Annotated in this window: 49 protein-coding genes; 18 read left to right on the top strand and 31 right to left on the bottom strand. The window is 67.6% G+C overall.

Going from position 1 to position 56,204, the window contains the following annotated elements:
- Positions 1–203 precede the first annotated feature (203 nt).
- Positions 204–881, bottom strand: a complete 678-nt coding sequence (locus tag ACI3KU_RS14330; protein ID WP_404922982.1) for a hypothetical protein — start codon at positions 879–881, stop codon at positions 204–206.
- Positions 882–954: 73 nt separating this feature from the next.
- On the opposite strand from ACI3KU_RS14330, the gene ACI3KU_RS14325 reads away from it, so the two are divergent.
- The 4 genes from ACI3KU_RS14325 to ACI3KU_RS14310 all read left to right on the top strand — a co-directional run bounded on the left by ACI3KU_RS14325 (position 955) and on the right by ACI3KU_RS14310 (position 3,838).
- Positions 955–1,212 carry a hypothetical protein gene (locus tag ACI3KU_RS14325; RefSeq protein ID WP_404922981.1) on the top strand — a complete coding sequence of 86 codons (258 nt, stop codon included), beginning with the start codon at positions 955–957 and terminating at the stop codon, positions 1,210–1,212.
- A 391-nt stretch (positions 1,213–1,603) separates the two neighbouring features.
- Complete coding sequence (locus ACI3KU_RS14320) at positions 1,604–1,984, top strand: YrdB family protein (RefSeq protein ID WP_404922980.1); 381 nt, start codon at positions 1,604–1,606, stop codon at positions 1,982–1,984.
- Between the two features lie 52 nt (positions 1,985–2,036).
- On the top strand, positions 2,037–3,443 hold the full coding sequence (locus ACI3KU_RS14315; RefSeq protein ID WP_404922979.1) for an FAD-binding oxidoreductase: 1,407 nt from the start codon (positions 2,037–2,039) through the stop codon (positions 3,441–3,443).
- Positions 3,440–3,838 (top strand): NUDIX domain-containing protein, encoded by a 399-nt coding sequence (locus tag ACI3KU_RS14310; RefSeq protein ID WP_404922978.1) that lies wholly within the window; start codon positions 3,440–3,442, stop codon positions 3,836–3,838. The genes ACI3KU_RS14315 and ACI3KU_RS14310 overlap by 4 nt, the downstream gene beginning before the upstream one ends.
- Positions 3,839–3,933: 95 nt before the next feature.
- Here ACI3KU_RS14310 and nagB read toward each other — a convergent pair whose 3' ends face one another.
- The 8 genes from nagB to ACI3KU_RS14270 all read right to left on the bottom strand — a co-directional run bounded on the left by nagB (position 3,934) and on the right by ACI3KU_RS14270 (position 14,820).
- Positions 3,934–4,716 carry a glucosamine-6-phosphate deaminase gene (gene nagB, locus ACI3KU_RS14305; protein ID WP_404922977.1) on the bottom strand — a complete coding sequence of 261 codons (783 nt, stop codon included), beginning with the start codon at positions 4,714–4,716 and terminating at the stop codon, positions 3,934–3,936.
- Positions 4,709–5,647: an ROK family protein gene (locus ACI3KU_RS14300; protein WP_404922976.1), complete on the bottom strand. Its 939-nt coding sequence runs from the start codon at positions 5,645–5,647 to the stop codon at positions 4,709–4,711. The genes nagB and ACI3KU_RS14300 overlap by 8 nt, the downstream gene beginning before the upstream one ends.
- 97 nt (positions 5,648–5,744) lie before the next feature.
- Positions 5,745–6,632 carry a carbohydrate ABC transporter permease gene (locus ACI3KU_RS14295; protein ID WP_404922985.1) on the bottom strand — a complete coding sequence of 296 codons (888 nt, stop codon included), beginning with the start codon at positions 6,630–6,632 and terminating at the stop codon, positions 5,745–5,747.
- A gap of 71 nt (positions 6,633–6,703) precedes the next feature.
- The gene (locus ACI3KU_RS14290; RefSeq protein ID WP_404922975.1) at positions 6,704–7,666 is read right to left on the bottom strand and encodes a carbohydrate ABC transporter permease; all 963 of its coding nucleotides are present in this window, start codon (positions 7,664–7,666) and stop codon (positions 6,704–6,706) included.
- A 68-nt stretch (positions 7,667–7,734) separates the two neighbouring features.
- On the bottom strand, positions 7,735–9,015 hold the full coding sequence (locus tag ACI3KU_RS14285; RefSeq protein WP_404922974.1) for an extracellular solute-binding protein: 1,281 nt from the start codon (positions 9,013–9,015) through the stop codon (positions 7,735–7,737).
- A gap of 57 nt (positions 9,016–9,072) precedes the next feature.
- Positions 9,073–10,257: an ROK family protein gene (locus tag ACI3KU_RS14280; RefSeq protein ID WP_404922973.1), complete on the bottom strand. Its 1,185-nt coding sequence runs from the start codon at positions 10,255–10,257 to the stop codon at positions 9,073–9,075.
- Between the two features lie 172 nt (positions 10,258–10,429).
- Positions 10,430–13,624, bottom strand: coding sequence for a family 20 glycosylhydrolase (locus tag ACI3KU_RS14275; protein ID WP_404922972.1), 3,195 nt, complete (start codon positions 13,622–13,624; stop codon positions 10,430–10,432).
- Positions 13,615–14,820: an amino acid deaminase gene (locus tag ACI3KU_RS14270; protein WP_404922984.1), complete on the bottom strand. Its 1,206-nt coding sequence runs from the start codon at positions 14,818–14,820 to the stop codon at positions 13,615–13,617. Before ACI3KU_RS14270 ends, ACI3KU_RS14275 begins: the two co-directional genes overlap by 10 nt.
- A gap of 64 nt (positions 14,821–14,884) precedes the next feature.
- Here ACI3KU_RS14270 and ACI3KU_RS14265 point away from each other — a divergent pair, with 64 nt between their 5' ends.
- From ACI3KU_RS14265 to ACI3KU_RS14255, 3 genes are all read left to right on the top strand, one after another.
- Positions 14,885–15,292 (top strand): RidA family protein, encoded by a 408-nt coding sequence (locus ACI3KU_RS14265; protein ID WP_404922971.1) that lies wholly within the window; start codon positions 14,885–14,887, stop codon positions 15,290–15,292.
- Between the two features lie 166 nt (positions 15,293–15,458).
- Positions 15,459–17,162, top strand: a complete 1,704-nt coding sequence (locus ACI3KU_RS14260) for a L,D-transpeptidase family protein (RefSeq protein ID WP_404922970.1) — start codon at positions 15,459–15,461, stop codon at positions 17,160–17,162.
- Positions 17,163–17,309: 147 nt separating this feature from the next.
- Complete coding sequence (locus tag ACI3KU_RS14255) at positions 17,310–17,762, top strand: GNAT family N-acetyltransferase (RefSeq protein ID WP_404922969.1); 453 nt, start codon at positions 17,310–17,312, stop codon at positions 17,760–17,762.
- A 66-nt stretch (positions 17,763–17,828) separates the two neighbouring features.
- Here the strand turns inward: ACI3KU_RS14255 and ACI3KU_RS14250 are convergent, their stop codons facing one another.
- From ACI3KU_RS14250 to ACI3KU_RS14235, 4 genes are all read right to left on the bottom strand, one after another.
- Entirely contained in the window at positions 17,829–19,640 is a 1,812-nt protein-coding gene (locus tag ACI3KU_RS14250) for an ABC transporter ATP-binding protein (RefSeq protein WP_404922968.1), read from the bottom strand.
- On the bottom strand, positions 19,637–21,502 hold the full coding sequence (locus tag ACI3KU_RS14245) for an ABC transporter ATP-binding protein (RefSeq protein WP_404922967.1): 1,866 nt from the start codon (positions 21,500–21,502) through the stop codon (positions 19,637–19,639). The genes ACI3KU_RS14250 and ACI3KU_RS14245 overlap by 4 nt, the downstream gene beginning before the upstream one ends.
- Positions 21,503–21,932: 430 nt before the next feature.
- Positions 21,933–22,448: a methylated-DNA--[protein]-cysteine S-methyltransferase gene (locus ACI3KU_RS14240; protein ID WP_404922966.1), complete on the bottom strand. Its 516-nt coding sequence runs from the start codon at positions 22,446–22,448 to the stop codon at positions 21,933–21,935.
- The gene (locus ACI3KU_RS14235) at positions 22,445–23,944 is read right to left on the bottom strand and encodes an AlkA N-terminal domain-containing protein (protein ID WP_404922965.1); all 1,500 of its coding nucleotides are present in this window, start codon (positions 23,942–23,944) and stop codon (positions 22,445–22,447) included. The genes ACI3KU_RS14240 and ACI3KU_RS14235 overlap by 4 nt, the downstream gene beginning before the upstream one ends.
- 179 nt (positions 23,945–24,123) lie before the next feature.
- Here ACI3KU_RS14235 and ACI3KU_RS14230 point away from each other — a divergent pair, with 179 nt between their 5' ends.
- Positions 24,124–25,548: a dihydrolipoyl dehydrogenase family protein gene (locus ACI3KU_RS14230; RefSeq protein WP_404922964.1), complete on the top strand. Its 1,425-nt coding sequence runs from the start codon at positions 24,124–24,126 to the stop codon at positions 25,546–25,548.
- Positions 25,545–26,309, top strand: coding sequence for a class I SAM-dependent methyltransferase (locus ACI3KU_RS14225; RefSeq protein ID WP_404922963.1), 765 nt, complete (start codon positions 25,545–25,547; stop codon positions 26,307–26,309). The genes ACI3KU_RS14230 and ACI3KU_RS14225 overlap by 4 nt, the downstream gene beginning before the upstream one ends.
- 151 nt (positions 26,310–26,460) lie before the next feature.
- Here the strand turns inward: ACI3KU_RS14225 and purH are convergent, their stop codons facing one another.
- From purH to ACI3KU_RS14205, 4 genes are all read right to left on the bottom strand, one after another.
- Entirely contained in the window at positions 26,461–28,068 is a 1,608-nt protein-coding gene (gene purH, locus ACI3KU_RS14220; protein ID WP_404922962.1) for a bifunctional phosphoribosylaminoimidazolecarboxamide formyltransferase/IMP cyclohydrolase, read from the bottom strand.
- A gap of 20 nt (positions 28,069–28,088) precedes the next feature.
- Positions 28,089–28,679 carry a phosphoribosylglycinamide formyltransferase gene (purN, locus tag ACI3KU_RS14215; protein WP_404922961.1) on the bottom strand — a complete coding sequence of 197 codons (591 nt, stop codon included), beginning with the start codon at positions 28,677–28,679 and terminating at the stop codon, positions 28,089–28,091.
- A gap of 50 nt (positions 28,680–28,729) precedes the next feature.
- The gene (locus tag ACI3KU_RS14210) at positions 28,730–29,941 is read right to left on the bottom strand and encodes a DUF6350 family protein (protein ID WP_404922960.1); all 1,212 of its coding nucleotides are present in this window, start codon (positions 29,939–29,941) and stop codon (positions 28,730–28,732) included.
- 83 nt (positions 29,942–30,024) lie between these two features.
- Positions 30,025–30,468, bottom strand: a complete 444-nt coding sequence (locus tag ACI3KU_RS14205; RefSeq protein ID WP_404922959.1) for a nitroreductase family deazaflavin-dependent oxidoreductase — start codon at positions 30,466–30,468, stop codon at positions 30,025–30,027.
- A gap of 62 nt (positions 30,469–30,530) precedes the next feature.
- Here ACI3KU_RS14205 and ACI3KU_RS14200 point away from each other — a divergent pair, with 62 nt between their 5' ends.
- Positions 30,531–31,928, top strand: coding sequence for an NCS2 family permease (locus tag ACI3KU_RS14200; protein WP_404922958.1), 1,398 nt, complete (start codon positions 30,531–30,533; stop codon positions 31,926–31,928).
- 64 nt (positions 31,929–31,992) lie between these two features.
- Here the strand turns inward: ACI3KU_RS14200 and ACI3KU_RS14195 are convergent, their stop codons facing one another.
- Genes ACI3KU_RS14195 through ACI3KU_RS14175 form a run of 5 tightly spaced genes read right to left on the bottom strand, consistent with a single transcriptional unit; the run spans position 31,993 to position 36,945 of the window.
- Complete coding sequence (locus tag ACI3KU_RS14195; RefSeq protein WP_404922957.1) at positions 31,993–33,072, bottom strand: Gfo/Idh/MocA family protein; 1,080 nt, start codon at positions 33,070–33,072, stop codon at positions 31,993–31,995.
- Positions 33,057–33,758 carry a ThuA domain-containing protein gene (locus tag ACI3KU_RS14190; RefSeq protein WP_404922956.1) on the bottom strand — a complete coding sequence of 234 codons (702 nt, stop codon included), beginning with the start codon at positions 33,756–33,758 and terminating at the stop codon, positions 33,057–33,059. The genes ACI3KU_RS14195 and ACI3KU_RS14190 overlap by 16 nt, the downstream gene beginning before the upstream one ends.
- A gap of 41 nt (positions 33,759–33,799) precedes the next feature.
- Positions 33,800–34,681, bottom strand: a complete 882-nt coding sequence (locus ACI3KU_RS14185) for a carbohydrate ABC transporter permease (protein ID WP_404922955.1) — start codon at positions 34,679–34,681, stop codon at positions 33,800–33,802.
- A gap of 1 nt (position 34,682) precedes the next feature.
- Positions 34,683–35,555: a carbohydrate ABC transporter permease gene (locus ACI3KU_RS14180; protein WP_404922983.1), complete on the bottom strand. Its 873-nt coding sequence runs from the start codon at positions 35,553–35,555 to the stop codon at positions 34,683–34,685.
- 46 nt (positions 35,556–35,601) lie between these two features.
- A complete protein-coding gene (locus ACI3KU_RS14175; protein ID WP_404922954.1) occupies positions 35,602–36,945 on the bottom strand; it encodes an extracellular solute-binding protein in 1,344 nt (447 codons plus the stop codon).
- Positions 36,946–37,142: 197 nt separating this feature from the next.
- On the opposite strand from ACI3KU_RS14175, the gene ACI3KU_RS14170 reads away from it, so the two are divergent.
- Entirely contained in the window at positions 37,143–38,204 is a 1,062-nt protein-coding gene (locus ACI3KU_RS14170) for a LacI family DNA-binding transcriptional regulator (RefSeq protein WP_404922953.1), read from the top strand.
- On the opposite strand, the gene ACI3KU_RS14165 is transcribed toward ACI3KU_RS14170, so the two are convergent.
- Complete coding sequence (locus ACI3KU_RS14165; RefSeq protein WP_404922952.1) at positions 38,174–38,893, bottom strand: transcriptional regulator; 720 nt, start codon at positions 38,891–38,893, stop codon at positions 38,174–38,176. The two genes, ACI3KU_RS14170 and ACI3KU_RS14165, sit on opposite strands and share 31 nt — an antisense overlap.
- A gap of 140 nt (positions 38,894–39,033) precedes the next feature.
- Here ACI3KU_RS14165 and ACI3KU_RS14160 point away from each other — a divergent pair, with 140 nt between their 5' ends.
- From ACI3KU_RS14160 to ACI3KU_RS14150, 3 genes are all read left to right on the top strand, one after another.
- A complete protein-coding gene (locus tag ACI3KU_RS14160) occupies positions 39,034–40,389 on the top strand; it encodes an MFS transporter (RefSeq protein ID WP_404922951.1) in 1,356 nt (451 codons plus the stop codon).
- Positions 40,390–40,609: 220 nt separating this feature from the next.
- A complete protein-coding gene (locus tag ACI3KU_RS14155; protein ID WP_404922950.1) occupies positions 40,610–41,221 on the top strand; it encodes a DUF4166 domain-containing protein in 612 nt (203 codons plus the stop codon).
- The gene (locus tag ACI3KU_RS14150) at positions 41,218–42,177 is read left to right on the top strand and encodes an epimerase (protein ID WP_404922949.1); all 960 of its coding nucleotides are present in this window, start codon (positions 41,218–41,220) and stop codon (positions 42,175–42,177) included. The genes ACI3KU_RS14155 and ACI3KU_RS14150 overlap by 4 nt, the downstream gene beginning before the upstream one ends.
- A 4-nt stretch (positions 42,178–42,181) precedes the next feature.
- Here ACI3KU_RS14150 and ACI3KU_RS14145 read toward each other — a convergent pair whose 3' ends face one another.
- From ACI3KU_RS14145 to sucC, 3 genes are all read right to left on the bottom strand, one after another.
- Entirely contained in the window at positions 42,182–43,162 is a 981-nt protein-coding gene (locus tag ACI3KU_RS14145; protein ID WP_404922948.1) for a squalene cyclase, read from the bottom strand.
- Positions 43,163–43,234: 72 nt separating this feature from the next.
- Positions 43,235–44,137 carry a succinate--CoA ligase subunit alpha gene (sucD, locus tag ACI3KU_RS14140; RefSeq protein WP_404922947.1) on the bottom strand — a complete coding sequence of 301 codons (903 nt, stop codon included), beginning with the start codon at positions 44,135–44,137 and terminating at the stop codon, positions 43,235–43,237.
- A gap of 33 nt (positions 44,138–44,170) precedes the next feature.
- Complete coding sequence (gene sucC / locus ACI3KU_RS14135; RefSeq protein ID WP_404922946.1) at positions 44,171–45,340, bottom strand: ADP-forming succinate--CoA ligase subunit beta; 1,170 nt, start codon at positions 45,338–45,340, stop codon at positions 44,171–44,173.
- Positions 45,341–45,495: 155 nt separating this feature from the next.
- Between sucC and ACI3KU_RS14130 the strand changes: the two genes are divergently transcribed.
- Complete coding sequence (locus tag ACI3KU_RS14130) at positions 45,496–45,939, top strand: hypothetical protein (protein ID WP_404922945.1); 444 nt, start codon at positions 45,496–45,498, stop codon at positions 45,937–45,939.
- Between the two features lie 49 nt (positions 45,940–45,988).
- Positions 45,989–46,657 carry a TetR/AcrR family transcriptional regulator gene (locus ACI3KU_RS14125; RefSeq protein ID WP_404922944.1) on the top strand — a complete coding sequence of 223 codons (669 nt, stop codon included), beginning with the start codon at positions 45,989–45,991 and terminating at the stop codon, positions 46,655–46,657.
- Between the two features lie 57 nt (positions 46,658–46,714).
- Here ACI3KU_RS14125 and ACI3KU_RS14120 read toward each other — a convergent pair whose 3' ends face one another.
- The 3 genes from ACI3KU_RS14120 to ACI3KU_RS14110 are packed head-to-tail and all read right to left on the bottom strand — an operon-like array spanning position 46,715 to position 49,816.
- Entirely contained in the window at positions 46,715–47,608 is an 894-nt protein-coding gene (locus tag ACI3KU_RS14120; protein WP_404922943.1) for a carbohydrate ABC transporter permease, read from the bottom strand.
- Between the two features lies 1 nt (position 47,609).
- On the bottom strand, positions 47,610–48,533 hold the full coding sequence (locus ACI3KU_RS14115) for a carbohydrate ABC transporter permease (RefSeq protein WP_404922942.1): 924 nt from the start codon (positions 48,531–48,533) through the stop codon (positions 47,610–47,612).
- Positions 48,527–49,816: an extracellular solute-binding protein gene (locus tag ACI3KU_RS14110; RefSeq protein WP_404922941.1), complete on the bottom strand. Its 1,290-nt coding sequence runs from the start codon at positions 49,814–49,816 to the stop codon at positions 48,527–48,529. Before ACI3KU_RS14110 ends, ACI3KU_RS14115 begins: the two co-directional genes overlap by 7 nt.
- Positions 49,817–49,979: 163 nt before the next feature.
- Here ACI3KU_RS14110 and ACI3KU_RS14105 point away from each other — a divergent pair, with 163 nt between their 5' ends.
- On the top strand, positions 49,980–50,975 hold the full coding sequence (locus tag ACI3KU_RS14105) for a LacI family DNA-binding transcriptional regulator (protein ID WP_404922940.1): 996 nt from the start codon (positions 49,980–49,982) through the stop codon (positions 50,973–50,975).
- 345 nt (positions 50,976–51,320) lie between these two features.
- Entirely contained in the window at positions 51,321–52,382 is a 1,062-nt protein-coding gene (locus tag ACI3KU_RS14100) for a class I SAM-dependent methyltransferase (protein WP_404922939.1), read from the top strand.
- A gap of 682 nt (positions 52,383–53,064) precedes the next feature.
- Here the strand turns inward: ACI3KU_RS14100 and ACI3KU_RS14095 are convergent.
- Complete coding sequence (locus ACI3KU_RS14095) at positions 53,065–53,307, bottom strand: hypothetical protein (RefSeq protein WP_404922938.1); 243 nt, start codon at positions 53,305–53,307, stop codon at positions 53,065–53,067.
- A 14-nt stretch (positions 53,308–53,321) separates the two neighbouring features.
- Positions 53,322–55,364, bottom strand: a complete 2,043-nt coding sequence (locus ACI3KU_RS14090; RefSeq protein ID WP_404922937.1) for a DUF222 domain-containing protein — start codon at positions 55,362–55,364, stop codon at positions 53,322–53,324.
- Positions 55,365–56,204: the final 840 nt, after the last annotated feature.

The following is a 56,204-nucleotide window of genomic DNA, read 5'->3' as shown; positions in this document are numbered from 1 at the left end:
GGCGGAGCGGGCGGTGGCAGTGGCTCCGGCGGCGGAGCTGGCGCGGGTGGTGCCGGTGCCGCTGGCGGTGCCTCCTCCGCGACGGGGATCGCGACCATCGTCGGAATCGCCGCGGCCGGTGTCCTCATCGCGGGTGCCGCTGTCGCCGGCACGGTGTTGTCATCGCAGCCCCCGGCAACGCAGCAGGAGGCAGCCGGCAGCAGTCAGGACGGTGGCGGACTCGACGTGAGCGTGGACGATTCGTCCGCATCTCCGGTTCTCGCGGTGACGTCCTCCCCGACCCCGAGTGATCTGCCCACGCTGCCGGTGAGCCCGTCGGCGACTCCCACGCCGACGCCGACATCGGTCGCGTCCCCGGTCCCGGTTCCGTCCGTGCCTGCTATCCCCGAGCCCACGGTTGATCCCGCGCCCTCGGCCACCACCGAACCTCCCGCGACCACGGAGCCGACGAAGACGCCGGAGCCAACGAAGCCGCCCGAGCCGACGAAGACGCCCGAGCCAACGAGGACGCCGGAACCAACCACGACACCGGAACCGACGAAGACGCCGGAGCCAACCGCTACGGCGACGGCCTCTCCGACTCCGACCTTGTCGCCGTCCCCGACGCCCACGCCGACGGCAACGCCGACCCCCACGGCAACGCCGACACCGACGGCAACGCCGACACCGACGGCAACGCCCACGCCGACACCGACTCCCACGGCCACGCGCACACCGACACCGACTCCCACGGCCACGCCCACACCGACTCCCACGGCAACGCCCACACCGACACCGACACGAACGCCAACGCCCACACTCACTCCGGAGCCGACGCCGACGCCGACTCCGACTCCGACTGTCGAGCCTTCGCCGACTCCAACGGCGACGCCTGAGCCCACCCCAACCTCAACTCCTGCAGATCTGCAGGCGCTCCGGGCGACGCATACCGAGCTCGGCGACGGCAACGTCCTCGTGAGCGTGTTCTTCGAGGCGAATTTTACGAGCGAGATCTACCCGGTGGTCGACGGAGAGCGGGTCGAAGCACCAATCCGGTGGCTCGAAGGCTGCAGCACCGGGGAGCTGTCATGGGTGTGGTGTGTCGGAGTATCGGTAACCCTGCCGGTAGACGAGATGGACGACACCGCGATCAGTTTCGTTGAACTGGAGAACGGCGAGATCGTTGGTCACAGCGACACTCACACGGCCCGTGGCTGGGGCGAGCTCGGCTGACCGGACGACGTCAGCGCACACAGCCCCGCCGGTCGGCGCTCGCTAACACAAGTGCAACGGCGGGATTAGGCGCTCCTCTTCAGAGCGCGCTGTCTCGTGGGCGCCGTGCTGAGCGCCGGTCGTCTCACGAGCGTGGACTCAGGAACCGCGAAGCGGGGTGAGTGGCGCCGCAAACCACACCCAGCGAGCGTCACCGAGACCCTTCGTCTCCCTGGCGCTCGCTCAGGGACCACGGGGGACATCGTCACGTCCTTGGCACACCCCACCCAATGGCGTGCGAGGCACAGCACAACGCGACCCCCGCCGGGTGCTGAGCGAGCGTAACGAGACGAAGTGCGCTCAGGAACCGGATCGGGGAACCCACCGGCACGGGGCTCGTAGAATAGAACTCATGTCCAACTCCCCGCAGTCCGCACCTGAGCTCGCGCCCGGGATGCGCGCGCCGCTCACCCCGCTGGATCTGATCCGCGTTGTCGTCATCATCGCAACGCTCGCGACCTTCGTGCTGTGGGGCGCGCTGATGTGGACATTCCCGTGGAACCTCGTGGTCGCGATCGCGGCACCGGTGGTCGCGCTCCTCGTCTGGGCGCTGTTCATCTCGCCGCGCGCTGTCATCCGCGTTCACCCGTTCGTGCGGGTGCTGATCGAGCTGCTCATCTTCGCGGCCGGCACCCTCGCGTGGTGGGACATGGGGCAGTCAGTCATCGGCATCGCCTACGCCCTTGTGGCCGTGGCCTCCGGCGTGGTGGCCGGGCGTCGCGCGCTCGCCTGACAGCACATGACCCGGCGACCGAGCGCGGACTCGCGTCGACGGAGCGTGACGCATGAGCGCAGTGAATGACGTCGTCCTGCTGCTGCAGGAGGCACTGGGCACGGCCGTGGATCTGAGCCCGGCATCACGGGAGGCTGCGCGCGCGGACCGCTCCGGTCATCGCGCCGCGGCTGCACCCCTGGCGGTCGTGCATGCGCGCTCGGTGACCGATGTCCAGGCGGTGATGCGCATCGCCACCGAGACCCGCACGCCGGTCGTCATCCGTGGCGCGGGAACCGGACTCGCCGGGGCCGGGCTTGCGGGCGCGGGGAGTATCTGCCTGTCGCTCACCGAGATGAACCGCATCGTCGAGATCCGTCCCGCCGACCAGCTCGCCGTCGTCGAGCCGGGAATCATCAATGCGGACCTCAACGCCGCGCTCGCCGAGCACGGGCTGTGGTGGGCACCGGACCCGGCGAGCCGGGAGATCTCAACAGTAGGCGGCAACATCGCCACCGGTGCGGGGGGACTGCTGTGCGCCAAGTACGGCGTGGTGCGCGATGCCGTCCTCGGTGTGGACGTGGTGCTGTCGGACGGCGAACTCGTGCGTTTCGGTCATCGTACGGTGAAAGGCGTCACCGGCTACGACCTGACCGCACTGATGGTCGGCTCGGAGGGCACCCTCGGCGTGGTCGTGGGCGCCACTCTCAAGCTCCGCCCCCTCGTCTCGGGCGAGACGTGTACGGTCGCGGCCGTGTTCACGGATCTGCGGTCCGCAGCGGCCGCGACGTCCGCCGTGACCGCGGCGGGCATCCAACCCGCGATCCTCGAGCTCATGGATGCGCACAGCGTCCGTGCCGTGCATGACCTGCTCGCGCTCCCGCAGCCGCCCGCAGGCACCGTGCACGTCACCGCCCAGACCGACGGCCCCTCCGCCGTCATCGAGGCCGACGCGATCGCGGCCATCCTCGGCGCACACGGTGCCATCGTCGAGGTCACCGCCGATCCGATGCGCGGCGCTGAACTGCTGCGAATCCGACGCAGCATGCATCCGGCGATGGCGGCACTCGGCACCACGCTGATCGAAGACGTCTCCGTCCCGAGATCCCGTTTGGCCGACATGTTCGACGAGATCGCGCGGATCGAGCGGGAGTACGATCTCCTGATCCCCGTCGTCGCCCACGCCGGCGACGGGAACCTGCATCCCAACTTCATCTTCGACGGCCCCGACGTGCCCGCCCGAGTCTGGGACGCCGCCAGCGATCTGTTCCGCAGCGCGCTGCGGTTGGGCGGCACACTGACCGGTGAGCACGGCGTCGGAATCCTCAAGGCGCGCTGGCTGCGCGAAGAGCTGGGCGATCGCCAGTGGCGACTCCAGCGCGAGATCAAGCGCGTGTTCGATCCACTCGGGATCCTCGCCCCCGGAGCGGTGTTCGACGACCCAGCACCCGATCGCGCGACACCCAAAGGAGAGAGATGACCCCCGAGATCCTGGTGAGCGCCGTGCTCATCACTGATGCGGACGGACGCGCTCTCGTGGTGCGCAAGCACGGCACGGTCACGTTCATGCAGCCCGGCGGCAAGCCGGAGCCCGGTGAGAGCGCCGGCGACGCCGCGGTGCGCGAGCTGAACGAGGAGCTGGGGATCGAGATCACCGTCGACCAGCTGCGACCGCTGGGCCGTCATCGCGCCGCTGCCGCCAATGAGCCGGGTCACACCGTCGTCGCCGACTCCTTCGCTCTCACGATCGATCCCGCGGGCGTGTCCCCGCGTGCGGAGATCGCCGAGGCGATCTGGATCACCCGCGACACGGATGTGCCGCTGGCACCGCTGTCCACCGAGGTGCTCCTCCCCCTCGCGTGGCCCCACGCCTGAGACCCCCTCACCGAGACACCCAAGCACGGCCGAGAAACCCCGCGTTGCAGGGTTTCTCGGCCGTGCTTGGGTGTTTCGCGGCTAGCGGCGACGGATCACAGACCCTGCCACGCCGGCTTGTTGGCGTAGGCGTAGCGGTAGTAGGCCGCGTGCTCCAGGCGGGACGCGGCGGCCTCGTCGACCACAACGGTGACGTGCGGGTGCAGCTGGATCGCCGATCCGGGGCACGCGGAGGAGACGGGACCCTCGATCGCACCGGCGATCGCCTCGGCCTTGCCCTCGCCGAAGGCGAGCAGCACGAGGTGCTTCGCGCGCTGGATCGTGCCGAGCCCCTGCGTGATGCAGTGCATCGGAACTTGCGAGATGTCGCCGTCGAAGAATCGGGCGTTGTCGATGCGCGTCTGCTCGGTCAGCGTCTTCACGCGCGTGCTCGATGCGAACGACGAACCGGGCTCGTTGAAGCCGATGTGACCGGTGGTGCCGATCCCGAGGATCTGCAGGTCCACACCGCCGGCCGCGGCGATCGCGGCCTCGTAGTCGGCACCCGCGTGCTCGATGCCATCCAGCGCGCCATTGGGTGTGCGAATCAGCTCCGGGTTCAGTCCCAGCGGCTCCACCACCTCGCGCGTGATGACGCTGCGGTAGCTCTCCGGGTGCGCCGGGTCGATGCCCACGTACTCGTCGAGCGCGAACCCACGCACCTGCGACAGGTCGACGCCGGCAGCAGCCGTCTTCAGCGCCTCGTACACCGGAAGCGGGGTGGATCCGGTCGCGAGGCCCAGCACGTAGCCGGGCTTCGCGGCGATCTGCCGCACGATCTCGGCGGCGACCAGGGTCCCCGCAGCTTCCTTGTCAGCGACGATCACGACTTCAGCCATGCGTGAGCGCTCCTTCTCTCATGTCGTCGGCGCCGATGAGCGCCGCACCCAGGGCCGCCGCCGGGGATCCGACGGGCAGCAGTTCCATCCTGGCACCCAGCTCGAGCGAGCGCAGGAACGGAGACGTTTCGCCCTCGACACGCAGCCGTTCGCGAATCGAGTCCAGGAGTCGGTCGCCCAGCGCCGACAGCCCTCCCCCGATCACGACGGTCTCCACGTCGACAGACAGCATCAGGGACCGGACAGCAGCCGCGGCACCGAAGGCGGCACCATCTCGCAGCACGATCGCGCGCGGATCGCCGGCGTCCGCAGCGTCGAAGAGATCGCGCACCGGATACGCGGCCGGCACACCCCAGCGTTCGGCGAGCGCCGCGCCTCCGACGTAGGCCTCGACGCAGCCGACCTGTCCGCAGCGACACAGTGGCCCCTGCGGATCCACGCTCAGGTGTCCCACCTCACCTGCACCACCGCGAGCGCCACCGAGGAGTTCGCCATCGAGGATGATCCCCGCTGCCACCCCGGTGCCGAGGTTCAGATACGCCATCGAGCCGGTGCCGCCGCGGAGGGCGTATGCACCTACCGCGGCGGCCTTCACATCGTTGTCGGCACGCACTCGTGCCGGCAGCACCGTGCGAAGTGCCGCACCCAGATCCAGCTCCTCGACACCCAGGTTCACCGAGTGTCGCACGATCGTCGTGCCCGGCTCGATCATCCCCGGAATGCCGATGCCCACCGACGTGATCGCGTCGAGCCCGGTCCCGAGCTGCGCCGTCAGCTGCGACAGCGCCTGCGTGATCGAGGCGACGACGCCCGCCTCTCCCGGCGTGGTGGCCAACCGCTCCCGACCGATGACCGTGGCATTGTCCACCCGGTCATCGCCGAGGGCGACCGCCTCGATCTTGGTCCCACCGACGTCAAGTCCGACTCTCACGATCGCGTCATCCCTTCACCTGCTCCTGACACGTCATTGCTGACTTCCGTCACTTCGTCACCGCTCCCCGTGAGCGCACCGGCGCCCCGAGGAGCCGTCATCCCTTCACTGCTCCCGAGACCATGCCGTTGGCCATGCGCCCCTGCACGAGCAGGAAGAAGATGGCGACCGGCAGCGCGATCAGCGTCGACGACGCCATCACCGCACCCCAGTTGGTCGCCTCGGTGGCGGACTGGAACGAGTTGAGCCACGGCGGCAGCGTGAGGCTGTAGCCCTCGAGGAACAGCATCGCCATCGTGAACTCGTTCCACGACTGGATGAAGGCGAAGATGCCGGTGGACACCAGTCCAGGTGCCAGCAGCGGGAAGGTGATCTTCCAGAACGCCTGCGTGCGGGTGCAGCCATCGATCATGGCCGCCTCCTCCAGGTCGGCGGGGACACCGGCCACGAAGCCGCGCAGCGTCCAGATCGTGAACGGCACCACGGCGGCGACGTTGACGATCGACAGACCCAGCAGGTTCTTCAGGTGAGCGTCGTCCATCATCGCGTAGATGGTGAACATCATCGCCTCACCCGGGATCATCTGCACGATGAGCACCGTGACGATGAACCCCCAGCGTCCCTTGAAGTGGAATCGCGAGAGCGCGATGGAGGCGAGGAACGCGATCAGCAGCGTCACGATCACGACCGGAATCGTCACCGTGAGGGAGGACAGCAGCGCGTGCGGGAAGTCGGTCTGACCGGCAGCCGCAGGCTTGGACCACGCCGCGATGTAGTTGCGAAGAGTGGCGTCCAGGGGGATCCAGCTCGGCGTGCGGCTCACGATCTGGTTGGACGGCGTCAACGACATGTTGACCATCCAGTAGACCGGGAACACGCTGAATAGGAACACCACGATCGCGACGATGTTCAGCACCACACGGGTGCTGCGTCGGCGCGGCAGGTTCGCGTTCTGGTTCTCCTTCGCGGCCGTGACCGGCTTGATCCGACGACGCGGCGACGGTGTCGTGACCGAGACACGGGTGTCGGTCTGCTCGGGGGCGAGGGTGGTGGCGCTCACTTCTCCTCCTCCTTCAGGGTGCTGCGGATGTAGCCGAACGAGATCGCCATGAGGATGATGACCATCAGCACGCCGATGGCTCCCGTCATGCCGAAGTCATCCGCTCCGAGGCGGAACATGTAGGTGCCGAGAACGTTCGTCTCGCTCGGGGTGCCGCCGCGTCCCTGCAGGGCGAACACCTGCGTGAAGATGCGGAGGTTCCAGATGACCTGGAGGATGAAGACCACCATCATCACGGACCGCAGGTACGGGAAGACCACCAGGCGGAAGCGGTTGAGTCCGCTCGCACCGTCGAGGGCGGCCGCCTCCAGCACCTCACCGGGCACCTGGCCGAGGGCCGCATACACCGTGAAGGCGACGAACGGGATACCCATCCACACCACGATGAACGTCAGCACGGTGAAGAAGGAGAACGGGTTCATCAGCCACGAGTGGTTGGTGAACGCGGTGGATCCGGTGATCGCGTTCAGTGCCGCGTTGATGACGCCGTACTGGGTGTCGAAGATCCAGCTGAACACCACGGTGGATGACAGCGGAGGCATCGCCCACGCCAGCAGCAGACCGACGGCGACGAGTGTGCGGAAGCCGCGCGAGAGTCGCGTCATCAGCACGGCGATGAGAGTGCCCATCACCATGATGAGCCCGGTCATCACGGCCATCAGCAGGAGGCTCCGCACCAGCACGATCGGGAAATCGCTGGCGGTGAGCACCTTGATGTAGTTGTCGAGCCCGACGAAATTCGCCGGGGTGTCCAGCATCTTGTTCTTGATGCTGAAGTCGGTGAACGAGTTCGTCACCATGGTCACACCCGGGTAGCCGACCATCACTCCGAGGAGGACGATCGCGGGTGCCAGCAGTGCCCAGGCGTTGCGGGCCTCGCGGCGCTTGCGCGCACGGGTGCGAGGGTCAAGCACAGGGGCGGAGCGGCGCCCGGGGCGCTTCGCTGTGGTCTCAGCCACGCTCATGCGAATAAGTCCCTTCCAGACAGAAAGGGCCCCGGGTGTGTGGTCCCAGGGCCCCTTCCGGCTTACTTGTTGAGGATCGCTTCGATGTCCTTGTCGAGCTTCTCCGCAACAGTCTTGACGTCCTCACCCTTGGCGATCTTCACGAGCGCGTCGGGGATGACGAGGGACTTCTCCACCTCGGCCCAGTTGGGCGAGGCGGGAACGGCACGCGAGGCGGCGGTCGCCTTGGCGGCCTCCTGCGTGATCTGATCCTCGGGCAGGAACTCAGCCTGCGAGGTCAGTGCGGGGATCAGACCGTTGCCGGCCATGATCTTCTGGTAGCCGTCCGACAGCAGGATGGCGAGGGCCTTCTTGGCCTGCTCCTGTGCGTCCGACTTGGTGGCCACGGCCAGCGAGGAACCACCGGCGAACACCGGAGCGGCCTCGCCCGCCTTCATGCCGGGAAGGGCGAAGGCCTGCAGGTCCTTGCCGTAGGTGTCCGGGCAGCCCGGGTTGTCGCTGTCGGCGGCAGCCTTGATCGACCACTGCACCCACGACGGAGCCGAGAGGAAACCGGTCTCGCCGGCGCAGAAGCCGACCTGCGGGCCGGTCTCGTCCGCATCCGCCGGAGCGACGTTGGCGTTCTTGTAGACGTCCTGCAGCATCGTGAGGCCCGCGACCGACTTGTCGCTGGCGAACTGTGCATCCCAGGTGTCGCCGTCCTGCACGGCGATCTCGCCACCATTGGCCCAGACATACGCGAGGGCGTTGTACCAGTCCTTACCCGGTGCCCAGATGCCCGAGCGGGTGTCGGTCTTCATCGCCTTACCGGCGGCGACGTAGTCGGTGAGGGTGGCGGGAACGGTGCCGGGGTAGATCTCCGGCGAGTAGAACACGATACGCGAGCCGGCGTAGTACGGCACCGCGTAGGTGCTGCCATCGGCCGAGCCGAGGTCCACGAACGACTTCAGCAGCTTGTCGCCGCCGAGAGCGGGAACCTGGTCGGTGATGTCGAGGAACATGCCCTTGTCGATGAAGCCCTGGGCCTGGGTGTTGCCGACCTCGACCACGTCGGGAGCATCGTTCGAGCTGAGCGCCGCGATGTAGGCCTCGTTCGTGTCCGCCCACGTCTTCTCGACGATGGTGAGCTTCCAGCCCTCGTTCTCCTTCTCGAAGGTGTCCTTCAGGTAGGTGCGGGCCTCATCAGGGGTGTCGCTGCCGACGAGCCAGACGGTGAGTTCGCCGCCCTTCGCTGCGTCGCCGGTACCGGCGGAGCTGCCAGCGTCGGCAGCTCCGCCGGCGCAACCGGCCAGGACGAGTGCGGCAGCGCCGGTGAGGGCGACCGCTCCGATCTTGCGGTTCATCTGTATTCCTTACTTGGTGGTGGGGTGTGGCGGATCGCTCCGCCGAGGGTGTCCGAACTAAGACACCCCGAGACGCGAGGAAAGGACCATGACAGCCGTGCCGCGCAGCACGATGTCGGATCCTTGCTCGGTCATCCGCAACACGACGTTGTCGTGGAACAACGCCATCGTCCTGTTACGGAGTGTGCTCGCGGCCTCATCGCTGAGGGGCCCATCGAGCAGGTCTGTGGGGCCGGAGAGAACGATCTCCGACAGGTCGAGTGCGCCGACGATCGGAGCGAGGGCGATACCCAGCCGCTCCCCCGCGTCACGCAGCACGGATTCCGGATCGTCGGATTCGGCCATCCGACGGCGCAGTGACGGCGCCGCGAGCCAGGCTTCGAGGCAGCCGATCTTCCCGCACGCGCACGGGGGTCCGCCGTCGGTGCCGACGGTGACGTGGCCGATCTCACCCGCGGCGAAGTGGCTGCCACGCAGCGGCTCACCGCCGGCGAGGAGGCCGGAACCCACACCGAGGCCGACCTTCACGAGGAGTGTGTCCGCGGTGGCGTGGCCGAACGTGTGCTCGGCGAGGACGGCGGCGTTCGCGTCGTTCAACACGACGACCGGCAGACCGAGTTCGCTCTCCAGGATCTGCTGCAGCGCGAGGTCGGTCCAGCCGTAGTTCGGAGCGGAGCGGACCACCCCGGCCTGGTCGACGATACCGGGGGTGCCGACGCCGATGCCGAGCACAGGAGCGGTGGCCGCCTCGACGAGTTCGCGGGCGAGACCGATCACCGCGGCCAGCGCCGTGGCGCCGTCGCCGTGGGCAGGTGCAGGGATCTCGCGGCGCTCGAGGATCTGGCCGTCGAGAGTGATCACGGCGCCGGCGAGGGGCGTGGGTCCGGACAGGTCCAGCCCGATGATCTGGTGAGCGCCACGGGCGAGGTCGATGAGCATCGCGGGCTTGCCGGGTCCGACCGCTTCGCGAACGCCCTTCTCCTCAACGAACCCGTCAATGATGAGCTCTCCGACCAGGTCGGAGATCGTCACCCGGGTGAGGCCGGTGCTGCGTGAGACGTCGGCGCGGCTCATGGCACCGTCGTGGAACAGGGTCTGCAGCACGAGCGCGCGGTTGTGCCCGCGGGCGTGCTCCGGGAGAACCTTGCCGGTGGCACGCAGCGAGCCTCCACCGAGGCGGGGTGCCCGGGTGGGTGTGGTCTTCTCCTGAGAAGTGCGACCCTGCGCTTCCGATGCAGTCATGATGTTTGTTAGTACACCTTACGAACATTCATCCGCGCAACCCTGTCCCGATGTTTCCGCCGTCTGTTACGTATTCGTTACCCTCAAGAAACCCAGGCAAGTCCGAGAAACCCCGCGTTGCGGGGTGTCTCGGACTTGCTTGGGTTTCTCGCGGATAGAGGGAGAGAAGGGGTCAGGGGCGGAGGTCGGCGACGAGGTCGGCGACCACGGCCTCACGCTCGGCGAGCGTGCGCGGGCTTCCCGGCACGCCCGGGAGACGCTGCTCCGGACGCGGACCGTCGAGCGGACGATACGCGACGCCCCACGATGCGAGCCGGCGCAGCTGCACCGGCAGACGCGACTCGAACTCGTCGAGATCGCCCGGCTCTGCGCCGACCCACAGCCGCTCCGCGATCGCGGACAGCCGCGGGAAGAGCGCGAAATCGGCGCGGTCTCGCGAGTCGATGTGCTCGCTCCAGAGGTTCGCCTGAGCACCCAGACAGCCCTCCGGCACACGCGTCTGCCACGCACCAGCCAGTGTCAACGGCGGGCCGACCGGAATCGGCTCCTCCAGACTCTCGCTCTGGCGGTAGTCCAGATACAGGGTCATATCGGGGCAGGCGACGCACTCGAAGCCACGCTCCAGCGCTACCTCCGCGGCAACCGGACCGCGCCAGGCCGCGATGACCACGCCATCGGGCGTGGGACCGGCAAGCACCTCGTCCCACGCGTAGGCACGACGCCCTCGCGATGCCAGATGCGCGGCGAGCTGCGCGGTGTACCAGGGCTGCACACCGTGGACGTCGTCGATGCCCAGCTCCGCCATCCGCTCCGCCACGCGCGGCGAGGCCGCCCACTGCGCCGTCGGCACCTCGTCGCCGCCGATGCCGATCAGCTCAGAACGGAAGCTGTCGATGAGAACATCCAGCGCATCGCGCGCGAACGCCAGCGTGCGATCTTCCAGATTCAGCGTGTGCGGGTTGAGCCCGAAGCTGTGCCAGGGCTCGGCTTCCGCCGGTGCGGCGTCGAGGTTTCCGAGCTCCGGGTACGCCGCGAGCGCCGCCTGCACGTGCCCGGGGAACTCCGCCTCCGGCACCACGGTGATGCCGCGCGCCGCGGCATAGTCATCGATGCGGCGCAGATCAGCGGCGGTGTACCAACCGCGATGCTCCCCCATCACCACCTGAGCGAGCGGTCCGTGTCCATGCTTGGTTCCCGAGCGCACGCCTCCTCGCCTGGCCAGCAGCGGCCAGCCTGGCACCTCGAACCGCCAGCCCTGATCGTCCGTGAGGTGCAGGTGGAGCCGGTTCATGCGGTGACGAGCCAACAGGTCGATGAGGCGCAGCACGTCCGCGACGGGGCGGAAGTGCCGGGCGACATCCAGCATCAGCCCGCGCCACTCGTACGCCGGCGACGACTCCCAGGTTCCGAACGGCACCGGATGTGCGGCGTTCTCGGGCTCGCGCAGCTGATCGAGCACCACCACGCCATACAGGACACCGGCGGCGTCGCCACCGACCACCCGAACGCCGTCGGCGTCGATCGTGACGGAGAACGCGCCCGGCGCAAGATTCCCGGTCGCGACGTGGACATCCACCGGGCTCTGCGACGGGTCATCGCGATCCAGGAGGCTCTGCAGCACCGCCGCATCGAGCCCCTCCCCCGCGATCACACGCGCTCCGGCGAGCGAGACCGACCCACGCGGATCGATCGTCGCATCCACGCGCGGGACGACGCCGCGGTGAGCGGCAGGCTGATGCGCGAGCGCACGGCCGGGTGCGACTCCGGTGAGCCGGCCCGCCGAGACGACCACCTCCCCCGCCACCAGCACCTCGCGGATACCCACGGGTGCCGTGTGCGGCGCCGCGAATGTGGCACCGTCACGCACTTCTTCGGGGTCGAAGAGCACGAGGTCTGCGGTCGCACCGACGCGGATCACTCCGCGGGGAGCGTCGCCTCGGTCCAGGCCCAGCCGGCGAGCGGGTGTGGCGGACAGGTGTCGTACCGCTTCCTCCAGCGACAGAACACCCAGCTCGCGCACGTAGTGGCCGAGGTAGCGAGCGAATGCACCGAAGCCGCGCGGATGGGGCTTCCCGCCGATGAGGATGCCGTCCGAGCCGCCCGAATGGGCCGGGTGCGCCATGATCTCGCGCACGTTGTCCTCGTCACCGATGTGCATCAGCACACCGGTGGCGAGTTCGTCGCGCACGAGCAGATCGACGACGACATCCACGGGACGTGCCCCCGACGTCGCGGCGATATCGGCGATCGTTCGACCGACCACCGCCGCGTTCACGGGGTCGCCGACACCGGAGACCTCGATGACGGACCAGTCGGCGACCTCTCCGTGGAACCCGTCGCAGCCGACCTCATCGAGCTGCACACGCAGCCACTCGCGATCCTCGTCCGTGAACGCCCGCAGTCGCGCCAGCAGATCGCCGCCGGCAGACAGCGTGCTCGGCAGGAGAGCCGCGAGAGTCGTGGCGCCCGGCAGGTACGGATATGTGTCGAGGGTGACATCGACCCCATCCGCGATCGCCGCGTCCACGAGCGCGAGCAGTTCCCCCGCTCGCCCGCGGTTGGGAGCGAAGTTCATCGTGGCGTGCGTGAGGTGAATGGGGCAGCCCGTCGCACGCCCGATATCCAGCGCCTCGCGGAAGGCGTCGAGCGCCGCACCGCCGTAGCTGCGCGTGTGCGGAGCCCAGTATCCGCCGCGCTCCGCCACGACACGACAGAGCGCGATGAGCTCGTCGGTGGACGCATACATGCCGGGCGTGTAGGTGAGCCCGCTGGACATGCCGAAGGCGCCCTCGTCCATCGCCTGCCCGAGGATGCGACACATCTCCGCGATCTCCGCGTCCGTCGCGGGGCGCGGGTCGTGCCCGACGACGAGCATCCGGAGGTTCCCCTGCGGCACGAGAACGGCGGCGTTGCCGACCGTGGCGGCATCGATCGCCGCACGGAAGCCCGCCATCGACCGCCACGGCATCACGGTGGTGTCGATCGGACCGTTCCACCCGGCGATCTGCGCGGCGACGGCTGCCGCCACGGCGTCATCGACCGGCGCGTACCCGAGTCCGTCCTGGCCGAGCACCTCGGTGGTCACGCCCTGCAGCAGCTTGGCGGTGTGGTCGGCACCGCGCAGCACTGCAAGATCGCTGTGCGCGTGCATGTCGATGAATCCTGGTGCCAGCACGAGACCGGCGGCGTCGATCTCGACGGCGTTGTCAGACAGTCGCACGGGCTGACCGATCGCGACGATTCGCGCGCCTTCAACGGCGACGTCCGCGACATATCGCGCCGCCCCCGTGCCGTCCACCACGGTGGCGCCGCGGTACACGCGCACGCTCTTCTCCGCGCTGAGCACCATCTCCTCGTTCAGAAGCACGTCGCCACCGCTCCGATGACGAGCGGGTTGTCCGCATCGGGATCATCCACGAGCGGGATCACTCGCCACTTGTCCAGCGCCGTGCAGGGGTGCGAGAGCCCCAGGCGCACGACCTCGCCCACCGCCGGGGCCTCCGCATCGGTGCGCAGGAACGCGTGCTGGTCGTTGAGTCCGGTGATGCGCCCTTCGAGGGGTCCGCGCCCCACGAGCAGCTGAACCTCGGGCAGATCGATGTCGAAGGAGACGTCGCGTCGACCGGCGTCCAGCAGCGCGAGTCCGGGCTCCGGCTGGGAGACCACGCGGCTGAAGACGTGCATAGCTGAGTGCAGTCGCTCGGCTCCCACGGCGGTGCCGAAGGGGCTCTCGCGCCGATACAGCCCGTCATCGTGCACCTGGTAGGCGCCGGATCGGACGATGACATCGGTGTCCGTGCGACCGCCGAGAATGGCGGCGACACGATCGGGCCATTCGCTGCCGCCCGCCGAGAGGATCGGACGCCCCGCAACGAGCTGGGCGACCCGCTCATGAACGGCGAGCAGTTCGCGCAGAAAGACGTCGACCTCTGCGATGTCCTCACGGGTCGCCCCGAAGGGACCCTCGTAGCCCGCAACGCCGGCGAAGGCGAGGTTCGGCTCCGCTGCGATGGCCTCGGCGACGGCGACAGCCGCGTCGAACCCGCGAGCGCCGGTTCGACCATCGGCGCCGCCCACATCCACCATCACCTCGAGCGGAACGGGGCCGGTGTGTCGCGCCAGTCGCGCCACCATGGCCAGCGAATCCGCCCACACCACGATGCGCACGCCCCGCGCGGCATGCTCGGAGAATCGCGTGGCGGCGGCGATGTCGGTGAGGTCATTGGCCAGCAGAATCCGTTGCACCCCGACGGAGACGGCCAGTTCCACCTGCCACGGGGTGGCCAGGGTGATGCCCCAGGCTCCTTCGGCCAGCAGCCGCTGCCAGAGCGCCGGCGACATCGTCGTCTTGCCATGCGGTGCCAGCATCACGCCCGCGTCGCGAGCCCACCCGGCGACGGTGCGCTCGTTGTGGCCGAGCGCCTCGGTGCCCAGCACCAGCACGGGAGTGATGAACTCGCTGAGACGCGCGCGGGCGGTGTGGACGTCGGAGAGGGCGGAGCCCCAGAGGCGAGGGGGGAATGCTTTCGCCCAGGGACCGAGAACGGGATCGGGGACAGTCATCGTCACGGGAACAGTTTAGGCAGTACGCCGAACAAATTCGTCGGCACACCGTATTCTTACTGTCATGAGCACGAAGACCGAGGTCCGCACGGACAACGCCCCCGCCCCCGCCCACACCTTCTCGCAGGGTGTCCGCAAGGGTCCGATCGTCCAGGTCTCCGGCCAGGGACCGGTTGACCCCGCGACCAGCGAGTACCTCTTCCCCGGAGACGTCGCCGCACAGACCATCCGCACGCTGGAGAACGTCAAGGCCATCGTCGAGGCGTCGGGCGCCACATTCGACGACGTGATCATGCTGCGCGTGTACCTCACCAAGCGCGAGGACTTCTCGATCATGAACGACGCCTACGGCGAGTTCGTCAGCAAGCACACGACGGGCGGCGTGCTCCCCAGCCGCACCACCGTGTTCACGGGCCTGCCCCGCGAGGAGATGCTCGTCGAGATCGACGCGATCGCCGTCGTCTCCGACTGAGATCTTCCCCTTCGCGAGCGCCTCGGAACACCTCGCTTCCGGGGCGTTCGTGCGTTTGCGGGACGGGCACGATGAGACGTGGCGAAATCGTGATACGCGCCAGCGCCGCTGCGACTCCGCGCGAACTTACGATAGGCATGGCGACGACTGACCAGGGGGTTCCGCCATGACCGATCACGATCAGCCCGAACACACTGCATCGGGCGATGACGCAAACACTGCCGACGCCACCGCGGCTGCCGACGCCACGAGTGCCGACACCGCGGCTGCCGACACCACGGATGCGGCGACCAGCGACGCCGAGGCGACTCTCGCCGACGTGACTGCCGAGCCCGCTGCGGCAGCAGACGCAGCCGCTGAGGAGGTCGCGCCGCCCGCAGATGCTGCAGAGACCGATGCCACGGAGACCGACGCCACCGAGACCGTTGCGGCTGCGCTGGTCCCGGCAGAGACCGTCGCCGAGACCGCAGCGCCCACGCTGACCGCGCTGCCGCAGACCCCCGAGGCCCCGGTCGCCGTGTGGGCCGAAGCCGAGCCGAAGAAGCGCCGCAAGCGCTGGCCGTGGGTTTTCCTGCCGGCCGCCGGTATCGCCGCCGGCCTGGTGATCGCCTCCACCACCCTCATCGCCCCCGGCGTGAGCGCCTCGGGTGTGCCGATCGGCGGGCTCACGCCGACCGCTGCGGCGAACGCGATCACCGATCGCCTGGCATCCACCACCATCGAACTCACCGGCGACGGTGAGAAGGTGACGCTCAGTGCCGCCGACCTCGGCGCCACGATCGACGCCGGTGCCCTGGCCGATGCCGCGCACCGTGACGCTCCGCTGTGGAAGCTGGAAGCGTGGAACTCCGCCGCGGACACCGGTGCCGTGACCATCGATGCAGACAAGGCCGAAGCAGCGCTTCGCCAGGCTCTGCCCGACGCGTTCGTGCCGGCTACCGACGCCGAGGTGACCTTCGCCGACGGCTCGTACCACGTGAAGCCCGCCGCCGACGGCTCGGGTCTGAACGTCGACAGCCTGCGTGTCGCGCTGCAGTCCGCGCTGGAGAAGGGCAAGACCGTCGCTGAAGCGTCGGCCGAGCCCGAGGTCCTGACACCCGCCATCTCGACCGAGTCCGCCCAGGCCGCGGCAGACAAGCTCAACGGTCTGGTCTCGACGATCGGCTTCTACGTCGGCGACGAGCGCACCGTTCCGGTTGACGCTGCCACGGTCGCCTCGTGGGTGACGCCGACCATCGACGAGTCCGGCGCCCTCACCATCACGGTCGATGAGGCCGCGCTGGCCAAGATCATCCCGACCCTCGCTGAGAAGGTCGATCGCCCGGCCGTCAACGGCACGGAGATCGTCAACAAGTGGGGCGATCTGGTCGAGGAGGGCGAGAAGTCGCAGACCGGTCGCAAGCTCGGCGACACGTCGAAGCTCGCGGCCTCGTTCGCCGAGCAGATTGCGGCTGGCAACGGCAAGCTCGTACTGCCGGTCGAGGAGACGCAGCCGGAGATCGCGAAGATCGAGCGCCACATCGAAGTCAACCTCAGCGAGCAGCGCACCTACGTGTACGAGAACGGCAAGGCGATCCGCACCTTCACGATCTCCTCCGGCGCCTCGGGGCACGAGACGCACACGGGTGAGTTCACGATCTTCGCCCACGTCCCCATGCAGGACATGGGCTGCGTTCCCGGCTTCGACTACTGCACGAAGGACGTCCCCACGGTGATGTACTTCAACGGCGACGAGGCGTTCCACGGTACGTACTGGCACAATAATTTCGGCACGCCGATGAGCCACGGCTGCATCAACATGCGCGAGGACGAGGCGCTGTGGCTGTACAACTGGGCAGCCGACGGCGTGAGCGTCAGCGTGCGCTACTGAGTCACAGACAGCACGGGCGTCGTCCTCTCGGGGACGGCGCCCGTTCTGCGTTGCGCCACCCCGCGTTCACGCATCGCTCATCCTCACGATGACTTTCACAGAAACAACGCGGCCCCAAGTGTCGGTGGGAGCGGCTACCCTGTGGCTATGAGCGAACTGCGACTGGAAGAACTCGGCGCCAAGACCATCGTGGCGGTCAACAACCTGTCCCTGAAGCCAGGGCAGCAGCAGTTCCTTGCGCCGGTCTCCTATGACCTGGCCACCACCGTCATCAACCCGCAGACCGCCTGGCAGCGCGTCGTGCTGGACGGCGACCGCGTGGTCGGCTTCGTGAGCGCCAACTTCGATCCCGACGCCACCGAGCCGCACTTCCAGTCGGTGCTCTGGCGTATCAATGTCGACGCGGAGGCCCAGCGCGGCGGCATCGGCCGCTTCGCCGTGGACGAGCTGCGTCGCGTCGCTGCCGAACGCGGTTTCGACCACGTGGATGTCATCTACGAAGCCGGTGAAGACGGTCCGGAGCGCTTCTTCACCGCCGTCGGTTTCACCCCCGTGGGCGAGACCGAGTACAGCGAGGTCATCGCCACCATCAAGGTCTGATCACCCCTCACACGACGAAGGCCCCGAACCAGTTCAAGCGGTTCGGGGCCCTTGTCGTGGACGGGATCAGACCAGCGTCTCGCGCCATGCGGCGTGCAGCTGGGCGAACTTGCCCGTGCCGGCGATGAGCGCCTCGGGGGTGTCGTCCTCGATGATCGTGCCGTGTTCCATCACCAGCACACGGTCCGCGATCGCCACCGTGGACAGGCGGTGCGCGATGATGATCGCCGTGCGGTCGGCCAGCAGCGTCTCCAGGGCGTCCTGGATCTGGCGCTCACTGGGCATGTCCAGCGACGCCGTCGCCTCGTCGAGGATCAGCACGGCAGGGTCGGCGAGGAACGCGCGAGCGAAGGAGATCAGCTGGCGCTGCCCCGCCGACACGCGGCCACCACGCTTGTTGACGTCCGTGTCGTACCCGTCGGGCAGCGCCTGGATGAAGGCGTCGGCACCGACGGCCCGTGCCGCGGCGATGACCTGATCCAGCGTCGCGTTCGGCTTGCCGAGCGCGATGTTGTCCGCGATCGTCCCGCTGAAGAGGTACGCCTCCTGCGTGACCATCACGATCGCCCGGCGCAGATCCTTCGGGTGCAGGTCGCGCAGATCCACACCGTCCAGGCGCACGGCACCCTTCGTGGGGTCATAGAAGCGCGACACCAGCTTGGCAAGCGTTGACTTGCCGGCACCGGTGGTGCCCACCAGCGCGATCGTCTGGCCCGCCGGGATCTTCAGCGAGAAGTCCGGCAGGATCGTGCGCGCGTCCGAGTAGCCGAACGTCACCTCGTCGAAGTCGAGCTCACCGCGCGCGTCCCACAGGTCCACCGGCTTCGCCGGGTCCGGAACGGTCGGCGTCTCCTCGAGCACTCCCGACACCTTCTCCAGCGCGGCCGTGGCCGACTGGTAGGAGTTCAGGAACATCGCGACATCCTGCAGCGGTCCGAAGAACTGCCGGACGTACAGCACGGCGGCCAGCAGCACACCGGCCGACATCGTTCCATCCGGCACGCGCAGCGCGCCCCACAGCACGACGATGGCGAGAGTGACGGCGGCGATGGCCATCATTCCCGGATCGAACGTGCCGTACAGCTTCATCGAGCGCATGTTGACCCTGCGGTAGTCGGCGGACAGCCCGCTGAACTCAGTGTCGTTGCGCGGCTCGGTCCGGAACGCCTTGACGGCGCGGATGCCCGTCATCGTCTCGACGAACTTCACGATCACCCGCGCGCTGATCACGCGCGACTCACGGAAGATCACCTGAGAACGCGCGTAGAACCAGCGCATCAGGAGGTACAGCGGGATGCCCGCCAGCACCAGCACGACACCGGACTGCCAGTCCAGCGTCACGAGCATCACCAGCGTGAACACCGCATACAGCAGGCCGGATACCAGCTGGTTCAGGCCGCCGTCGAGAAGCTCGCGGATGGAGTCCAGATCGCTGGTCTGGCGCGAGATGATGCGTCCTGACGTGTACGACTCATGAAATTCCAGGCTCAGCCGCTGGGTGTGCAGGAAGATGCGCTTGCGCAGATCCAGCATGATGCCCTGGGTGAGCTTGGCCGCGAGCACGGCGTACCAGCCGATCAGGGCAGCGCCGCCGATCCCCACCACGATGTACACGGCGACGACCAGGAACGCGAGACTCCAGTCGCCCTTGTCCACCGCGAGCGGCAGCGCGTCATCGATGCCCCACGCGATCAGGCGCGGTGCGATCACCTGCATGATGGTCGAGGCGATCACCACGATCCCGGTGAGCACGATGAGCCCACGCGTCGGCTTGATGAGCGAGCCCAACAGGCGCAGCGACCGGCGACGAATCGCCCGACTCTCCGCCTTGTTGTAGTCGATGCGTTCTTCGCCCTGGGTTCCGGTGACAGAACTCACAGCTCCACCTCCGCTTCCTGAGCCACGATCTCGATGATCCCGGTCTGCGCTTTCATGATCTCCGTCTTCTCCGCCTCGGCGACTTCCAGGCTCGAGATGACATGTCGGTAGTGCTCGCTGGTGGCTAGCAGATGAGAGTGGGTTCCCACCGCGGTGATTCGACCGCTCTCCAGCAGCGCCACGCGGTCTGCGAGCGCCACGGTGGACGGACGGTGCGCCACGATGAGGGCGGTGGTATGGGCCAGCACCTCACGCAGTGCCGCCTCCACCAGCGCCTCGGTGTCCACGTCCAGCGCGGACAGCGGGTCATCGAGCACCAGCACGGCCGGTGCGGCAGCCACCGCGCGGGCCAGGGCGAGACGCTGGCGCTGACCACCGGACAGGCTCATGCCCTCCTCACCGATCACCGTCTCGACACCGTCGGGCAGGTCGTCGACGAACGACGCCTGCGCGATGGCGAGTGCCTCACGCATGACGCGCTCGCCCTCCTCCGAGTTCGGGTCCAGCTCCGGACGCCCGAGCAGCACATTGGTGCGCACAGAGGCCGAGAACAGGGTCGCGTCCTCGAACGCCATCGCGATGTGTCGACGCAGGTCCCGCAGTCGGAGGTCTCGCACGTCGACGCCGTCGAGCGTGACACGACCTCCGGTGACGTCGTACAGACGGGTGGGGAGCGTGGTGAGGGTGGTCTTGCCGGAGCCGGTCAGACCCACCAGCGCCATGGTCTCACCCGGCTGCAGACGCAGGTCGATGCCGTCGAGCAGATCCCGCTCGTGAGCGCCCGCATCCTGGTAGCGGAAGCGCGCACCCTCGAACGCCAGCTCGCCGCGCGAGGTCGGCATCTCCACCGGGTTGGCCGGGTCGGTGATCGTGTCCAGCTCGTCGTACACCTCGAACACCCGGTCGGTGGCCGTGCGGGCGTCGAGCAGGAACGAGAAGAGGAACCCGATCGACTCGATCGGCCAGCGCAACACCGCCGCCATCGCGAAGAACGCGAAGAGCTCCGGCACGCTGATGACGCCCTGACTGCGCAGCCAGATACCCGCCAGCAGGCTGATGCCGAACGCGATGTTGGGCATCAGCACCAGCCAGAACCAGATGTTGCCGTCGGCCTTGGCCTTGCGCAGCTCCGTCTGGCGCAGCGTCTCTGCTTGACCGGCGAACTTTCCGAGTGCGTGCTTGCCGCGGCCGAATGCCTTCAGCACGCGGATGCCGTGCACGCTCTCCTCGACGCTGGTGGCCAGGTCGCCGGCCTGGTCCTGGCTGAGGCGCGACAGCTCGCCGTACTTGCGGTCGAACAGGTAGCCCTGCACCCACAGGGGCAGCGAGCACACCAGGAAGATGGCGCCGAGCATCCAGTGCCAGCGAAACAGCAGCACGGTGCCGATCACGATCGTCAGCACGTTGACGACGAGCAGGATCAGACCGAATGCGAGCCACCGGCGGATGAGTCCGATGTCCTGCATCATGCGGCTGAGCAGCTGGCCGGACTGCCAGCGGTCGTGGAACGCGACCGGCAGGCGCTGGAGCTTCGCGTAGAAGTCGGTGCGCATCGTGTACTCGACCCCCATGGAGGGGTCCAGCACGAACCAGCGGCGGAGCCAGACCATCGCTGCCTCGCCGAGGCCCAACACGAGCACGACGATGGCGCCCACGATGATGCCGGCCGTGTCGCCACCGGCGACGGGGCCCTGCACGATGCTCTCCAGGGCGATGGGGATGAGCAGCGCGATCACCGCGCCGACGAGGGCGCTGATGGCGCCTCCGACCAGGCGGCCGGCGACCGGCTTGACATAGGGAATCAGGCGCGCGAGTGCGCGCGGGGTGGACAGACGTTCAGCAGAGTGCGCGGAAGAAGACATGATCCTTGAGGGACATCGAGATCGAGTGATGAGTGCGCGCGAGCGCGCGAATGACCGGTGCTACCGGTGATGCAGGGGGCCGCGACGGAGATGCGGCGACGCGGTTCTATCCGAACGTTGGCGTCGCGATCCCCGCGGGCACAAAGGCGGCAACAAGCGTGGTGAGAGCGGTCTCGTTCATTGCGGCCTCCTGGAGCTCACGGGATGTCACGCCGGTCGACGCGACAGCCCTCCAGACTATGCTGTGAGTTCCCTGACCGCAAGTCTCATCCCGCGAAACTTCCGTCCGTGGGTGAGAATCGCCGCGTTGCACGGATTCTCGCCCACATTCGGAAGTCTCGCGGGCTCTGTGGAGGGTCGTTGCGCGCGCGGCGTCGCCCCCGGGGCGATTGCTCCAGGGGCGACGACGCGGAAGGGTGATGTGGGACGGTTACGCGGCGGCCTCGCGGGCCAGGAGGGAGCGCTTCACCTCGGTGCCCCACGCGAACCCGCCGAGGGTGCCATCGGTGCGAAGCACGCGGTGGCACGGCACGAACAACGCGACAGCGTTACGGGCGCAGATCGAGGCCACGGCGCGGATGGCCCTCGGATTGCCCAGTGCCACCGCGAACTCGGCATAGGACAGCGGTGAACCCGGGGTGATGCGCCGCAGCGCCTCCCAGCCGGCGCGCTGCATCTCGGTGCCGCGCTGGCGAACGGTCACGGCCATGATCGGCTCGATGTCGCCGTCGTAGAACGCGCGCACCGCATCTCCCGCCGCGGTCTCGCCCGCGCGAACATCGACGGGACGGTCCTGCGGACGAAGGCGATCGATCAGTGAGGCCGGGTCATCGGTCCACCCGGACGCGATGACGGATCCGTCTTCGTCGGTCAAGATGCCGAACGGACCGTCTGCCGTATCGATGAACTGAACGGTGGCGCTGGTGGTGGCGCTGGTGGTGGTCATGATCGTCCTTCCGAACTGTGCGGGGTCGTGTGGTGAACGGGTGAGGAGAGGACGCGCCACAGGTGCGCGGTGAGATAGGAGCGCCAGGGCGCTGCCCGCCGAGCCCAGTCGTCCAGGCCCGAAGCGTCTGCGGGGAGTCCGGCGCGGGCACCGCCCTGACGGACAGCGACGTCGCCGGGGAGGAAGACATCGGGATCGCCGACCACCCGCATGCGTACGTAGTCGGCTGTCCACGGACCGACCCCGGGCAGAGCCAGCAGACGTCGACGCTGGTCTTCGGAGTCGTCACCACTGGTGAGCTGCAGCTCGCCCGTCGCGACCGCGGCGGCAGCGCCGGTGATCGCGCGGATCCGAGCGGCGGGCCCGCGCAGCACCTGGGGGCCGTGCTCGGCGATCGCGGACATCGTGGGAAAGAGCCGGCGCGGTCCGCCCTCCCCCGCGATATCCGTCTCCTCCCCCAACGCGTCGACCAGCCGAGTGAGGTGCGTGCGTGCCGCAGGAACCGAGATCTGCTGGCCGATCATCGCTCGAATCAGCATCTCGTGCGGATCGGCCGTGCCCGGCACCCGGATTCCGGGAACGGCGCGGACAAGCGGTGCAAGCTCAGGAATCGAGCCGAGGGCGTCGTCGATCGCCGCGGGGTCCGCGTCCAGATCGAACAGGCGCCGCGCGCGAGCCACCACGCTGCTGAGATCGCCCAGGGCGGTCAGGCGCGCCGAGAGCCGTAGCCGCGAATGATCGGCGCGAGCGACGCGGAACCACGCCGGCCCACCCGGGAGTCGGAGGGTTCGCTCAAAGCCATCCGCATCACCGGCCTCGGTTCCGGGCAGCACGCGGGCGGCCATCCAGGCGAACACACCGTCCGGGTCGAACGGGGCGCGATACGGCAGCATCAGATCGATGCGACCGCCCTCCGTGGCCTCGTGCGTGCGCCGCCGAGCGCGCAGGGCCGTGGGGGTCAGGTCGAAGACCTCGCGAATGGTGTCGTTGAACTGGCGGACGCTCGCGAACCCCGCCGAGAACGCGACCTCCGCGGCCGACAGATCTGTGCCGACCAGCAGCATGCGCGCGGTATGCGCTCGGTGCGCCCGCGCCAGAGCGAGTGGACCCGCGCCGAGCTGCTCGGTCAGTACCCGCGTCAGGTGGCGCGAGGAGTAGCCGACACGGGAGGCGAGACCGGCCACACCCTCGCGCTCGACGACGCCATCCGCGATCAACCGCATCGCGCGACCCGTCACATCACCGCGCAGGTCCCATTCCGGGGAGCCGGGCGCTGCCTCGGGAAGACACCGCTTACACGCGCGGAAGCCGGCCTCATGCGCGGCGGCCGACGTGGGCAGGAAGGACACGTTCTCCGGTTTCGGCGTGCGCGCCGGGCACGATGGGCGGCAGTAGATGCCCGTGGAGTGCACCACGGTGACGAACTGCCCGTCGAATCGGGCATCGCGCGAACTGATCGCGCGGTACCGCTCATCGAATGTCAGGTTCGGGCTCATGGCTCCATCCTGACACCGGCATCCGACATTGGCTCGCGGAAATCGGACATCGCGATTGCGGCGTTTGACAGCGCACAAACCCGCTCCTCTCGGGGCGGACTGGAAACAGCGTGCACGCCATGGGACGAGTTGTGGACATCGGGTATCGCAGTGTCGGTGGCCCGGCATAGCGTGTACCCATGAGCGCGCATGAGTACGACGTCATTGTGATCGGGGCGGGGCCCGTCGGCGAGAACGTCGCCGACCGAGCGGTGCAGGGAGGCCTCACCACCGTCATCGTCGAGGCAGAGCTGGTGGGCGGTGAATGCTCGTACTGGGCGTGCATGCCGTCGAAGGCGCTGCTGCGTCCGTTCGAGGCGCTCGCCGCGGCGCGCGCGGTGGCCGGATCGGCGGAGGCGATCACAGGCGAGCTCGACATCGCGGCGGTCCTGCGTCGTCGCACCGACTTCACGCACAACTGGGACGACGCGGGGCAGGTGGGCTGGCTGGATTCGGCCGGCATCGACCTCGTGCGGGGCCTAGGCCGCATCAGCGCGGTGAAAGAAGTCACCGTCACGGCCGACGACGGCACCGTCACGGTGCTTACGGCGCGACACGCGGTCGCGGTCTGCACCGGCACGAGCGCGCTCATCCCCGACGTGCCCGGGCTTGCCGAGATCACCCCCTGGACCAGCCGCGAGGCCACCTCTGCCGATCATGTTCCGGCTTCCCTCACCGTGATCGGCGGTGGCGTGGTGGGCGTGGAGATGGCCACCCTGTACGCGGCACTGGGTTCGCAGGTCACGATGATCGCTCCGTCCGGGATTCTGCCGCGCATGGAGCCTTTCGTGGGCGAACGTGTCACCGCATCGCTCCAAGATGCCGGCGTGGAGTTCGCGAACTCCCGCCCCGCGTCGGCGCATCTCGGCGTGGAAGGACGCACGGTGGTACTCACCGACGGCACGGAGGTCACATCCGAGGAGGTGCTGGTGGCCACCGGGCGCCGCCCGCGCACGGCAGATCTGGGGCTCACGGCGCTCGGGCTGTCCGGTGTGAGCGATGACGACTGGATCCCGGTCGACGACACCATGCGCGTGGCGGACAGCGATTGGCTGTACGCCGTGGGAGATGTCAACCACCGCGCCCTCCTGACGCACCAGGGGAAGTACCAGGCGCGCGCTGCCGGTGATGTCATCGCCGCACGCGCCCTCGGCAGGCCGGTGGACGATGCCGCCTGGGGCACGCACGTGGCGACGGCCGATCACGCTGCTGTACCGCAGGTGGTGTTCAGCCCCCCGCCGGTCGGATCCGTGGGGCTCACCGCTGACGAGGCGGAGCACGCGGGCGTGCGTACGCGCGTCGTCGACTATGACCTGGGCTCCGTCGCCGGTGCCGCCACGTTCGCGGACGGATACGCGGGTCACGCGCGGATGGTGGTGGACGAGGACCGCAGTGTGATCATCGGCGCGACCCTCATCGGCCCCGGTGTCGAGGAGATGGTGCATGCTGCGACCATCGCCATCGTGGGCGAGGTGCCCCTCCCCCGGCTGTGGCACGCCGTGCCTTCGTACCCCACCATCAGCGAGGTCTGGCTCCGTCTTCTCGAGGGCTACGGACGCCCATGACCGCCCGGGATCCGCAGCTCCTCCCCTGGCTGGCAGAGCTGCACCGCCGATCCACCATGTCCGGATGGGGCTTCGCAGCGTTCGACGGGCGAATCGAGTCCGACGATCCGCCGTGGGATTTCGACGAGGAGGTTCGGGGCGCGCTGCGGTCCAGTGAGCACGCCGTCGACATCGGCACCGGCGGCGGGGAGCGCCTGCTCACACACCTGGCCGCTCTCGGAGACGAGCACGGCGTCATCACCGCGACCGAGGGCTGGGAGGACAACCAGCCGATCGCACGAGCCGCCCTCGCGCCGTACGGGATCGACGTGCTCGCCTACGACCCCGAACTGGGCGAACGCCTGCCGCTGCCGGATGGCTCGCAAGACCTGGTGTTGAACCGCCACGAAGCGGTGGACGCCGCGGAGATCGCCCGCGTGCTTCGCCCGGGAGGACGACTCCTCACCCAGCAGGTCGACGGGCGAGACGGCGAGAGGCTGCGCGAATGGTTCGGCGGCGAGAGTCTCTACGACCATGTCACCGTCGATAACCTCACGGCGGCTCTTGCCGACGCGGGGTTGCGCATCGACCAGGCCGACGACTGGATCGGCGCGATGCGTTTCCGTGACATCGGAACCCTCGTGGAGTACCTCGCGATGATCCCGTGGGATGTCCCCGACTTCGAAGTGCACGAGCACGAGGAACAGCTGCACGCTCTCGCGACGGTTCGCCCGATCGAAGTGCCGCAGCGCCGGTTCCGGATCATCGCGACGCGACTCTGAGCCCGACCGCATCGCCCCGCGCGGGGCCGCCCCGCTGAGCGCCAGGTGCCCACTCAATCCCAGCCGCCGCCACGGCCGCGGCGCGCAACCGTCCCCCGGAGACAGCACAACGGCCGCGACGCAGGTGCATCGCGGCCGTCGTGACACGCGCTCAGTGGAAGAAGTGACGCTCGCCCGTGAAGAACATGGTCACGTTCGCAGCCTGTGCAGCGGCGATGACCTCCGGGTCGCGCACGGAGCCACCGGGCTGAATGATGGCGGAGACGCCGGCATCGATCAGCACCTGGGCGCCGTCGGCGAAGGGGAAGAAGGCGTCGGACGCAGCCACCGAACCGGCAGCGCGGTCGCCCGCGCGCTCCACGGCCAGGCGGCAGGAGTCGACGCGGTTGACCTGACCCATACCCACACCCACCGTGGCGAGGTTCTTGGCCAGCACGATCGCGTTGCTCTTGACGGCGCGGCAGGTCTTCCACGCGAAGATGAGATTCTCCATCTCCTCCTCGGCGGGGCGCTCGCCCGAGACCAGCTCCCAGTTCTCGGCCACCGACAGGATGTCAGACGGGAACCGGTCGGCGTCCTGCAGCAGCAGACCACCGGAGACCAGCCGCACGTCCATCTCCTCCTGCTGCCAGTCGGCGGGAAGCTGCAGCACACGCAGGTTCTTCTTGCGGCTGAACGCCTCCAGCGCGGCCGGCTCGTAGGAGGGGGCGACGATGACCTCGGTGAAGATGTCAGCGAGGTTCTCGGCCATCTTCAGCGTCACGGTGCCGTTGGCGGCGATCACGCCGCCGTAGGCCGACACCGGGTCGCACTCGTGGGCGCGCAGGTGAGCCGAGGCGATCGGGTCGAGAGCGTTCGGTGCGGCGACCGCGATGCCGCAGGGGTTCGCGTGCTTGATGATGGCCACGGCCGGCTTGACCATGTCGTAGGCGGCGCGAAGAGCGGCATCGGCGTCCACGTAATTGTTGTACGACATCTCCTTGCCCTGCAGCTGCGTGGCCTGCGCGATGCCGCGTCCGCCCTGGCGCGTGTAGATCGCCGCGCGCTGGTGCGAGTTCTCGCCGTACCGGAGCGTGTTCAGCCGCTCCGCCTGGATCGTGAGGTGCTCGGGCAGGCCAACGCCCTCGCCCAGCGTCTCGCCGGAGAACCAGGCGGCCACGGCGGCATCGTAGGAGGCGGTGTGCGAGAACGCGCGCGCCGCCAGCTCACGACGCTGCGTGAGCGATGTACCGCCCGCCGTCACCGCATCGATGATCGACGGGTACGAGGACGGAGACACGACGATCGCGACGTTGGCGAAGTTCTTCGCGGACGCGCGGACCATCGCGGGACCACCGATGTCGATCTGCTCGACGACCGCGTCGCCCTGCGCCCCGGACGCCACGGTCTCCACGAACGGGTAGAGGTTCACCACGACGAGCTCGAACGGACGGATGTCGAAGTCGGCGAGCTGGCGCTCGTGGTCCTCGAGGCGGAGATCGGCCAGCAGGCCGCCGTGCACGCTCGGGTGGAGGGTCTTCACGCGACCGTCGAGCATCTCCGGGAAGCCGGTGATGCTCGCCACGTCGGTGACGGTGTGTCCGGCATCGCGAATCGTTGCGGCCGTGGAGCCGGTGGAGACGATCTCCACGCCGGACGCGGAGAGGGCCGCGGCCAGCTCCAGCAGTCCGGACTTGTCGCTGACGGAGATGAGCGCACGGCGGACGGGGACGACGTCGCGCTCCCGGTAGTCGGCGGGGTCGTGGCTGTGGCCGGCCATGGTTCCTCTTTCAGATGGGGTCAGTGCGCGGGAGCGGCGAGGTCGATCTCACCCGTCGCGATGCGGCGGACGACGTCGATCAGCAGCTCTCGTTCGACGGGCTTGATGCGGTCGTGCAGAGTGGCTTCGTCGTCGCCCGAGAGCACCGGCACGCGGCGCTGGGCGAGGATCGGTCCTGCGTCGACGCCGTCGTCGACCACGATCACGCTGGCCCCCGTCTCCGTCACGCCGGCCGCGAGCGCATCCCGCACACCGTGGGCACCGGGAAACTCGGGAAGGTAGGCGGGGTGGGTGTTGATGATACGCGGCGAGAAGCGGGCCACCACGGCCGGCGGCAGCAGCTTCATCAGCCCGGACAGCACCACGAGATCCGGATTCCACACCTCGAGCTGGTGTAGGAGCTCGTCGCCCCAGGCGACCCGCTCGTCCTTACCGCGCCACGGGACCACGAACGTCGCAATGCCGAAGGCCTCTGCGTGCGCCAGTCCCTCCGCCTCGCGGTCCGCGCCGACCGCGACGATACGCACCGGATAGTCCGCGACACTCGCTGCCTCCAGCAGCGCACGCAGGTTTGATCCGGTTCCCGAGATGAGCACGACAGCCGACAGCACGCCACCAGTCTACTGGCGCTCGGAAGAGCGCCCGACCGGGCGAGGCCCGCTCAGAACTCGTCGCGGTGACGTCGCGGCGACAGCAGCAGGATCGCGGCACCCACGAGAACCTCGACACCGACCGCGAGCGCGACGAACCCGGGGTTCGGTCCAAGCTCAGCGAGTCGTCCGGGACCGATACCGCCCCGAGCGAGCGCGCTGAGGATCGCCACGAATCCGGCAGTACCTGCCGCCACACTGAGGCTCAGCGCGATCCGTGGCAGGAGCGGCTCGTCCTCGCCCAGCACGGAAACAAAGCCCGAGCGCAGCACCCAGCCCGCCAGCGCTCCGATGGCGACCGGCACGATCACCACGGCGAGCATCAGCGGCGCTCCCCCGCTCGGCAGCAGCCCCAGGGGCGGAAGTGCGGGAACCACGCCCAGATGCACCGCGGCGGGAGTCAGGGTGGAGCCGACGCCGACCGTGATCCCGGCACCACTGATCCAGGCGAGCGCCCAGACGATGAGCGTGGGCAGGTAGGCGAAGGCGGCGAGCGAGATCAGCACCGCGCCCCAGACGTCGACACGTGCGGACTGGAAGAGGGAGATGACCTCACCGCCGCGCAGCACCACCGCCACGAGCACGGCCAGCGCGCCGGCCCCGACGAGCGACGCGCACGTGATCGCGATCCCCCGCGCGGCCAGCGCGGGCAGTTCGCTCCACTGCACCGGAGTGTCATCGACGCGATCGTGCACCCAATCGACGAACCCGCGATCCCCGTCGCGCCAGGCGATCACGAGGGCACCGACGATGGCGGGCACCGTGTAGAGGAGAGCCGGGTGCAGGATCGCCTGCCACGTGATCGTGTGAGCGAGCGGTGCCGCGGAGGTGAGCTGCACGACGACCGCGATGGCGGTGTAGACGATCGCACCGGCGAGCACGCCCGACGTTCCCGCGCCCGCCCGCATCGCACGCACGCCCGAGCGGGCGGCGAAGATCGCGACGAACGAGGTGAGCGCGAGGGGTGCCAGCGAGAGGATGAAGCCGCCGGCATCGGGGGCGACGCCGAGGGTCGTGAGGAGCGGTTCCGGCAGGGTAAGTGTGACGGGCACCAGCCCACCGAGCTGCCAGATCTTGGCGATCAGCGGCCAGAGCCCCGCCCACGAGGCATCGGCAGCCGTCGCCCAGAACAGCGCCAGCGGCGCCCCGATGACGGCGAGTCCCACGGCCGCGGCGACGAGCGCGTCGAAGGCGGCGAGGAGGGCGACGGTGAGGCGGTGCATGGCCTTCCGACCCTACCCGGGCGTACGTTGACACCCCCGGCTCACGCGCCGCCGTCCCGCCAGTTCCCAGTGATGCCGGGAAGTCACTCCGCCTCGACAGGCTCCAGCAGGAACAGGGGAATGAGTCGGTCGGTCTTGGTCTGGTAGTCCGCATACGGCGGCCAGGCCGCGCACGCCCGCGCCCACCATTCCTCGCGCTCCTGACCCGCCAGTTCGCGCGCCGTGTAGTCGCGCTTGTCCGCGCCGTCCTGCAGCTCGACGTGCGGGTTCTTGCGGATGTTCCAGTACCACGCCGGGTGGTCGGGCGCCCCGCCCTTGGACGCGACCACGACGTAGCGTCCGTCGTGCTCGACGCGCATGAGCGCCGTCTTGCGCAGCGCTCCGGAGCGAGCCCCGAGCGTGGTGAGCACGATGATGGGCTTGCCCTGCATATCTGCGGCGTCGGCACCGTTCGAGGCTTCATAGTCCTCGGCCTGCTTGCGGGACCACTCATATCGTCCCGGCTGGTAAATTCCTGAGAGTGGCATATCGTACCTCCACCTCGGAGGATACGCGCCTCACCCCCACCCTGACACGTATGAGGAGCCTCATGGCCACGGCGCCAGCCCAGCCCACCACCGCACTCGATCGCTTCTTCCACATCACCGAACGCGGATCCACCGTCGGAGCTGAGCTCCGTGGCGGTCTCGTCACCTTCGTGACGATGGCCTACATCGTGATCCTGAACCCCATCATCCTGGGGACGCCCGACGTCGACGGCAACACGCTCGCCGGTCCTGCCGTCGCTGCCGCCACCGCCCTCACCGCCGGCGTGATGACCCTGCTGTTCGGCATCGTCACCCGGCTGCCGTTCGCGTTCGCCGCCGGTCTCGGTATCAATGCCTTCCTGGCTTTCTCCGTCGTCGGTCAGGTCACCTGGCCCGAGGCGATGGCGCTGGTGGTCATCAACGGTGTGGTGATCGTGCTGCTGGCGGCCACCGGCCTGCGGAAGATGATCTTCGATGCGGTTCCGGTGCAGCTCAAGCTCGCTATCACGGTCGGAATCGGCCTGTTCATCGCATTCATCGGCTTCGTCAACGCCGGTTTCGTGACCTCGACCCTCAACCCGTCACCGCCGGTCGACCTGGGCATCGGCGGTTCGGTCGCCTCTGTCGCCACGCTGCTGTTCGTCATCACCGTGCTGGTGGGCGGCGTCCTCATCGCCCTGAAAGTTAAGGGTGCGATCCTCATCGCTCTCGTCGGCGGCACCGTCGTCGCCGCGATCGTCAACCTGATCTGGCCGCAGGGGCTGTTCACGTTCGAGGGCAGCGTCGTGAGCCTGCCCGACCTCAGCCTCGTCGGCAAGGTCGACTTCGGCTTCGATCTCGGCAAGGTCAGCGTCGTCGCGCTCGTGATGATCGTCTTCACGCTGGTGTTCTCGAACTTCTTCGACGCGATGGGCACGATGACGGGCCTCGCCCGCGAGGCGAACCTGGCCGACGAGAAGGGCGACTTCCCGCGCATCAAGTCGGCGCTCGTCGTCGAGGGTGTCGGCGCGATCGTCGGTGGTGGCACGTCCTCCTCCTCCGCCACTGTGTTCGTCGAGTCCAGCGCCGGTATCGGCGAGGGTGCCCGCACCGGCCTTGCGACGTCCTTCACGGGTGTGCTGTTCCTGCTGGCTATGTTCTTCACGCCGCTGACCTCGCTTGTGCCGGGTGCCGTCGCCTCGGCGGCCCTGGTGCTGGTCGGCGCCATGATGCTGTCGCAGATCAAGAACATCGACTTTGCGGACTTCCGCGTGTTGCTGCCCGTGTTCCTCACCGTGACCGTCATGCCGATGACGTACTCGATCGCCAACGGCATCGGCGCCGGCTTCGTCAGCTGGGTCGTCGTGAACGCGCTGTCGAAGAAGGCCAAGACCATCCACCCGCTGCTGTGGGTGGTAGCCGCCGGCTTCGTGATCTACTTCGCTCGCGGTCCGATCGAGGCGGCCTTCGGCGTCGCCTGACCCGATTCATAGCGGCGAAAGGGCTGCAATCCACCACGGATTGCAGCCCTTTCGCCTCACGACCTCAGAGCTTCTGCAGCTCCACCCGCGGTGGAACGGTGCAGGTCGAGGCCACCGCGACGGACGTCCGCGTCGCGGCGGCACGCAGCACGGACTCCATGACGTTGAGGGCGTGGTAGCCCACCTCACCCGAGGCTCGCGCGGCGTCGCCGACGAGCGCACGATCGTGGATGCCGACACCGCGACCGGCGTCGATGTACCCGGCCGACGGCGCCTCCACCACCCAGTCGGTGTCGCCCAGCATCCGCACCAGCACGTCGCCGTCGAACGTGTTGGGGTCCGGGACCACCATCGATCCAGCTTCCCCGTGCACCTCGATGTTGGCGGAGCGCGTGGCCACGGCGTCGAACGACATCACCAGGGTCGACAGCGCGCCGGACGCATGCTCCAGCACTCCGGTGATGTGCGTGTCGATCTCCACCGGAACGCGCTCACCCGCCCGCTCGCCGGACCCGATGACGCGTTCCTCACGCAGTCGGCTGGCAGATCCGATGACACTCACCACCGGACCCAGCAGATGGATCAGCGCGCTCACGTAGTACGGACCCATGTCTAGCAGCGGGCCACCGCCGGGCAGGTAGTAGAAGTCCGGGTTCGGGTGCCAGCGTTCGTGACCGGGAGTGACCATCGTGGCGGTCGCGGCGATCGGTCGCCCGATGGCGCCGTCCTCGATCACGCGCCGAGCCGTCTGGGTCCCGGTGCCGAGCACCGTGTCGGGGGCACAGCCCACCCATCGTCCCGCGTCCGTGGCGACCCGCAGCACACCGGCACCGGCAGCTCCGTCGGCAGCAAGCGGCTTCTCGCTGTAGACGTCTTTGCCCGCAGCGATGATCCGCTCCGACACCTCGGCATGCGCCAGCGGGATGGTCAGATTCACCACCAGAGCGATCTCCGGATCCGCGAGTAGGTCATCGATGCTGAGTGCGCGGACCCCCGGAACCTCGGCGGCGACCGCCGCGGCCCGCTCCGCCATCAGATCGGCCACCGCGACGAGGCGGACCGTTCCCAGGCGGGCGAACGTCGCCAGGTACTGGGCGACGATGCTGCCGCATCCGATGATGCCGACGTTCAGCGGCTGGCCCACAGCATCCCCCGCTCGATGATGGTGCGGACGTTGGTGTCCTGCAGCACGTCGACGGAGTGACCGGGCGTGGCCACGAAGATCCGTCCCTTGCCCCAGTCCCGCGTCCACACGGCCGGCGACGTGATCGGCCGATGCCACGGGTGGTACGGCTGGACCGGGTGCGTGGTGGTGGCCAGCACGTCGATCAGGTCGTCATGCAGCACCCAGTACTGCTCCGTGGTGAGCTCAAAGTCCTCCAGACCCGCCATGATCTCGTGCGAGCGACCGAGGTCGGTGATCTCCACCGTGTACGGGAGGTAGTTGTCGGACTGCTCACCGTGTCGCTCATCGGGGTGCTTGCCCGGATGCGTGGCGAACTGTCCGCCGATCAGCTGCAGGTAGTCGGAGTCGTTGCGGTACGAGTCGGCGATGCCACCGTGCCAGCCCGCCATGCCCGCGCCCGCCTCGATCGCGGCCCGCAGCCCCTGCTGCTCCTCGCGCTGGATGGTGTTCATGGTGTTGCACTGCACGATGAGGTCGAATCCGGGCATGGCATCGGCGTCCGCGTAGATGGCCGGGCTCTCCTCGATCCGCACCGCGTAGCCGTTGTCGCGCAGGAACGGGATGAAGAGTTCCGTCGCCTCGACGGGGGCGTGCCCGTCCCATCCGCCACGGACGATGAGCGCCGATTTCTCCGTGTTCGTCATGTTCTGCCTTTCGTCTGTCTCAAGGGGCTCGCCGGCTGCGGTCACTTGCTGAAGCCCGCGGTCAGGCCGCTCACCAGCTGGCGACGACCGAAGATGTACACCACCACCAGCGGCAGCGTGGTCAGCACGACACACGCCAGCACGGCGGGGATGTTCACGCTGAACTCGCCCTGGAAGCTCCACAGCGCGAGCGGCAGCACGCGCAGATCGGGGCTCTGGGTGAGCACGAGCGGAAGGAGGAACCCGTTCCACACGCCCAACGCGTTGTAGATGGCCACGGTGACGATCGCGGGCTTGGTCAGCGGCAGCGCGAGCCGCCACAGGGTCTGCCACTCACTGCAGCCGTCCAGTCGCATGGATTCGAACAGCTCGTTGGGAACGTCGCGGATGAAGTTCGCCAGCAGCAACACGCTGAGCGGAATCGCGAACGCCACAGAGGGCAGCACGATCGCCAGCAGGCTGTCGTACAGGTTCAGGCGGATGATCATCAGGTACACCGGGATGATGGTCGCCTGCAGCGGAATCGCCAGTCCCATCAGGAACGTGCTGTTGGCGATCCGCAGGAACCGGGTGCGACCGCGAACGATCGCGTATGCCGCCATGAACGACAGCACAAGGGTCGGCACCACAGCGCCCACGGTGATGAGGACGCTGTTGATGAAGTAGCGCACGAAGTCCGCTTCGATCACCGCGGTGTAGTTGTCCAGCGTGGGATTCATCGGCAGCGCGAGCGGATTCTGACCGAAGTAGTCCGCCTGATGCTTCAGGCTGGTCACGACGATGTAGTACACCGGCACCACGATGATCGCGAGCCAGATCCAGCCGGCGAGACCGCCGAGCAGGTTCGGGCGTCCGGACGTGGTACGCCGTGCGCGTCGGCGGTCGGCCTCGCGCGGAATGACAAGGGTGGTCGTGGTCGTCATCTCAGGCTCCGTCCAACTGGCTGGCCGACTTATCCGTGCCGCCCAGCCGCTGCAGGAACAGCGCGAGGCCGAGGCCCAGCAGCACCAGGATCACCGCGATCACGCTGGCCAGACCCATCTGGTTGGCCTTGAAGCCGGTGAGGTACATGTCCAGGGGCAGAATGCGCGTGGAGTTCGCCGGCCCTCCCCCGGTCAGCACGAAGATCAGATCGAAATAGGTGAGCGAGCCCACCGTCATCAGCGTCGAGGACGTGATGATCGTGTACTTCAGCTGCGGAAGCGTGATGTGGAAGAACTGCGCGATGCGTCCGGCGCCGTCCAGCTGCGCGGCCTCGTACATGGACTGCGGGATCTGCCGCACGCCGCCCTGATAGATCAGGGTGTGAAACGGGACGAACTGCCACGCGATCACGAAGATCACCACGCCCATCGCCAGTGCCGGGTCGCCGAGCCAGTCCTGCGCGAGGAAGGGCAGACCGAGTCCGGCGGCGAGACCGAAGTTCGGATCCAGCAGCGCCTTGTAGGCGACGGCGATCGCCGCGGAGGAGAGCAGCAGCGGCAGGAAGTAGAGCACGGCAAGCACCGCACGGTACCGCTGGGTTCCCGCGGTGAAGACTCCCAGCAGCAGACTGATCGGCGTCTGCACCAGCCAGGACAGCACCATCACGACGATCGTGAGACCGAAGGCACGCCAGGTGCCGGGATCGGCGAAGACGACGCTCCAGTTCTCGATGCCGGAGAAGGTGATGGCTCCGATGCCGTCCCAGTCGGTGAAGCTCAGGGCGAGCACACCGACCAGCGGCACGATCGCGAAGATCACGAAGTAGACCAGCGCGGGGGCTGCGAGCCAGCTCAGGCCTCCCGTCGCACCCACGCGACGGGAGGCAGAAGTGAGCGGTCGCGCGGTGTTCGCGCTCACGTCACTCCCCGATCGTCTTGTTCATGTTCGCCGCGAACTCCTCCGGCGTGATGGCGCGCGAGAACAGCTGGTCGATGTTGTTCAGCAGCGCCTCAGCGGCGGTGGGACTCAGCGCCTGGTCCCAGGACTGCTGGAAGCTGGGCGCGTTGCCGGCGAGCTGGTACACGAAGGTGAGATAGTCGGCATCGTCCGTGGCGGCGAGCTTGTCATCGACGCCGTTGACCACCGGCACGGCCCCGTTCTCGATCAGCCCGTCGATCTCGGCGTCGGTGAACAGTCCGGTCTTGAGGTAGTCCTCGGCGATCTTCTTCTGCTCATCAGAGGCAGAAGAGGAGATCGACAGGTAGTTGGCGGGGTTTCCGACGACGTTCTCCGCGTCCCCTGCGCCACCCGCGATGGTCGGGAACGAGACGAAGCCGAGGTTGCCGTCCTGCACGAAGTCCTGGCCGTCGGCCTTCATCGAGCCGTAGGTCCACCCACCGTGCAGCATCATCGCGGCCTTGCCGGTGTACAGCAGAGCCTGGTCCGCGTTGGAATCGGCGGTGATGGTGTTGAAGCCCTTGATGAAGCCGTCCGCAGCGACCAGATCCTGTGCCTTCTCCAGCGCCTCGAGCGCCGCGGGGTTCGACCAGGCGTCGGGCTTGCCGAGGAAGATGTCGTTGAACACCTCGGGACCACCAATGCGGTCGAAGAGGTACTCCAGCCACATCATCGACGTCCAGCGCGACTGACCGGCGAGCGAGATCGGAGCGATGCCCTTCTCGTTGAACGTGGAGACCAGGCTCATCAGGTCATCCCACGTCTTCGGCGGCTCGACTCCGGCGTCGGCGAAGACCTTCTTGTTGTAGAACAGCACGATCGGCTGCACGTCCTGAATCGGCATCGCGTAGATCTTGTCGTCGATGGTGGCGGCACCGAATGAGCCGGCGAACAGCCGGTCCTTCACGTCGGGATTGTCGGCGAAGAAGGAGGTGAGATCCTCCACCTGACCCGCGTCGGCGTAGGCCTTGAGCGTGCCACCGCCCCACCCGTAGATGAGGGTGGGTGACTGACCGGCACCGATGGCGGTACGGATCTTGGTCTTGTAGGCGTCGTTCTGGAAGAACGTGACCTCGAGCTTCTCATCGGGGTTGGCCTTGTTGAACGCATCGACGGTGTTCTGACGCAGCCCTTCCTTCGGCTGGCCGGACAGTGCCCACATCGTGGCAGCTCCCGTGGCGGAGCCGCCACCGGAACCGGTGGGGCCAGATGTGCCGCAGGCGGCGAGGGCCAGCGCCATCGCGGAGGCGGTGACCGCCGCGGCGAGGCGAATACGACGTGACAGACGGTGACTGCTGTGTGCCATCTCAGTTCTCCATTGAAACGAGGGATGTGGTTGCGAAAGTTTGCGCAAGTTTCGTGCTGACTTTCGTTTCCCTGACGCTAGTCGGGAAGGTTTCGGGTGTCAATGCCTGTTTCTGGATCCGCAGCACGGCATTTTCTTGCCAGCGCGCCCGCCGAGGGACAGGATGTACCTAACGAAAATTTTCCTCGGAGGGAAACATGAGCCGAGAGCTGCCGGGCCCGAACCTGGCGAGCATCGCCGAGGCCGCAGGGGTTTCCGTCCCGACGGTGTCCAAGGTGGTGAACGGTCGCGGCGGTGTGTCCGACGAGACACGCGAGCGCATTCAGTCGCTGATCGCCGAAGCCGGATACCGCTCACCGCGCACCCGTCGACTGCGCACCGGCAACCGCACGATGGTGGATCTCGTGATCGGCGAGGTGCGCAACGGGTACTCCGTCGGCGTTCTCAACGGCATCCTGGAGCACGCGCGCGCGGTCGACGCGGACGTCGTGATCTCGTCCGTCAACCCGGGCAGCATGCACCTGACCGATGCCGACGAGTGGGCCGAGCGCATGGTCGATTCGGGCCGCCAGGGCCTGATCGCCGTGACCTCGGACCTCTCATCCTCCCAACACGACGCCTTCACCTCCCGCGGGCTGCCCGTGGTGGTGATCGATCCGCTGAACACCCCGCCGGCAGACCTTCCCAGCGTGGGTTCGACCAACTGGGCGGGCGGTCGAGCCGCCACCGAGCACCTCCTCCGCCTCGGCCACCGCCGCATCGCCTTCCTCGGCGGCCCCGCGAACGCCGAGTGCAATCAGGCACGCATGCACGGCTACCTCGCGGCGCTGATGGCGGCAGGGATTCCCATGCGAGCCGACTACCTCTATGACGGCCCCGGCTTCGCCCCCGCGGGTGGTCTCGCGAACGCACGCGCCGTGCTCGATCTCGACGACCCTCCGACGGCCATCTTCGCAGCCAGCGACACGATCGCCCTCGGCGTGCTGGATGAGGCTCGACGCCGCGGGCTGGAGGTCCCGCGCGATCTCAGCATCGTCGGCTTCGACGGCACGCCGCTGGCCGAGCAGACCCTGCCGCAGCTCACCTCCGTCGCGCAGCCGCTGCACGACATCGGTCGCACTGCGCTGCGCACGCTGCTGCAACTCATCGCGGGCGGCAGTGCGGATGTTCCGCGCATGGAGCTGGCCACGGAGCTCGTGGTGCGCGACTCCACCGCGGCACCCCGCGTTCAGTCGCGGCCGCGCGCCTCATCTAAATAGGCGTACGCCGTGACGCGCGAGATTCCGAGCCGCTTCGCGATCGCCTCCACGGACTTGCGCATCTGCGTCGCGCCGCGCTCGTCGAGACGCTCCAGCACCATGATCTTGTCATCACGAGACATGCTCTCCACGGGGCGACCGATCTCCCCGATCGCGTCGCTGATCATTGAATCCATCACGGAGATCAGGTCGACGCCGAAATGCTCGCGGGGTGCGTTCCCTGCCGACACGTGCCGGGGCAGGAGAGCGTCCACAGCGTCCCGGGCTCGCTGCAGCGGGCTGAGGTCGACGTTCACGCAGAGCGACGCGATGATGTCGCCTGCGGCGTTGTAGAAGTAGACCGACGAGCAGCGCAGCTCACGTCCATCACTCGTGTACGCCGTGTAGCCGAGGGCGTCGTGGTTCCCCCGCCGGTTCCTCAAAACGTCCAAACCGAGCGAGGTCGAGGGTCCGCCGACCGACCGACCCGTCACATGACCGTTCTCGATCGCCACGATGGTGTGGCCGAGGTCGACATCGGCACCGTCGAGATTGTGCAACACAACCTCGACATGGGAGCCCGCCGCGGTGGCAACGGCGCGGAGCACCGGGTGGTACAGGCGCAGCACCTCGTCCGCGCTCTCATAACTCTGACGGGCGATCTGCTCGCCGACGGCGAGCAGATCATCTTCCGATGACGCTGCGCTCATTTCACACCCTTGTGCATTTTGAACGAAAAGTTCGAACATAGACATTTTGTCTACGTCGATGCTAGCTTAGCGCGAAACGACGCTTCGTCGAGGTCGCTGGCACCCGATGCCGGCGAAAGTGCACCAGCAAGGAGGCTCAGGTGTCCACGTTGTCCGGAACACGAAAGATGTCCCAGAAGCAGCGAAAAGCGATCGCCGGTGGTGCGATCGGCACGCTCATCGAGTATTACGACTACTACCTGTATGGTTTGGCCGCCGCGGCGGTCTTCCCCACCGTCTTCTTCGCATCGAACGATCCCGTCGTCGCGCAGCTGTCGTCGTTCGCTACGTTCGCCATCGGCTTCTTCCTCCGCCCGGTCGGCGGCATCGTGTGGGGAATCATCGGAGACCGGGTCGGCCGCAAGGTTGTGTTGATGAGCACGGTCATCGGCATGGGCCTGGCCACTGCGGGCATCGGGCTCATTCCACCGGAGCACATGATCGGCCTGACCGCGCCGATCCTCCTCCTCGTCTGCCGCCTGTTTCAGGGATTCTTCGTCGGCGGCGAGATGGGCGGTGCCGCGACCATGGTGGTGGAAGCGGCCCCACCCGGGCGCAAGGGCCTGTATGGTGCGATTCTGATCAGCGGCGCCGGAGTCGCCAACGTCGTGTCGGGGGGCTCGATGGCGGGCCTCGGTCTTACCGAGAAGTCCTGGTTCCTGGAGTGGGGCTGGCGTCTGCCGTTCCTGTTCTCCATCGTGCTCGCCATCGTTGCGGTGGTGCTGCGGCGCCACCTGGAGGAGTCGAAGGAGTTCACCGACACCCAGAGCCTGCAGATCGCGGCCACGGGAAAGAAGGCGAACCCGCTGGTCGAGGCCTTCCGCCACCCCAAGAACGCGATCATGGGAATTCTGATCGGTCTGCCGCAGTCGATCGCCGGATACGTCGTCCTCACATATGGCCTGGCATTCATGGTGACAAACGAGAGCCTGCCGGCTTGGATCGGCTTCGCCGGCACGATGATCGTCGGACTGCTCCAGATCGTGGTGGCGCCGCTGTGGGGTGCGATCTCTGACCGAATCGGACGGCGCAGGACCTATATCATCGGCTGCCTGGGCTTCGCGGCGATGGTGTATCCGGCCTTCATGCTCTTCAGTTCGGGAAACATGTGGCTGATCTGGCTGGGACAGGTCCTGGGGTTCGTGGTGTTCGGCATCGCGATGCAGGCGACACTTCCGACGATGCTCTCCGAGATGTTCGACCCGGAGGCACGAACCACCGGCGTGAACATCGGCTATCAAATCTCCAACACCCTGGGCGGCGGCCTCGCGCCCCTCATCTGCACGGCACTGGTTGCCGCAGCAGGAGGCTCGTTCTGGCCCGTGGTCGTGTACGCGGTCGTGGTCGCCGTCGTGGGCGTTCTAGCCACACTTCGCGCATCGGTGATCCCTGACGTCGAAGGAGGCGGGCGATTGCATGAGCTGGCCGCAACCGCCACGGTGAAGACGGTTCGCTAGTTCGGCTCACCCTTCCGCCGCGCATGGCCGAGTTCGCAGGAATCTCGGGCATGCGCGGCGCGCTTCCCCCAGGTCGCGTTGACGCGAAGAGCGCGACGACGTGCTGCGCTCGATCGCTGAGGCTCGCTGACTGCTCAGCGCGCGTCAGCGTCTGACGCGCGATTTGACACGATACGTCGAAGAGACGAAACTGAACGCGTTCAGATAGGTGTCCGGGGGCATGATGACACGACCGATCTCACCGTATGCGGCGGCTCTCGGCGACCGCCGAGCCCGGCTCGCGCCGGCGCTGCAGCGATACTTCGACACGATTCCCGCGGGGCACGTCGGCCGCGGCGAGGGCGTGTTCCATGTCGTGGGCACGCCCCGACGTTGGCTCTGGCCGCTGCTTCGGCCCCTGCAGCGCAGCGGCATCGTGCCGGCAGGATTCTGGCGCGATGTTCCGTTCACCGTGGTGAACCGCACCGTGGGAGACCGAGGGATCGGTGTGCGCACCTTCCACCTCCCGACCGGCGATTTCACGACCACCGATATCGTTGCCCGAAGCGGCGACGGAACGGCAGATGCGATCGGGCTGCCGACCCGTGTGGCCGCACGGTTCGATCTGGACGTCATCGATGAGAAGCTGACGATCACCAGCTCACGCATCGGCCTGCGGATCGGCCGGCTGCGGCTGGGGACTCCGCCATGGTTCCGCGCGCGCATCCGCATCGTCGAGTACCCCGAAGGCGATCGGCAGGGGATGTCGTTCACGCTGGATCTGCCGCTCTTCGGGCGCGTGTACGAGTACCGCGGTTCGTTCCGCTGGTACGACATCGAGGAGGAAGCATGACCGGCGGACGCGTGGTCATCGGCGGCGCGAACGGCTTCGTCGGCGCTCATCTGGTTCGCCGCTACCGGGACGCCGGGCGCGAGGTCGTCACGATCGGACGCCACGGCTGCGACGTCACCTGGAATGACCCTGAGGGCATCCGTCGCGCGATCGATGGTGCCGGCCTCGTGATCGGGCTTGCCGGAAAGAGCGTGAACTGCCGCTACAACGCGACGAATCGCGCCGAGATCTTTCGCTCGCGGCTGGACACCACGGCCGCGCTCTCCCGCGCGATCGCTACGGCGACGACTCCCCCGCCGGTGTGGATCAACTCCTCCACGGCCACGATCTACCGGCATGCGATGGATCGCCCGCAGACTGAGTCGACGGGAGAGTCGGGCAGCGGCTTCTCCGTTTCCGTGGCTCAGGCGTGGGAGCGTGCGCTGATGGCCGACGCGCTGCCCACCACGCGCCGCGTCGCCCTGCGCACCGCGATCGTGCTCGGCGACGGCGGAGTGTTCGCCATGCTGCGCGCCCTCGCACGCCGCGGCTTGGGCGGATCGGCCTGGGATGGGTGGTGGCCCGTCAGCCGCTCACGTCGCGAAGCCGGCACAGCGCACGTCTCCGGATCCCGCCGCGGCGAACAGCGCTTCAGCTGGATCCACCTCGACGATCTGGCCCGCGCCATCGAACTGATCGAAGAGCGCAATGACCTGTCCGGGCCGATCAACGCCTCCGCGCCGAACCCGGTGACCAATCGCGAACTGATGCGCGAGGTGCGCCGGGTGTCCGGAGCCGTGATCGGTCCGCCGATGCCGCGATGGGTGAGCGAGATCGGTGCGATCCTGATCCGCACCGAGACCGAACTCATCCTGAAGTCGCGCTGGGTGCTGCCCGAGACCCTCACGAACGCCGGGTTCACCTTCCGGCACCCCGATCTCCCCGAGGCGCTGCGCTCGATCGTCGACGCTGGCTGAGCGGTCAGCGCGCGTCGGCGCCTGACGCGTCCCACCAGTCGAGCACCCGCGTGCCGATGAGCGTCAGCCAGCGCGATGGCGCCCCGGGCGTCACGTCCACGTCGAACCAGACGCGCCCGTCCAGGTGCCCGCCCTGCAGCCAACGCCCGTCCTCCTGGCGCGCGGCACGCACCAGCGCGATCGCGTCCGCCAGACGCGGATCCGGTTCCCGGCCATCGTGGATCGACGCCTCTCGGAAGTAGTCCAGCGCGGCCAGCGCGCTGTAGCGCCACCGACTCGGGCTGATGAACTGTCCGACGAAGTCGCCCACACGCTCACCGGTGGAGGCCCGATACAGCAGTCGCCGCTCCAACAGATACTCCTCACCCCGGTGCCGCACCTCGCGGAGGCTGGCGTCGCCGGTGTGCTTCTCGTACGCCAGCATTCCGCGCAGGGCATTAAGCGTCGAGTGGAAGGAGGAGCGGACCGAGTCGCCCTCCTCGGCCTCGCAGTTCCAGCCGCCGTCGGCGAGCTGGTGCTCGGCGAACCAGGTGACCAGCTGCGACACATCGGCGCCCAGCCATGCCCCGGAGGCCAGCGTGAAGGAGTTGATGCAGACGTCGACCTCACCGCCCCAGTACGGCAGGTCGTCGTAGTCCCAGCGGCTGTTCGCGGCGATGCGAGCCGCGGTGTCGCCGAGCTCAGAGGGATCCACTCCCCACTCGCGCAGATCCTTCAACGACCAGGTCGTCGCGACCCAGGGCTGGCCGGGCTGCTCGCGCTCCGGACTCGTGAAGAACCCGGCGGGAAAGTACGACCCGCCCGCCCACTGTCCGTCGGGGTCCTGACGGGCAAGCAGCGCCGCGCCAAACCCCTCGGAGGCCACTCGCGCGCGCGTCGAGCGCCACTGGTCCTCGGGAGCACCCAGCAGGTCTCGCTCCACCTGCCAGCGCAGGGCAGGGTCGGAGTCCAGCAGCCAGTCCATCACCGCGTCATCGATCGCCATCGTCGCAGAATACTCCGTGGCGCAACGACGAAGGCTCCCGGGATCACTCCCGGGAGCCTTCGAACGATTCGCTTACAGTGCGGCGATGATCTCACGCATGAGTGCGGCGGTCTCGGACGGCGTCTTGCCGACCTTCACACCAGCGGCCTCGAGGGCCTCCTTCTTCGCCTGCGCGGTTCCGGCGGAGCCGGAGACGATCGCGCCGGCGTGACCCATGGTCTTGCCCTCCGGCGCGGTGAAGCCGGCAACATAGCCGACGACCGGCTTGGTCACGTTGGCCTTGATGAACTCGGCAGCACGCTCTTCGGCGTCGCCACCGATCTCACCGATCATGACGATGGCCTTGGTCTCCGGGTCCGCCTCGAACGCGGCGAGCGCGTCGATGTGGGTGGTGCCGATGACCGGGTCACCGCCGATGCCGATGGCGGTGGAGAAGCCGTAGTCGCGCAGCTCGAACATCATCTGGTAGGTCAGCGTGCCCGACTTGGACACCAGGCCGATCGGGCCCTTGCCCGCGATGTTGGCGGGCGTGATGCCCACCAGCGACTCGCCGGGGGTGATGATGCCGGGGCAGTTCGGACCGATGATGCGGGTCTTGTTGCCCTTCTCGGTGGCGTAGGCCCAGGCCTCGGCGGAGTCACCGACCGGAACGCCCTCGGTGATGACCACGAGCAGCGGGATCTCGGCGTCGATGGCCTCGATCATCGCGGAGCGGGTGTGAGCACCCGGCACGAAGGCGATCGAGACGTCGGCGCCGGTGGCCGCGATGGCCTCCTCGACCGAGGCGAACACGGGAAGCTCGACGGCGTTGCCGTCCTTGTCCACGTGCGACACGGTGGTGCCGGCCTTGCGGGCGTTCACGCCGCCGACGATGTTGGTGCCGGCCTTGAGCATGAGCGCGGTGTGCTTGGTTCCCTCGCCGCCGGTGATGCCCTGGACGATGACCTTGGAGTCCTTGTTGATGTAGATCGACATATCTCTAGTCCTTTGAATCCGAGTCCGAGGCGATCAGGCGTTGGCCAGCTCGGCGGCCTTGTCGGCGCCCTCGTCCATGGTGGCGGCGAGGGTGACCAGCGGGTGCGCGTACTCGGCGAGGATGGCACGACCCTCCTCCACCTTGTTGCCGTCCAGGCGGACGACCAGGGGCTTCGTGGCAGCGGAGCCCAGCTTCTCCAGGGCGCCCTTGATGCCGTTGGCGACCGCGTCACACGCGGTGATGCCGCCGAACACGTTCACGAACACGCTCTTGACCTGCTCGTCACCGAGGATGACATCCAGACCCGCGGCCATGACATCCGCGGACGCACCGCCACCGATGTCGAGGAAGTTGGCGGGCTTCACGCTGCCGTGGTTCTCACCGGCGTACGCGACGACGTCGAGGGTGGACATAACCAGACCCGCGCCGTTGCCGATGATGCCGACCTGACCGTCGAGCTTGACGTAGTTCAGCCCGGCTGCCTTAGCCTTCGCCTCGAGCGGGTTCTCGGTGGCCTCGTCGACCAGCTCCTCGTGCTCGGGGTGGCGGATCTCGGACGCGTTGTCGTCCAGCGAGACCTTGCCGTCCAGCGCGACGACCTCACCCGAACCGGTGAGCACCAGCGGGTTCACCTCGACGAGCGTGGCGTCCTCACCCTTGTACACGTCGAACAGCTTGACGAACACGTCGGAGACGGCGTCGATGAGCTCCTCAGGGAAGTTCGCCTGCTTGGCGATCTCCAGGGCCTTGTCCTTGTCGATGCCCGTCAGCGGGTTCACCTCGACGCGAGCGAGAGCCTCGGGCTTCTCGACCGCGAGGACCTCGATCTCCATGCCGCCCTCGACCGAGCACAGGCTCAGGTAGGAGCGGTTGGCGCGGTCCAGCAACACGGAGAAGTAGAACTCCTGCTTGATGTCGGCGCCCGCGGCGACCATCACCTTGTTGACCGTGTGGCCCTTGATGTCCATTCCGAGAATGGCCTCGGCGGCTTCGTAGGCCTCCTGCGGCGACTTCGCGACCTTGACACCACCGGCCTTGCCGCGGCCGCCGGTCTTCACCTGAGCTTTGACGACGACGACACTGGTTCCGATCTTCTCGGCGGCCGCCTTCGCCTCCTCAGGAGTCTCGGCGACGATACCGGCGAGAACCGGCACCCCGTACTTTTCGAAAAGGTCACGTGCCTGGTACTCGTACAGATCCACTGTTGTTCCTCCGGTGGGCTGCGATCTGGAAAAAGTCTCTCGATATCGAGATAACGACCGGTATCACAGCCTACTACCTCCGCCTGTACGCCCGCGGACGCCCCCGGCGATCGGTGCACACGCGAACCGGGCGTACATCTGGGAGAATCGGAGGGATGAACGACAGCGCCACCCCCTCACCCGAGTCCGCTTCCGCCTTCGGCCCCGCCGCCGACCAGGCCCCAGCACTCTCCGATCCGTCCGACCTGCTCGCTGAGCTGGCATCGCGCGCCGAGGCCGGAGAGGCCACCCACATCGAGCTGGTGGATGCCTTCCTCGAGGCGACCGTCTACGTCCCGTCGGTGACCGATCCCGAGGGCGGCACGATCGACCCCGTCATCTCGCGCGTGGATGAGGTCGATTACATGGTGGTCGCCAGCACCGCCGGAGCGCTGGAGCACACGGGTGATGTGGCGAAGTTCGGCGTGCCGATGAACGGACGCAACGTCATCACCGGCATGAACCCGGAGCTGGCCCTCATGATCAACCTCTCCTTCGGCGCCTTCGCGATGCCGAAGGCGATGCTTGACGACATCCGGTCGCGGAACCCTCTGAGCTGATACTGAGTTTCAGCTTTCACGACACCGCGTATCGCAGTACCCTCGTCCCATGAGCACACCACGCCAGAGCACCGCAGACGTCTCGTCCGTGGTGGCCGCCGCCCTCACCCTCTTCGAGGAGCAGGGTTTCGAGCAGACCTCGGTCGATCAGATCGCGAAGGCGGCCGGCGTCTCCCGCTCCACGTTCTTCCGCCAGTTCGGCGGCAAGGATGACGTGGTGTTCGCAGACCACGAATACGTTCTCGCCGAGGCGCGGGCCTTCCTCGATGACCGGCACGAGAACCCGTGGGTGGCCGTGACCGACGGCGCCATGCTGGTGTTCAAGCACTTCACCGCCGACATCGACGTGGCGCGCAAGCGCTACGAGCTGGTGCGGCGGATCCCGGCCCTTCGCGAACGCGAGATCGTGACCGTGTTCCGCTACGAGCGCCTGTTCGACGAGTACCTGCGCGCGGCTCTGCCGGGGCTCGATCCGGTAGACGCGGTGGGCTTCGCAGCGTTGGTCGCCGCCGTTCACAATCACGTGCTGCGACAGATGCTGCGCGGCCGGAAGGTGCCCGCGGCGACGCTGCGGGCAGCCCTGGATGACGCGCTGCACCGGTTCGGCGTGCACCCGGACGGCACGCGCGCCGCCGAGGACGACGTCGTAGTCGCAGTGTTCCCCCGCTCGATGCCGATCGCCGAGGTCACGCGACGGGTGCAGTCACAGATCGGCTGACGCCAGGCACACGACAAGACGGGCACCCGCTGATCGCGGGTGCCCGTCTTGTTGTTGTCACTTAATTCCGGTCATCGCGATGCCCTGGATGAAGTGCTTCTGCATGGCGATGAACAGCACCAGCACCGGGATCACGATCAGGAACGATCCGGCCATCTGCAGGCCGTAGTCGGCTCCGTGACCGCCCGCCTCCGCCGAGAAGAGCGCGAGAGAGACGGGGAGGGTGTACATCGAGTCATCCTGGGAGATGATCAGCGGCCACAGGAAACTGTTCCACGATCCCATGAAGGTGAAGATCGCGAGCGTCGCCAGCGGCGCTTTGCACAGCGGGAGCACGATCTGGAAGAACGTGCGAAACTCCCCCGCGCCGTCGATGCGCGCGGCATCCAACAGCGAGTCGGGGATTTCCAGCATGAACTGACGCATCAGGAAGACTCCGAATGCGCCCACCATGCTCGGCAGGATCAACCCCCAGTAGGTGTTCACCATCCCGAGGTTGGCCACCAGCACGAACTGCGGGATCAGCGTGACGATGCCGGGGACGAACATCGTCGCCAGCACCACCACGATGATCGCGTTCTTGCCCGGGAAGCGCATCTTCGCCAGCGCCCAGCCCACCATCGAGGAGAACAGCAGCGTGGTGGCGACTGTGGCCACGGCCAGCAGCACCGAGTTGAGGAACGGACGCAGGATGTCGAACTGAAAGAACCAGGCGGCGAAGTTGTCCAGAGTCGGACTCTTCGGCCACCAGGTCACCGGACGCGACATGATCTCGGCCTTGGTCTTGAAGGCGCCGAGCACCATCCAGATGAAGGGCAGGATGGTGGCGGCCAGTCCGATCGACAGGATCACCATCACCACGAGGTTTCCCCAGCGGAACGGCTTGCGTCGAGGACGGTCGGGGACGGGTGCGGTCACCGCGACGCGCGCGGCTGTATCGAGAGCTGTCATGTCAGGTCCTCTGTCGGAAGAAGCGGAACTGGATCAGGGCGAGAACCCCGACAAGCACGAAGAGGATGTAGGCCCCCGCGGCTCCGACGGAGTAGTTGCCGTACTCGAACTGGTTGTAGACCTGTAGCGCGATGGAGGTGGTGGACTCCAGCGGGCCGCCATTGGTCATCACGAACGGCTCATCGAAGAACTGCATGTAGCCGGTGGTCACCAGAATGGTGTTGAGCAGGATGGTCGGCATCATCATCGGGATGGTCACGCGGAAGAACTTCTGCACCGCAGTCGCGCCGTCGATGGAGGCTGCCTCATTGATATCCGCCGGGATGCTCTGCAGGCCGGCCAGGAAGATCACCATCGAGGATCCGATGTTGCGCCAGATCGCCATGATCGTGATCGCCAGCAGCGCTGTGTTGGGATCGCTCAGCCAGTTGGGCCCGTCGATTCCGATCCAGCCCAGCATGGTGTTGATCACGCCGGTGTCCTGATACATGATGCGCCAGACCACGGCTACCGCGACGATGGTCGTGATGACCGGGGTGTAATAGCCCACGCGGAAGAAAGTGGCCACGCGGCGGCTCAACGAGTTCAGCAGCACGGCCAGAACCAGCGCGATGAACAGTGTGATCGGCACTCCGATCACCACGAACATCAGCGTGTTGCGCAGCGCCCGCAGGAACGATTCGTTTGTGAGGACCGAGACGAAGTTCTCGAGCCCGACGAAGTTCACATCGAACGGGGTGCGGATGTCGCGGGCACGCAGATCCGTGAACGACATCGCGAGCGAACTCACCAGCGGGATGAGGCTGAAGACACCGAACGTGAGCACGAACGGCGACACGAACACCCAGGCGATGAGCGCGGAGCGGCGGCGCTGGGCGGCCAGGGAAGGGGTCTTCCCCGGCCGCCGCGCGATGGATGTCACCATCCGAAGCCGATCGTGTCGGCCTGGGACTGGATCTGCTTCGCCGCTTCGGCACTGGAGAGCTCGCCACGCGCGACCTGTTCGGAGTACTTGCTGATCAGGTCGGAGATCTGCGACCATGCCGGGTAGTTCGGCGGAGCCACGGTGTCCTGCATCTGCTCCATCAGGGTCTTGGTGACGGGGTTCTCCTGAATGGCGGTGTCATCGCCCGCGGCGATGTTCGCGGGCAGTTCCTTCTGCAGGCCGTACCAGGCCTGCTGCTGCTCGGCCTCACCCATCCAGGACAGCAGCGACCACGCCGCCTCCTTGTTCTGGGAAGCGGAGAAGACACCGAGGTTGCCGCCGCCGATGTACTGGTCGTTGTTGCCCCCGGGGCCAGCCGGCGAGACCGCATAGCCCACGGAGTCCATCGTGAAGCCCGCGGGCGCGGTTCCCTTGTCGATGAGCTCCTTGTAGACGTCGAGCATCCACGGACCCGAGATGAGCATCGGCGTGCCGCCGTTCTCGAAGGTGGCATCCGTGGTCTCGGCCGGCGCCTCACCTCGCGTGTAGAAGCCAGCGTAGAAGTCCAGCGCCTGGATGAACTCCGGGCTGTCGATGGTCCACTTGTCGCCGTCGGTCATGCTGCCGCCCGCCTGTGCCACGAAAGGCACGATCACCTGCGCCGGCGATTCGGTGGGCTTGGGCAGGCTGAGACCATACGTACCGCCAGGGCGGCCCTTGAAGGCCGCGGCCATGGCCTCCATCTCATCCCATGTGGTGGGCGCCGACAGCCCGAGCTGCTCGGCGAGGTCCTTGCGATAGAAGAGGAAGCGCGTCTCGACGTACCAGGGCATCGCGTACATTCCGTCCGGGCCGGTCACCGAGTCGATGGCCGCCGAGTAGAAGTCGTCCGCCTTGTACACACCGTCAGGCACCTTATCGAATCCGCCCATCCCGATGGCCGTCGCGGTCTGATCGGAACCCGTCATGATGATGTCCGGCCCCGTGCCCGCAGCGGTCGCGGTCTGGATCTTCGTGATCACCTGGTCCCACGGGATGTCGGTGACCTTCAGCGTCGCGTCCGGGTTGTCGGCGAGCCAGGTCTTGGCGAGCTTCTGCAGGTTGTCGGCATGGCCTCCCGCGGTCCAGATCTCAATGGTCCCCGAGGCCTTGCCCTCAGCTGCGGCACCCGCGCCGCTGTCCGTGCCCCCCGTTGCGCCGTCGGCGCCGCGGCCGCAGCCGCTCAGTACCAGTGCGGCACCGAGCACCATGGCCGCCGTTGCGGTGACTCGTGTCCTGCGCATGCTCACTCCTTCGTGACTTCGAAACAGAGGCTCGAAATTTCGAACCCTCTCGTGGAACTATAGATCCGTTGATGCGGATTGGTCCAGAGGTTTTTCTCAGAATGATTCTGCGTTTTGATCACGATCACGATAAGGTTTTTCGGAAAGTCTGCGAAAGGGAACTATGGCAGTCCAGCTCGCCCAGATCGCCGAAGAGGCGGGCGTCTCCGTCCCCACGGTCTCGAAAGTGCTCAACTCCCGGCCGGACGTGGCCAGCGCGACACGAAAGCGCGTGGCGGAGGTGCTCACCCGCCACGGGTACACCGTCCGCTCGCGCCCCCGAGTCACAACCGGCTTCCTCGATGTCCGCATCGTCGATCTCGATCGGGCATGGTCCGAGGCCGTGGTCCGTGGCGCCGCAGAGGCATCCAAACGGCACGACAAGGATCTGGTGTTGACCGTCGATCCCGATCCGGAAAACTGTGACGACTGGGTGCATCACGCGCTGGAACGCGGATCGGACGGACTACTGAGCGTGGTCGGCGTCCCGAGCGAAGAAGCGCGCCAACTGCTGGCGGAGGCCGGAATTCCCCTGGTCATCGTCGACCCGCTGCGTCGGGTGCCGGAGGGAACCTACTCTGTCGCGGCGACCAACTTCCAGGGCGCGTTCGATGCCGCACAGCACCTCATCTCATTGGGCCACCGCCGGATCGCCACGATTACCGGTCCGCTGGATCAGGCGAACGGCATCGCGCGTCTCGCCGGCTTCCAGGCCGCGATGCTGCAGTCCGGTGTGCCGGTGGACGATGAGCTCGTGATCCGCACCCACTACGGCGTCGATCAGGGCTATGCGGCTGCGCGGCAGCTGCTCGCGCTCACCGAACGCCCGACGGCGATCTTCGCGGCCAGTGACGACAGCGCACTGGGCTCGATCCGCGCCCTGCGCGAGCATGGACTGCGCATCCCGGACGACATCTCGGTCGTCGGTTTCGACGACATCCCGCACTCGCAGTGGACCGACCCGCCGCTCACGACCATCCGTCAGCCACTGGCGCAGATGGGAAGCGCGGCGGTCGACGCGCTGATCCGCTCCCGTGCGGGTCAACGCCTGGCGGCGCATACGGAGCTTTCGACCACCCTTGTGGTGCGGTCATCGTCCACGGCGCCTGCTGTGGGGTGAGGTGTCGCGCGGCCTCGAGGTTTCGGGGTTTGAGGTTTGAGGCCTGTGGGTTTGGGGGGCTGAGTTGTTGAGGTCCTGGGGTTCTCGCATGCGTCGAGTTTCGCGAGTCTGAGGTTTCGTGAGGATCCGAAGGTCCGAAGTCCCGAGGCGGGAGATCCGTCGAATGTCTCTGGTTTTCGATCGCTTCTCGGTCCGCGGGCGCGAGGTTTCGAGGCGCGAGCTTTCGAGAGCCTGAGGTCCGGAGCACGGGGGTTCGGCGAGGCGTCGGCCCCTGTACTCAGGCGATAGGACCACGTCCGTGAGCAACGGCCGCGCGGAGTCCGCAGCCTCGTGGGAGCATGGAGTGTGACTGACGCCCTGTCCCCCGCCACTCTTCTCGCCCTGGATGAGGCGTTCGAACGCGACGCGACCCGCGGCGGTTTTGCGCGCAGCGGCACGATCGCGGTGATCGGGGACGACGCATTGGCGACTGCCGTGCTCGAGCGTTTCAACGCTTCGGTCCGCTTGTTCGATGAACACACGCCCGTCGATGTCGCTGCGCCTGCGGGCTGCGAGCGCCAGGGACTGGTTGCGGAGCTCGTCACCGAGGTGACGCTCGTCATCGGTGAGCTTCCCCAGACACTCGCCGGAGTCGATGAGATCGCTGGCCTCGCGGCTCGATTCGCCGATCCGGACGTCCTCGTTGTGCTCGCCGCTCGCGAGAAGGATCTGGAGCGGGGGATGAACGACCGCCTCCGTGCATCGTTCGTCGAGGTATCCGCGAGTCGGGGCCGAGGCAAGGCGCGAGCGTTGATCGCGTCGGGGCCGCGACCGGTGCCGTCGCCCGCGTATCCTCGGTCAGAGCTGGTCAGCGGGCTGGAGTTTCCCATCGCGGCTCACGGTGCCGTGTTCGCGGGAACCCGACTGGATATCGGAACCCGAGCGCTGCTCGATGTGCTGGGTGACGAGCTCGACTCCGCTGTACTTCCGGAGCGTCCGACCGTGGTGGATCTCGGATGCGGAACCGGGATCCTGGCGGTGTGGGCGGCGCGACACCTCGCCGATGCTCGGGTCATCGCGACGGATCGCTCGTGGTCTGCTGTCTCTTCAACCTCGCGGACCGCCGAACTTGCCGGCGTCGCGGATCGCGTCGAGACGGTCCACACTGACGCCGGCGAGGGGATCCCGGATCGCAGCGTCGATGTCGTGCTGCTCAATCCGCCGTTCCACGACGGACGCGCGGTGATCGATGACATGGCGCAGCCGCTGTTCCGTGCGGCGGGTCGGATGCTTCGTTCCGGCGGCACCCTGCTCACCGTGTACAACTCGCATCTGCGTCATCGCGGCGCACTCGAGCGCACCGTGGGCCCCACGTCCCAGGTATCGCGTACGCCGAAGTTCACGGTCACGCGGTCGATCGCCCGGTAGGGATCCACTGGCGTCGAAGCGTGCGCGCGACGCGAGCTCGCCTGGGGTCACGGGGGCTCACGCGAGTGCCATGCACGCCAGTGCGCGCGGTGACGATGTGCCCGGTGTCGGGCATGCGCATGTGCTCTACGACCCCCGCGCGCACTGGTGTCCGGTACTGAAGCCATAAGGTCCCTCCGCGATCAATTGGCCAGGACGAGCGCGTTCGTGGCGCCAGCACGGCGCCGAAACGCGAAGGGCGGGCGTCGGCGCTGGAGAGCGGGCCTGAGGAGCGGACGCGCTGGACCGGACGTGTGAGAACGCACCCGTGTGGACGCAAGCGCGACGAACCACCCGTGAGAACCGATGCGTGACGACGGACGACCCATGAGAACCGATGCCTGACACCGCGCCTCTGAGAACGCACGCCTGGGAACAGACACGTGAGCGCGAAAGATCCGGCGCGGCTCGCGGTCTCATCCGGCGACACGCTGCGACGGAAGTGAGACCGAGCTGTGGTCCGCTCCGACGCTTGCGGGCCCACTGATCAATGGGGATGGCCGAGGCTGACGCGCGGATGCGTCCGTTGCGCGACACCGCGAGCATGGCCGCAAGACGACGTGAAACCCCGCCGGTCCGGAATGGCATGACGGATCGCTCGATGCCGAAGGTGCGCACGTCCACCGTGGCCGCGGCCAAGTCGCTACCTCCAGCGCACCCGCTGTCTGCTCGCAGCTGGGAGAAGAAACGGGGATCGCGTTGCGGAGACGCAGCTCTGCGGATTGCGAGACGGCGCTGAGTCGTCGTGGCGGGCCACCAGGACCAGCACCAGCACCAGCACCAGCACCAGCACCAGCACCAGCACCAGCACCAGCAATACCGATACCGATACCGACACCGACACCGCACCCGCACCGCAAACGGCAACGGCCACGGCCACGGCCACAGCAGATCGTCGCGTCAGGACCGCAGGGGTTCGTGGTGATGTGGCTTGCGGATCCAGCGTTGATCGGGATCCCACAGGAGCGGGGCTTGCACTTCTGGCACTCCAGCGCGGATGCGAATCCGCCACCCGGCTTGTTCCAGAGTGCGATGGTGATGGAAGCAGATCGCGACGCCGTTGCTGGTGTGGGTCGGTCCGCCGTTCGCCCATTCGGTGACATGGTGATGCTCGCACCAGGTGGCCGGAACATGACAACCGGGGATGATGCACTCCCGGTCGCGATCGTTGATCGCCCGACGCTGTGTGGGCGTGAAGATGCGGGCCTCGCTGCTGATCGCCGTGATCGCCTGGTTGGTGTCGTAGTGAAGGTGCTGGACGCCGCCAGTGCAGGTGATGCGAAGGGCCGTGGCGACGGTGATCGGGATCTCGAGTCCGGCGAGTTCTGCCTGCGCGGCGGGGTGGGAGACTCCCGCATGGCTGCGGTCCTGGCGGGCGTCACCCGCTCGAGCATCAGTACCGAGCTGTCCGCTGACCTGTGCGTCGGAGCCCTGTACAGCATCGGCGTGCCGCTCGAGAGCACTGCCGTTGAGCCGGACGAGCAGAGTGGGTGCGTGACCGTGGAGAGTGGGAGCGCGTCCGGACTCGGCGGCGATGCGAAGCATCGCAGACAGCGCGTCGTGACGCTTCTGGGCCGGCGTGCGCCGGTCGTCGGCGCGCGACGGCAGGCACACACAGGCAATGCGAGTCTCCGACTCGGCCATCGAATCGGGCGACGACGGGGCAGACCAGTCCCGGCCGCGGTCGTTGGCACCGGCGTCGACACCAGCACCAGCACCAGCACCAGCAGGGGTAACGGCAGCGGCAGCGACGAGTGCTGCATTCGCCTCCCGGGCGCCGCAGACACAGGGCTGTGCATCGGCGTCGCTGTGATGCGACATGAGGACCTGGGTCGAATCGCGGAAGCGGACGCTAGCGGGCGGCAGATCCGCAACGGCAGCGTGGACGGCATCCGCGCTCCCAGCGGTGAGCCCGACATCTGCGGCCGAGATGCAGGCGCCCGCCGGCCCGGCTCCAGCTCCGATCCCAGCTCCGGCCCCCGACCCAACTCCAGCTCCGGCCCCCGACCCAACTCCAGCTCCGGCCCCGGCCCGCGACCCAGCTCCAGCTCCAGCGGCGTCCACAACACGCGCGGGAACAGAATCGCATTCGCTCGAACCGGAGGATTCCGGGATCGGCGGCGCTGAGGGGTTGTTGTACGCGTCGAGAAGAAGCTGGAGTTGTGCTGCGGTTTCCGGAAGGAGCGCACCACGAATCGGCACAAGACCACCGATCGGGGCACCGAGCGTGATCCCGCGCTTCAGCATCGCGACGCGCTCGGCCGGTTCAACCCCGTCCGGGTCGATGCGCATGAGGACCGCCTGAGACATCGCGTGAAGGTCCGAGGCGGGGCACGACACGTTCCATGCCGCGCTCAGATGCGTTCCCTCCGCGGGGCCATCAGAGTCCGCGTCAGCTTCGACGCCCGACGTGGTGTGTCCGCCACGTGCAAGGTCAACGAGAAACTGTTCTGCCTCGTGAACCGCCGCCACGCCGATCCGCGGTGCGGCGTCGTTCAGGACGCCGGCGATCGCGAGCACTCCGTCCGCGCCCAGGCCTCCGCACCGAGCCGCTTCGGCGACGGCCGGGAACAGGCCGGGCAACACCGTGCCGGACAGATCCGTTGGCTGCGTGATCAGCCCTGCAGCGCGCGCCCACTGACGCGCTGTGCGCCCGCTTACCCCCGCAGCGCGCTCGATCACCTCCGCCACCGTGCGACACCCCACCCGAGTGGTCATCCGCGCTCCCCGATCCGGAGACGATGAGCGCTGCTGAACCTCGCCTGCGGTGTGCAGCAGGGCACCCTCGACGAAACGCAAGACTCCGCCGAGCACCCGCAATCGGGCAACGAGCTCTTCGTCGGTCGCGGCCCCCTGGCTCGCATGCAATTCCACGAGAGCATGAGCCAGCTCCAGACCCGCGCCAGCGACCTGGTCGAGTGCCTCGGAACCGTTCATGAACATAGCTCTATTCAACTCGGGGCCACCGACATTCGAAGGCTGTTTTCCCCAGCTCAGTGGATAGATTCGACCTTCATTTGTTCCTCCACAGGTGACGCCCATCCATACCTCACCGCGCCGACGACGCGCACCTCCCCCTTGCCTTCTTCGTGCCCCGCTCAGCGGCGATGACGAGGGCGGTGGCAGCCCGCCGAGCGCGATCGCTCGTCCCGATGATCTGCCGGGTCACCGGGCCTGGTTGGCGCTGGGTGTGATCGCGGACGGCGACTGAGCCCCCTGCACCGCTCGTGGCTGTTCGGGACGCACTTGCCGAGACGCGCTGTCTGCGGACGCTATCGCCCGCGAAGGAGAGGACACGGGCCTGCATGGGTTGCCGCGATCATCACCGGGACGGCCCGCGTGATGCCCCGCAGAGCCCGATCCATGTCGCCGATACGCAGATCCGGGAACTCCGCACGCCCTGCAGATTCGATGACGAGTTCGCCGGACAGATCACCCGCCGATCCACACCGGACCCACTCACACCGGAGCGGGTGCTCGGGCGCGACGGATCATCCCGCACTCTCAGACCTGCTTGTGGCGCTACCCCCCCCCCGCCGCGATGAGCACCGCCGGCGGGATGCGGCGTGGCGGAGCACCTGATCACGAAGGACACACACGGGTCGTGTCTGGGCGTCTGAGCTCACCCAGTACCCGACGTGCCCGCCGACACGGACACCGACGCGGCGGCACTGCTCTTCCGGTCCAATCGGCTCGCTTCACCCCCAGCGTCCGTCCGCGTCCCGCTCGGCCCGCTCGGCGCGCTTCCCGTCCAACCAGCCCGCCACTGCCCAGCCCACCACC

It is taken from the genome of Microbacterium sp. ZW T5_56 (assembly GCF_044987425.1).
Classification (GTDB): domain Bacteria; phylum Actinomycetota; class Actinomycetes; order Actinomycetales; family Microbacteriaceae; genus Microbacterium.
This window is presented reverse-complemented; position numbering and strand designations above follow the sequence as displayed.

Coding starts and splice junctions, on each gene's coding strand:
- ACI3KU_RS14175 (WP_404922954.1), bottom strand. CDS start 36,945: ATGGCACACAGCAGTCACCGTCTGTCACGTCGTATTCGCCTCGCCGCG.
- ACI3KU_RS14165 (WP_404922952.1), bottom strand. CDS start 38,893: ATGAGCGCAGCGTCATCGGAAGATGATCTGCTCGCCGTCGGCGAGCAG.
- ACI3KU_RS14315 (WP_404922979.1), top strand. CDS start 2,037: ATGAGCGCAGTGAATGACGTCGTCCTGCTGCTGCAGGAGGCACTGGGC.
- ACI3KU_RS14245 (WP_404922967.1), bottom strand. CDS start 21,502: ATGTCTTCTTCCGCGCACTCTGCTGAACGTCTGTCCACCCCGCGCGCA.
- ACI3KU_RS14190 (WP_404922956.1), bottom strand. CDS start 33,758: ATGACGAACACGGAGAAATCGGCGCTCATCGTCCGTGGCGGATGGGAC.
- ACI3KU_RS14150 (WP_404922949.1), top strand. CDS start 41,218: ATGACCGGCGGACGCGTGGTCATCGGCGGCGCGAACGGCTTCGTCGGC.
- ACI3KU_RS14145 (WP_404922948.1), bottom strand. CDS start 43,162: ATGGCGATCGATGACGCGGTGATGGACTGGCTGCTGGACTCCGACCCT.
- ACI3KU_RS14230 (WP_404922964.1), top strand. CDS start 24,124: ATGAGCGCGCATGAGTACGACGTCATTGTGATCGGGGCGGGGCCCGTC.
- ACI3KU_RS14115 (WP_404922942.1), bottom strand. CDS start 48,533: ATGGTGACATCCATCGCGCGGCGGCCGGGGAAGACCCCTTCCCTGGCC.
- ACI3KU_RS14280 (WP_404922973.1), bottom strand. CDS start 10,257: ATGACTGCATCGGAAGCGCAGGGTCGCACTTCTCAGGAGAAGACCACA.
- ACI3KU_RS14205 (WP_404922959.1), bottom strand. CDS start 30,468: ATGCCACTCTCAGGAATTTACCAGCCGGGACGATATGAGTGGTCCCGC.
- ACI3KU_RS14255 (WP_404922969.1), top strand. CDS start 17,310: ATGAGCGAACTGCGACTGGAAGAACTCGGCGCCAAGACCATCGTGGCG.
- ACI3KU_RS14120 (WP_404922943.1), bottom strand. CDS start 47,608: ATGACAGCTCTCGATACAGCCGCGCGCGTCGCGGTGACCGCACCCGTC.
- ACI3KU_RS14270 (WP_404922984.1), bottom strand. CDS start 14,820: ATGACTGTCCCCGATCCCGTTCTCGGTCCCTGGGCGAAAGCATTCCCC.
- ACI3KU_RS14110 (WP_404922941.1), bottom strand. CDS start 49,816: ATGCGCAGGACACGAGTCACCGCAACGGCGGCCATGGTGCTCGGTGCC.
- ACI3KU_RS14155 (WP_404922950.1), top strand. CDS start 40,610: ATGATGACACGACCGATCTCACCGTATGCGGCGGCTCTCGGCGACCGC.
- nagB (WP_404922977.1), bottom strand. CDS start 4,716: ATGGCTGAAGTCGTGATCGTCGCTGACAAGGAAGCTGCGGGGACCCTG.
- ACI3KU_RS14090 (WP_404922937.1), bottom strand. CDS start 55,364: ATGTTCATGAACGGTTCCGAGGCACTCGACCAGGTCGCTGGCGCGGGT.
- ACI3KU_RS14130 (WP_404922945.1), top strand. CDS start 45,496: ATGAACGACAGCGCCACCCCCTCACCCGAGTCCGCTTCCGCCTTCGGC.
- ACI3KU_RS14185 (WP_404922955.1), bottom strand. CDS start 34,681: ATGACGACCACGACCACCCTTGTCATTCCGCGCGAGGCCGACCGCCGA.
- ACI3KU_RS14170 (WP_404922953.1), top strand. CDS start 37,143: ATGAGCCGAGAGCTGCCGGGCCCGAACCTGGCGAGCATCGCCGAGGCC.
- ACI3KU_RS14285 (WP_404922974.1), bottom strand. CDS start 9,015: ATGAACCGCAAGATCGGAGCGGTCGCCCTCACCGGCGCTGCCGCACTC.
- ACI3KU_RS14235 (WP_404922965.1), bottom strand. CDS start 23,944: ATGAGCCCGAACCTGACATTCGATGAGCGGTACCGCGCGATCAGTTCG.
- ACI3KU_RS14210 (WP_404922960.1), bottom strand. CDS start 29,941: ATGCACCGCCTCACCGTCGCCCTCCTCGCCGCCTTCGACGCGCTCGTC.
- ACI3KU_RS14310 (WP_404922978.1), top strand. CDS start 3,440: ATGACCCCCGAGATCCTGGTGAGCGCCGTGCTCATCACTGATGCGGAC.
- ACI3KU_RS14320 (WP_404922980.1), top strand. CDS start 1,604: ATGTCCAACTCCCCGCAGTCCGCACCTGAGCTCGCGCCCGGGATGCGC.
- purH (WP_404922962.1), bottom strand. CDS start 28,068: ATGGCCGGCCACAGCCACGACCCCGCCGACTACCGGGAGCGCGACGTC.
- ACI3KU_RS14240 (WP_404922966.1), bottom strand. CDS start 22,448: ATGACCACCACCAGCGCCACCACCAGCGCCACCGTTCAGTTCATCGAT.
- ACI3KU_RS14225 (WP_404922963.1), top strand. CDS start 25,545: ATGACCGCCCGGGATCCGCAGCTCCTCCCCTGGCTGGCAGAGCTGCAC.
- ACI3KU_RS14260 (WP_404922970.1), top strand. CDS start 15,459: ATGACCGATCACGATCAGCCCGAACACACTGCATCGGGCGATGACGCA.
- ACI3KU_RS14200 (WP_404922958.1), top strand. CDS start 30,531: ATGGCCACGGCGCCAGCCCAGCCCACCACCGCACTCGATCGCTTCTTC.
- ACI3KU_RS14265 (WP_404922971.1), top strand. CDS start 14,885: ATGAGCACGAAGACCGAGGTCCGCACGGACAACGCCCCCGCCCCCGCC.
- ACI3KU_RS14125 (WP_404922944.1), top strand. CDS start 45,989: ATGAGCACACCACGCCAGAGCACCGCAGACGTCTCGTCCGTGGTGGCC.
- sucD (WP_404922947.1), bottom strand. CDS start 44,137: ATGTCGATCTACATCAACAAGGACTCCAAGGTCATCGTCCAGGGCATC.
- ACI3KU_RS14105 (WP_404922940.1), top strand. CDS start 49,980: ATGGCAGTCCAGCTCGCCCAGATCGCCGAAGAGGCGGGCGTCTCCGTC.